We start from the raw sequence: 45,499 nt of genomic DNA on the forward strand, positions 1-45,499 counted from the left end.
CGGCACCTCGACGTTCCACAGCCCGGACTGCTCGTCGATCCGGGCGGCCAGCTCGGCGGTGAGATCGTCGGACAGGGGATCGGCCCGTTCGAGCACGGCGTGCACCAACGAACCGAAGGCAGCGCCGGCCGGCAACTGCGCCATCGGCGACGGCAGATCGCCGGGCAGTGGACCCGGCGGTGCCTCGGTGACGACGTCCGCTGATTCGTCGTCCCGCAGCGTCGTGTCCGGTTCGCTGCTCACGGCCTGCCCGTCGTCGTGCACGACCCGGACCAGAGCCGAATACGACGTCCGGCGCCAATGAGTGTCGATGCTGCGATGGAAATGCCGCACATCCAGGTCCAGGGGGGCCGACGGCGCCGGTGGAGACATCGGCGTCCCGGGCTCGGCCGCCTCGACCACGGGACCGCCCGCGTGCTCCCACGCGGTGAAACAGGCCATCGCATCGTCATCCGAAACCGTCTGTGGGACAAGGGTGTCCGGCACGGTGGTGGCGCCGGGCCGGCGGCCCCGCAGCAGCCGCGACAGACCGCCGTTCTGCTCGTCCCGCGACGGCGCCCACCACGCCACCACCTGCGACTGCGCCCGGGTGAGTGCCACATAGGTGAGCCGGACGTTGTCCCCGGCGATCTCGGCCAGGCCGGCCTGCTCCGCCGCGGCGCGGTCGGTGGCCCCGGCGCCACCGAGATGCAGACAGCGCGTGCCGTCGGTGTCATGGAACCGCAGCACGGTGTCTGCCTTGACGAACCGGTTGAACCCGAACGGCAGATACACCACCGGGAACTGCAGGCCCTTGCTGCGCCACACCGTCATGATCTGCACCGCCGCGGCGTCACTGTCCAGACGGCGGTTGCGTTCGGCCGGGCCGCCGCGGTCCTTCAGTTGGCGGCGCAGCCAATCTCGCAGGGCGGGCAGGTGATAGCGCTCGCGGTGCGCGGTTTCGTGCAGGAGTTGGCTGACGTGCGCCAGGTCGGTCATGTGCCGCTCGCCGCCTCGATGCCCGAGGACCCGTTCGGGCAGGCCCAGCGATACCGCGGCCTCGAACACCGCCGCGATACCGCGATCCCTGGCCAGGCCCGCCCAGTGCCGGATGGTGGTGGTGATCTGGTCGGTCAACTCGTCGCCGCCGGCAGCCAGATCCGCCGCGCGGTGGCCGAAGAACATGGTGGTCGCGGCGGCCCGCGCCACGCCACTGCGATTGGGGGTGTCGAAGGCATCGAGCAGCCGCAGCCACTCGGCCGCCGCAGCCGAGGCGAACACATCGGTATCACCCGAATACACCACCGGAATACCCAAGTCCAGCAACGCATCCCGGCACGGTACGGCGTCCAGGCCGCTGTCGACGATCACCGCGATGTCGCCGGCGGTCAGCGGCCGGCCATCGAACTGTGCGCCGCTGGCCAGCAGTACCGAGATGTCCGCGGCGAGATCCTTGGCGATGTACGGCCGCAATTGGCCGATCGGGACCATCCTGCGCTGCGGCGTCCCGAACTCCGTGCGCGCCACCACCCGCAGCCGGAACGGATCGTTGCGCGGCGCCCCGGTGAGTCGGTGACGGTCGGTGCGTGCCTCGACGGGATGCACCACGATGTCCTCGTCGCCGAGGGCCGCACCTTTGAGCACCGTCTGCAGCCGGTCCACCAGAACCTTGTCGCTGCGCCAGTTCTCGGCCAGGGTCAGCCGCTGGTCGGCGCTGCGGGCGGCATCCAGATAGGTGACGATGTCGCCGCCGCGGAACGCGTAGATGGCCTGCTTGGGGTCGCCGATCAGGACGACGGCGCTGTGCCCGACGAAAGCCCGCGAGATCACCTGCCACTGCACCGGGTCGGTGTCCTGGAACTCGTCGACCATGACGATCGGCCAGCGGCGGCGCATCCGGTCGCGGGCCGGTGCGTCGGACTCCTCCAGTGCGGTGGTCAGCCGGCTCAGCAGGTCGTCGAAGCTCAATACCCCCTGCCGGCGTTTGCGGCGTTCGAGTTCTTCGAGCACTCCCGCGGCGAATGACAAGCGTTGTGCCGCAACGCTGTCTGGGTCGGCGGTCGCGGGCCGCAGTTGTGCGCTGGGATCGCCGACGACCCGCTTGGCCAGGTCGAGCGCATCGGCGAAGCTCAGTGCGGGCTCGTCGCGCTGGTCTCCGTAGGTCGTCAGGTACAGGTCGGAGACGATCTCTTCCACCAGGTCATCGAGGCTCTCCACCAGCTGGGCGCCCGAATCGGTGTCACCGGCGATGCCGAGGGAACGCAGTACCAGCCCGCAGAACTCGTGCGTGGTGGCGATGGTCGCGGCGTCGAAATCCGACAATGCGGCGCGCAGGCGGGCGCGGCGCAGGACCAGTTCGTCGGGCGCCGCGGCGGCCAGGTGGCGGATCAGGTCGTCCGCATCGTCGGGCGGATCATCCAGCGCGGCAACGGTCTTCACCAACTGGGCCCGCACCCGTTCTCGTAGTTCCCGGGTGGCCGCACGGCTGAACGTGATCAGCAGCATCTGGTCCAGCGTGGCGGCGCCCTCGGCGACGTACCGGGTCACCAGACCGGCGAGGACATAGGTCTTGCCGGTACCGGCGCTGGCTTCCAGCACCGTCGTCGTCGCCGGTTCCGGCAGCGGGCCGAGCAGGTCGAACGCGTCCATCAGATCCGCCGTTCGGCATCGAGCAGCGGCCGCCACAACCGGGACGCGTAGGCGCCCAGGCGCGTGTTCTCACCCGGCACGGCGACCTCGTCGGGCCGCGGCGCGTCGAGGAGCACCGCCAGTGGCGCGGCCAGTCCCCACACTTCGACATACTCGGCGCCGTCCTTCTCCCAGCGCCACTCCGAATCGGCACCCCGCTCGGGTACGGGGTCGTCGAACTGCCGCGCCAGCGCCCATTCCAACGACGTCTTCAACGGCAGTGGCAGCGGTTCGCGCCGGCCCGCGTCGTAGATCGCGACCAGTTCGCGCAGCACCGAAAGCGGTTGCTCCGGAGGCTGGTACGCCATGGCCTGCATGGTGTTCCGCGGACCACGGCCGATGCAGTACGCCTCCCACTCCCGCTCCGGGGCGCCCGCGGCCAGCGCCACCAGGGTGACCCAGGCCTGCAACCGGTGCTTGGCGCCCAGCTTCGAATAGGTGACCGTCACCGTCCGGTCCTGCCACAGCGGGCCGACGGTGCCGGTGAGCCTGCGCCCGGCGCCCAGGTCCACATCGATGTCCAACGCGCCGGCCTCGCCCCGCTGCAGCGTCCGCGCGGCCGTCGCCAGTTCGATGGCCTCGCCGCGGATTTCGCGGGCCTGACGCCAGCCGAGGTGTCCCGGCGGCAGCGTGCCGCGCCGCCACTCGGCGCCGATGACGAAGTCGGGATCCCGGCCGATCTTCAGATCGTCGAGCATGCGTTCCCCGACCGCCCACTTGCCGAGGCCGTCGATGGCGACCGGGATGGCATCGGACAGTTCGTCGGCGTCCCACGGCAGCGTGTAGTCCAGCGCCCGGAAGAAACCCTTGACCGGGTTCGCGAAGAACCTCAGCAGCTCGGCCAGTTCGACGTCGCCGCACGGGGATTCGTCCAGCGGGCCATCGATGAGCCGTGGCTTCGGCCGGCGTTCCCCGAGGACGGCCCTGGCCCCGCGCAACGCTGCCGGGTCGTAGGTGAACGGCCGGTCGGGCACCAGCCGGTCGCGGGCGACGGTGCGAATGTCGAAGGGCTGCAACGGGTGATCGGCCACGATGCGGCCGCGCACCGGCTCACCGGTGGTGCGGTCGAGCGCGTCGAGCAGCTCCTGCACCGGGACCGCCGGCGGCCGGTGCTCACCGGAGTGCTCGTCGGTGCCGGTGTAGGTGATGACCAGGGTGTCGGTGGCCGAGCAGATGGCATCGAGCAGCAACTGCCGGTCCTCGGAGCGGATGTCGCGTTCACCGGTGAGCGGATGACGGGCCAGGACGTCGTCGCCGTCGGCGATGCTGGTTCGCGGGAAGACGCCGTCGTCGAGCCCGATCAGACACACCACCCGGTGCGGCACCGAACGCATCGGGACCATGGTGCACACCGTGAGGGTGCCGGTGCGGAAGTTGGCGCGCGTCGGGCGGCCGGCCAGTTGCCGTCGCAGCAGGGACCGGACATCGGGCAGCCGCAGCGTCGTACCGGACCGAGAACCCGCGTGGGTCAGCACTTTCGCCAGTTCGCGGTCGAGTTGCCCCTGCTGCCACTGGTCGTCGGCACCGACCCGCGTGAGCTGCGCGATGCCGTCCCGCAACACCTCGACCCAGCCGTCCAGCGGCTGCGCGCCGGTGAGGCGGTCGACGACGCCGCGCAACCGCTGCACATACTCCGCCAACCGGCCTGCCAGTTCGACGCGGTTCGAGTCGACGTCGTCGAGCGGCAATGCGGTGCCCAGCCAGGCCTGCGAATCGTCGGACATCGCGGCGCCCACGAGCAGCCTGTCGACCCCGAACTGCCATGTGTTCTGCGGGTACCGCTGCAGCTCGTACGGGGTGCGGTGCACCGCGTCGAAACCCCACCGAATACCTGCGGCGCCAACCCATTCGGTGATGTCCACCAGGTCGTCGTCGCTGAGTGCGAAGCGTCGGCGCACTGGATCGCTGTGCGCCAGGCTGAGCACCGCGCTGGCGGTGGCGCGGCCGTCCGCGATGTCTAGCAGTTCGGCCAATACCCCCAGCAGGGGATTGGTCTGGGTCAGTGCGCGGTCGGCCAACCGGACCCGCAGGCCCTGGGCCGGGTGGCCCCGGTCGGCATGCTCACCCGCGCCGAACGCGGCGGTGATCAGCGGTGCGTAGGTGTCGATGTCCGGGCACATCACCAGGATGTCGCGTGGCTGCAGGGTCTCGTCGTCGTCGAGCAGGCCCAGCAGCACGTCGCGCAGGACGTCGATCTGCCGGGCCGCACCGTGACAGCGATGGATTTGGACGGACCGATCGTCCTTCAGCAGCTGACGCCGCGGGCCGGGCCGCACCTCGTCAGCCGAGATGTCGGACTGCAGCCAGCCCAACAACGTGTCCGGAAACCCGCTGCGGGGGTGGAACTGATCGGTCTGCGCGGCGGGCAGGCCCCGTTGCAGCTCCCGCAGATCGCGGCCGAGGGTCTGCAGCAGCGGATGGCTCACGCGGAGCCGGCTGGTGTCCCCGCGCCGGGGCTCCTGACCGCGCAGATCGGACAGCGTCTGCCACAACGGGTCGCTGGGATGCGGCAGCCACAGGTGCAGATCGTGATGGGTGGCCAACGCCCCGAGTAGTTCGAGGTCGGCTGCGGGCAGCCGGGTATGCCCGAACATGGACAGCCGAGACGGCAGCGCCGACGGTGAATCAGTCAGGCGGGCAATGGTTTTCGCTTGCCGTACCGAGGGTGGGTCGGCGTCGATGCGTGCGGCCGTCGCCCGCCACAGGTGCGGTTGCCAGAGCAGGTCGTCGTCCAGCCGGCCGCCCGCGCCGTCGGAGCTGCCGCCGTCGCACCAATCGGCGAGCATCGTCGGCCGGGCTTTGGCGTAGGTGTCGAACAAACCCGCCAGCCGCCGGGCCACCGCGTACCGGCGGCCCTGTCGCAGCTGGGTCTCTTCGGGGCTGCCCAGTTCGGTGTAGCCCAGGTGCGCGGCGAGGGTGTGCGCCCAATCGGGGTGGGTCTGGCCGAGGTCGTCGAGCTCCTCCAGCAGCGGCCACACCATGGCGTCGGGGTCCCACGGGTTGCTGTCGACTGTGCCGGTGATTTCCGCGAGAAGTGATGTGGGGGAGCGGAATTCGATGCCCGCGCACACGCCGTCGGCGGCCGCGCCCTGGCCGAGTACATGGGACAGCTGCTGGCTGAGCCAGCGTTCCATGCCGCGCGCGGACACCAGAACCAGCTCGGCGGCGAACGGATCCGCCGGCGGCTCGGCGAGCAGCGCACCCAGCCCAGCGGCAAGCGCGCTGGTGTCCTCGGCTCGGTGCAGGTGTAGCGCCATCGGACCACCCTAGGACGGGGCACCGACAGTTGAGCGAGGCCGGTAGGCCCAGAGACCGGGTGTTACCGGGCGGCGAATTCGGCGGCCAGGCCGTCGATGCCGGCCTGGATCGCGGCCAGCGATTCGGCGCGGGCCTTGAGCTTGCTGGCCAAGTGATGTTTGGTGTGCAGCGTCGCGGCGAAGCCGGCGGCCACCTCCTGAGCGCGGCTCAACACGTTCTCCGGCTCGACGATCTCGTCCACCCAGCCAGCCGCCCGCGCTTCCTCGCCGGTGAACGTCGCGGCCAGACCGACCGCCCGCTGGAAGGCCGCCTTGGTCAATCGCATGCGCAGGATCTCGACGCACGCCTGGGGCACCGTCATGCCGATGGCCACCTCGTTGGCCTGACACCGCATCGTGGGAGAACCGACCCGGTGGTCGCCGGACTCCAGCAGGAACGAGCCGCCGGCGATCGCGTGTCCGGTGGCGGCGATCACCACGGGGACGGGGAAACGCAGGAGCCGGGCGTTCAGTTCGATGCCGCCGCGCAGCATCGCCAGCCCGGCTGCCGCGTCACCCGAGCCGAAGATCGCGAGGTCGAACCCTGCGCTCAGCACCCGGTTGTTGCCGGCGAGCACGATCGCTTTGACCTCGGCGGCCTGCTCGGCCTGATCCAGCGCGGCGTTGATGTTCTGCTGCATCGTCGGGCTCAGGACGTTGACCTTGCCGTCGTCCAGCGTGATCGTGGCGACTGCATCGGTCACGGAGTAGGTGACGGTGCTCATCGGTTCTCCCTCGGTCGGTTCCCGGGCCGGGAACTGTTTGAGCCGATGCTAGACGGGCCCGCGGAGGCGCCGGCCGTCAGTGGACGCCGTTGCGGTGCCGGCCCTTCGGACCCTCGTCGACCCACTGGATTTCCAGTTCGGTGGTCTCGTCGGCCTCGCGGCTGCGCCACCGGTCCTGGGTTTCCCGGACCGCCCGGTTCATGCGGTCGATCTCCGCGCGGAAGACCTCGGGCTGCGTCTCCTTCGAGGCGTAGTGGAAGTACGTCAGCACGCTGCGGAGCAGCTCGAGCTTCTGCTTCTCCCGCTTGGCGAGGTCATGCGTCGTCATCAGCTCCAGCCGTTGCACCGGCTGCAGCGCGGCCCAGTCGAGCACCGCCTTCGACTCGTACTCGCGGGGCTTCGGCGCGAATCGGGACTTCTTGCCGGGCGCGGGGGCCGCCAGGTCGTAGTAGGTGAGCGTCCCCTCGAATCGGGACCGGATCGACCCGCCCAGCTCCTCCCGGCTGATCGCCGAGTCCCAGATGGTTCGCCACTCTTGCCCCGGGGCCAGGACCGAGAGTTCGCTGGGCAGCCGCAGCTCAGTGACGTCGAGCTCGCCGTCGTGGTCGGAATCCTCGTAGATCGCGACGGTCGGATGATTGGTGAACTCGAACGAGATGTTGTGCGCCGCGGTCTGCCCGAAATTGCGGACCACCAGCTCGATCAGGTGCCAGTCGGACGCGTGCGGCTCCATGAACATGGTCACCTGCGGCCGAACCTGATCCCGCTTGAGCTGGCGATTCTTGGAGAGCTGGCGATTCACCACGATCAGCACGACGATGCCGAACGCCAGCGCGGCCCAGGCCGCGATGGCCAGCCAGCTGCCCGACCCCAGGCCCGTCAGGTCATTCCAGCGTTGAGATATCCAGTCCACCGCGCCACCCAGTCGTCATTTCACCGATCGGTAATCCGACACCGAGACTAATATTCGCTGGTTGACTTGTACAACGGAGGAAAGTTCGTAGCTGCGCGCTCATGACCAGGCGACTGTGCCGCTAGCCGCCCATGAGCATGCGCCACTGGTCCAGGTTGCTGGCCCGGTAGACGTAGTTGGAGCGACGGACGTCGTCGAGCGGCGCGCTGGGTTCGGCCGAGTACCAGTGCCCGGGGAAGACCGTCGGATCGCCGGGCAGCGCGGCCAGCGCCTGCAGGCTGTGGAACATGTCATCGACGTTCCCGCCGGGGAAATCGGTGCGGCCGCAGCCCTCCAGGAACAGGGTGTCGCCGGCGACCAACCGGCCGTCGAGCAGGAAGCACTGGCTGCCGGGAGTGTGCCCGGGGGTGTGCAGCAGCTCGATCGGCACGGCCCCGACCTGCACGACGTCGCCGTGCTGGTGCGAGGTTAGCTCCGACGGCGCGATGCCGGTGACCCGGGACACCCAGTCGGCCTCGTGGGCGTTGACGTGCACCGGCACGCTGACCCGCTCCAGCAGTTCGGCCAGGCCCTTGAGCTCGAAGCCCATCATCGAGCCGCCGACGTGGTCGGGGTGGTGGTGGGTGACGAGCACGCCCGACAGGTGCATGCCGTCGGCCTCCAGGGCGTCGACCAGATCGCCCGCGGCGTAAGCCGGGTCGACTACCACACAGTCGCCGGTCTCCCGGTCGCCGATCAAGTAGGCGAAGTTGCGCATCTGCGCGGCGATCGGATCGGTCGCCGCGAAGTCGCGGCCGGCGAGCAACTGACGGAAATACAGGCGGTCATCAGGCATGCGGACAGCCTAGGAGGGTGGTCGGCCCGCGATGAAGTGCGTGGCTGCAATCTCTCGGCTCGTATCGCTCCGCGATTGAAGTCAGGTATCCATTTCGAGCTGACGGCGTCCCTGGTTTCAATCGGGAAGGGTGGGCGCGGCTGCTGATTGAAGCCAGGGATTCTCGTGACCGGTTTGTCGGGGGTCCTTGGCAGCATCGCGCCATGGGGGTATTCATCGGCAGCGAGGCATTGGCCGCGGGGAAGGTCACGCGCAATGACCTGCGGCGTCACTACAGGCGCATGTTTCCGGACGTGTACGGACCGCCCGAGCCCACCATCCGCGACCGCGTGCGTGGTGCGTGGTTGTGGTCCGGCCGACGTGGTGTCATCTCGGGAGTGGCGGCATCGGCGCTGCATTGGGCGAAATACGTCGACGACGACGCCCCGATCGAGATGTTGTGGCGGAATGGTCACCCGCCGAACGGCTTGATCGTGCGGAATGAGGCGTATGCCGCCGACGAGGTCACCACGTATGACGGGATTCCGGTCACCACACCGGCGCGGACGATCTTCGACCTGGGCCGACACCTCGACCGCGATGAGGCTGTCGCGCGGATCGACGCACTGCTGTGGGTCGGCCGGGTGGGTATCGGCGACGTTCAGCCGACCATCGGGCGATATCCGTGGGCGCGCGGTCTGGCGCAACTCCGGGTAGCACTGGCGTTGGCTGACGAGGGGGCCGAGTCGCCGAGGGAGACGCGGCTGCGCCTGCTGCTCACCGATGCGGGCATGCGCCCGACCGACACCCAGATCCCGGTCTACGAGGGCAATCGGCTGATCACCAAGTTCGACATGGGTTGGAAGCACCTCCTGGTCGGGGTGCAATACGACGGCGGTCACCATCAGACCGACCGCGAGCAGTACGTGCGCGATCAGAAGGCGCTGCCCAAGCTCGAAGCGCGGAACTGGATCGTCGTCAAGGTGATCAAGGAGGACACCGACGATGACGTCCTGGCCCGGGTAGCGGCTGGCTTGTTCCGCCGTGGCTGGCGGGCGGCGTAGTTGAATCGGTGCCTGGTAGAAGCGGGCAGCGTCCCTGGATTCAATCAGCACGCCTGCCGGGTCGATCGAATTGCACTGAGGGATCGTTCGAACGGCATAGCGGTACCTGGCGTCAATCGGGCGTTTCGAAGCCCGCGATCGTCGAAGCGTGGGACAACCGCGGGACGAGATCGGGCAAACCGGCGACGGGAACCCCCGGGGGAGTCAAAATAGGGCGGTTACGCTGCCGTTTTGGCAGCTGATTCAGCGAGACGGTAACCTCTTTAAGGCCCACGGGGCAGACGGTCGTAACCGACAGTTCGAAACCGAGGGTCAGGCCCCCTTAGCTCAGTCGGTAGAGCGTTTCCATGGTAAGGAAAAGGTCAACGGTTCGATTCCGTTAGGGGGCTCGGTGGACATATGGCGAGCGGAGCGACGGAAGTAAGAATCCGCCGCTGCGCCGCCTGTGTCTGTCGGGGCGGTGTAGCTCAGCTGGTTAGAGCGCACGACTCATAATCGTGAGGTCGGGAGATCGAGCCTCCCCACCGCTACCAGCACAACAGGGATTTACGAAGCGAAAGAGGCAGAGACGTGGCGTCGAGTACCGACGTACGGCCGAAGATCACCTTGGCCTGCGAGGTGTGCAAGCACCGTAACTACATCACCAAGAAGAACCGTCGTAACGACCCGGATCGTCTTGAGATCAAGAAGTTCTGCCCGAACTGCGGTACGCATCAGCCGCACAAAGAGTCGCGTTAGCCACTCGTCGTGGGCCTGTCGGCGGAAATTGTCGGGTATCACTACCGGCATCCTGAGTGCTACGAGGTCGGTCGCGAGAAGATTCGTGAGCACGCGATCGCCGTCCAGAACGATGACGCATGCTTTCACCGGGAGTCGGCTGCAGCTGAACTCGGGCACGACGCGCTGCTGGCGCCTCTGACGTTCATCAGCATCTTCGGCTACCAGGCGCAGTTGGCCATGTTCGAGGACGCTGGTGTCGTCATCTCGGATGCCCAGATCATTCACGTCGATCAGGAGCTGAAGTTCTTCGCGCCGATCAAGGCCGGCGACAAGCTCTTCTACGACGTCTATGTCGACTCGTTTCGGCAGGCGCACGGCACCGACATCATCGTGACCAAGAACATCATCACGAACGATCGTGGTGACGTCGTTCAAGAGGCCTACACGACCCTTGCGGGTCGTTCGGGTGAGGACGGACAGAAGGGATTCTCAGATGGCGCTTCGTGAATTCAGCTCGGTCAAGGTCGGTGACGAGTTGCCCGAGAAGACCATCAAGCTGACCCGGCAGGACCTGGTCAACTACGCCGGTGTTTCCGGCGACCTGAACCCCATCCACTGGGACGACGAGATCGCCAAGCAGGTCGGTCTGGACACCGCCATCGCCCACGGCATGCTGACCATGGGTCTGGGCGGCGGCTTCGTGACCAACTGGGTCGGTGACCCGGCTGCCGTCACCGAGTACAACGTCCGTTTCACTTCGGTGGTCCCGGTCCCCAACGACGGCATCGGCGCCGAACTGATCTTCACCGGCCGCGTGAAGTCGGTCGACGAGGAAGCCAAGTCGGTCACCATCGCGCTTTCCGCCACGACCGGCGGCAAGAAGATCTTCGGCCGCGCTGTCGCGACCGCGAAGTTGGCCTAGCCCATGCCGGTGAATCCCGACATCTTGGGGATGGTTCACAAGTACCCCCAGGTGTTCACGGTGGGGCGCGAGCAGGTCCGGCAGTACGCCAAGGCAGTCAAGTCCGACCACCCCGTGTCGATGGATGAAACCGCCGCGGCCGAGTTGGGCCACGACACCCTGATCGCCGGTCCGACGTTCGTGTCGATCGTCGCGCTGCTGGTTCAGCAGGATTTCTTCCGCGCCGTCGACGTCGGCATGGAGACCATGCAGATCATCCAGGTCGACCAGAAATTCGTCTACCACCGCCCGGTCAAGGTCGGTGACCGGCTGCACGCGACCGTCGAGATCGCATCGATCGAGCACCGGTTCGGTGCCGACATCGTGCTGACCCGCAACACCCTCACCGATGACGACGGTGGCGTCATCATGGAGGCCTTCACCACGTTGATGGGCCACGAAGGCGACAATTCGGTGTCGGTCCGCTACGACCGCGAGACCGGACAGGTGCTCCGCTCGGCCGCCGGAGCGGATTAGTAACTCAGACTGGGGCCGATGTACACTCGGTCCTCGGGGATCCACCCTTTTCAGCGCGCTGTCCGTCGGTTACAGATCGACCGATCGGGGAGCGCGCGAATTGTGTGAGGACCCAGCCGGAAGCGCCGACCTGGTCGGTGCTGAAGGGGCGTAGCTCAATTGGCAGAGCAGCGGTCTCCAAAACCGCAGGTTGCAGGTTCAAGTCCTGTCGCCCCTGCTCAACTGAATACCGATGTGGACACTGGAATTGTGACCACCTGGAACAGACGAAAGGCATGCGGTGAGCGACGAGCGCGATAGTGCCGGCTCCGCAGGCGCCGGTACTGATGCGGGCACCGACGCGGGCGAAAGCGAGTCGCAGGGCCAGACCGCAGTTGTGACGCGCCCGGCGCGTCCGACCGGAAAGCGGGCCCGGCGGGCCGTCGAGGTCGACGAGTCCGAGTCGGACACCGTCGAGGCGGATTCTGACGCCGCGGACAGCGCGGCCGACGCCGGCAAGAAGGCCAAGCCGAAGAAGGCTGAAAAGTCCAAGAAGACGGGTCCCACTCGGAACCCCTTCGTGTTCGTCTGGAACTTCCTCAAGCAGGTCGTCGCCGAGCTGCGGAAGGTCATCTGGCCGAACCGCAAGCAGATGATCGGCTACACGACCGTCGTGCTGGTGTTCCTGGTCTTCATGGTGGCGCTGATCGGTGGGGTCGACTTCGGTCTCGCCAAGCTCGTCATGTGGGTGTTCGGCTGACGCCGTCCGCCCGCCGTGACGAGCTCAAGAACGTAAGAGAGGACTGACTACCGTGACTTTCGATGGCGAGACACCTTCGGATGAGTCCGACGTGACCGCCGAGGCAGTCGAGTCGGTGGAGACCTTGGACGACACCGTGGAAACTTCGGAGACCGCGGATGTTGCCGACGCGCCCGAGGCGACCGAAGTGGTTGTCGACGAGACGGTGGAGGCCGTCGCCGAGGAGCCCGAGGACGAGGACGAGGATCCCGCGGTCGCGCTGAAGAAGCAGCTGCGGCGTCAGGCCGGCGAGTGGTACGTCATCCACTCGTACGCCGGTTACGAGAACAAGGTGAAGGCCAACCTCGAGACCCGCGTCCAGAACCTGGACGTCGGCGACTACATCTTCCAGGTCGAGGTACCGACCGAAGAGGTCACCGAGATCAAGAACGGCCAGCGCAAGCAGGTCAACCGCAAGGTGCTGCCGGGCTACATCCTGGTGCGCATGGACCTGAACGACGAGTCGTGGGGCGCCGTGCGCAACACGCCGGGTGTGACCGGGTTCGTCGGTGCGACCTCGAAGCCGTCGGCCCTGTCGCTCGACGACGTCGTCAAGTTCCTGCTGCCGCAGGGTGCCGCGAAGAAGCCCGCCAAGGCGACCTCGGCTTCCGCCGCGTCGGGTGCCGACAGCGAAGCCAGCCTGGCGCGTCCGGAGATTCTGGTCGACTTCGAGGTCGGCGAGTCCGTCACCGTCATGGATGGCCCGTTCGCGACGCTGCCCGCGTCGATCAGCGAGGTCAACGCCGAGCAGCAGAAGCTCAAGGTGCTGGTGTCCATCTTCGGACGTGAGACGCCGGTCGAATTGACCTTCACACAGGTCAGCAAGATTTAATCGCGGACTGCCAACTCGCGATTAGCAGGATGTAGTCGCACCGCGGCTACCTAGAAAGGAACACCACACCAATGGCCCCGAAGAAGAAAAAGGTCGTCGGGCTGATCAAGCTGCAGATCCAGGCCGGCGCGGCCAACCCCGCCCCGCCCGTGGGTCCGGCGCTCGGCCAGCACGGCGTCAACATCATGGAATTCTGCAAGGCGTACAACGCTGCGACAGAAAGCCAGCGCGGAAACGTCATCCCCGTGGAGATCAGCGTCTACGAAGACCGCACCTTCACGTTCGTTCTGAAGACCCCGCCGGCAGCGCGTCTGCTGCTCAAGGCTGCGGGTATCCAGAAGGGTTCGGCCGAGCCGCACAAGACCAAGGTCGCCAAGATCAGCTGGGACCAGGTCCGCGAAATCGCCGAGACCAAGAAGGAAGATCTCAACGCGAACGACATCGACGCCGCTGCCAAGATCATCGCCGGCACTGCCCGGTCGATGGGTATCACGGTCGAGTAATCCCCGGATTCGCGCAGCTGCGTGAATCCACCCGTGGAAGAGCCCGCTTCGGCTCGCTAACCACACCTCTGAACTGGAGATTCAAATGAGCAAGAACAGCAAGGCATACCGCGAAGCTGCCGAGAAGGTGGACCGCGACAACCTGTACACCCCGCTCCAGGCCGTGAAGCTGGCCAAGGAGACGTCCTCGAAGAAGCAGGATGCGACCGTCGAGGTTGCGATCCGGCTGGGTGTTGATCCTCGTAAGGCAGACCAGATGGTGCGTGGCACCGTCAACCTGCCGCACGGCACCGGTAAGACCGCCCGCGTAGTGGTGTTCGCGGTTGGTGAGAAGGCCGAGGCCGCTGTGGCCGCCGGCGCCGATGCCGTCGGTAGCGATGACCTGATCGAGCGTATCCAGGGTGGGTGGACCGACTTCGACGCCGCGATCGCGACGCCGGACCAGATGGCCAAGGTCGGTAAGATCGCCCGCGTCCTCGGCCCGCGTGGTCTGATGCCGAACCCGAAGACCGGCACCGTCACCCCGGACGTGGCCAAGGCCGTGTCCGACATCAAGGGCGGCAAGATCAACTTCCGTGTCGACAAGCAGGCCAACCTGCACCTGATCATCGGCAAGGCGTCGTTCGACGAGGTCAAGCTGGCCGAGAACTACGGTGCCGCGCTGGACGAGGTGCTGCGCGCCAAGCCGTCGTCGTCGAAGGGCCGTTACCTGAAGAAGGTCGTCCTCTCGACGACCACCGGCCCGGGTATCCCGGTCGACCCGTCGGTCACCCGGAACTTCACCGAAGAGGCGTAGGCCCCAGGCCACATCCGCTCTTACTGCGAACCCCCGTACGACTCCGGTCGTGCGGGGGTTCGTTGCATATCTCACAATGACCGCGTTCTCAGATGCGGTTCAGGTTCGTTTAGCGGCTGTCACAGGTGCGTCGCCAACCATCGAATCCATGAGCAACTGTCTGTGCGGCCACGATCGTGCCGCCCACCAGCACTACCGTGCGGGTTCGGACTGCGCGCTCTGCAAGCCAGGGGGTTGCGGGCGCTTTCGCACCGACTCGTCCGTGAGCCAGTGGCAGAGCTGGTTCCGCGCGACCGCACCCCGACCAGTGGCCGACGAGACCGCTGTCTGAATACCGATTGGGGCGTGGTGATCACGCCGCCGTGCTGTGGCCGGGGAGGGCCGCAGCTTCGGCCTGGACGAACGCGCGGATGGTGCGACCCATGTCCGCGATGGCGGCCCGGGCATCCGGGAGGACGTCGGCGCCAGCGTGGAAGACGTGCAGTGCGCGATCCCAGATCTGCACGGTGCAGCGGACTCCCGCCTCACGACAGCGCTGAGCCAACTGTTCGGCGTCGGCGAGCAGCACTTCGGTTGAGCCGACCTGGATGAAAACCGGTGGGAGTCCGGTGAAGTCGTGGTTCACCGGAGACCACCGCGGATCCAGATCGCCTCCGGCCGCGAAACCGACCAGGGCCGGGACCGAGAGCGTGAAGGCCGACAGTACGGCGTCCGTCCGATCGTTGGGGTGGGCAAGCCTGTGGGCCGGATCGAGATCGGCCCACGGCGCGATGGCGGCGATGCCGCCTGGCATCGGCAATCCGCGCTCACGTGCCGCCAGCGCCGTGGCGAAGGTCAGGCCGCCGCCCGCGGAATCACCGGCGAACACGATCTTTTCGGAGTCGAAGCCCAGTCCGAGCAGATGTTGGTACGCGTGGAGCGCGTCGGCGACGGTTTCCGTGATGTGGGCTGCGGGCAGCTGGCGGTAGTCCACGTTCAAGAGCGGGAGGCCCGCGGCGCGGGTGATGCGTCCCGCGATCCGGCGATGGCTGTGCAGCCCGCCGGTGACGAAGCCGCCGCCGTGGAAGTAGAGGATCGCACCGCCCATGACATCGGCTGGGCCCGCGATCGTCTTGTGCCACAGCCATTCCGCGCGGAAGTCGGCGAAACGCAGTGCACGGCGGCGCGTGCCGCGGGGAGCCCGCAGCGGGACGGTGAGCAGGTCGGCGAGGTTGGCGATGCGGAAGGCGGGGGTGCCGCGCAGTGGACCGCGCCATGCCAACCGCGCGATCGCATCCAACGAGGGCCGAATTGTTCTGCGGCCCAACGCATCGGCGACGCGCAGCGACAGGCTCGCGCGGCTGGGCAACTCGATGGTCACGGACTCGAGTCCGCTCATGCCGGGACTCGCTCGATGGCGGTCGCGATTTCGTAGCGGTAGTCGTCAAGCGGGAACTTTCGGTTGCCGCGGCTCGCTTCGAAAAAGCCTGAGGGTCGGATGTAGGTGGTGTCGCCCTGCGAATTGCGGTAGTAGGTGGGGACATGTCCGTTGAGGTCCGCCAGGTAGTAGCGCAGCAGTCCGGCTCGCTGGTAGATCGCGCGGTGGTAGGCGTCGGCAGCTTCTTTGCGGACCTCGCATACGTGTGCGTTGCGACGCCGGGTCTCGGTGATGGCGCGGACGGCGTGGTCGGCGGTCATTTCCACGAAGGCGTGCCAGCCCGACCCGGTCCATGAGTACGGGCCGCACAGCGTCCACCGGTTGGGTAGCCCGGGCACCGAGACGCTCTCGTATGCTTGCAGCCCTTCCTCGTTGTAGAACTTGGCGAGGTCGAAACCGTTGCGGCCCACGATAGTTCCCGGGCGATACGTTTCCGGATCGGAGAACACCTCGTATCCGGTGGCCAGGATCAGCACATCGAACTTGTGGTGCACGCCGTCTCGGGTTCGGATACCGGTCGGAGTGATCTTCTCGATGGGATCGGTGACCAGCGATACGTTGGCGCGGTTGTAGGCCTGCAGGTAGCCGTTGGACATCGTCGGCCGCTTGGCGAGCAGACCGAAGTTCGGCGTCAGCTTCGCGCTCGTCTCCGGGTCGTGCACTGTGCTGGCCACGTATCTGCGGTAGCCGCGGATGCAGAAGGCATCGGCACGATCGAGTGTGGAATGCGACGTCCTCAGTGCCCCACGAAGAATCAGGTCGATCACGACCAGCACGCCCCCGTGGATGGTGGCCTGCAAACCGGGGATCGCCAGCAGTTTCTTCATTGCCGTGGGCACTTGGAAGTCCGGCTTGGGAATCGACCACACCGGGGTGCGCTGGAATACCGTCAGCTGGCCGACCTGCGGGGCGATCGCCGGAATGATCTGCACCGCACTGGCTCCGGTGCCGATGATGCCGACCTTCTTGCCTGCCATGTCGTAGTCGTCATCCCAGTCGGACGGGCGCTGCACCTTGCCCTTGAACGACTTCGCCCCGGCGATCCCGACGTCCTCCTTGGGCCGCACGAACGCACCCACCGCGCTGATCAAGAACCGTGCCGTGACGACGGAGCCGTCGGCGGTGTGCAACTTCCAGAAGCTGCCGGTGTCATCCCATTCTTCGCGTTCGACGTTGGTGTTGAACCGAATACGCGGGTACAGCTCGTATTTCCGGGCGACGTCGACGTGGTACTGCTTGACCTCCGCGCCCTTGGCGAAGAAACGATCCCAGTTCGCGTTGCGCTCGAATGAGTACTGATACGCAATGGTCGGAATGTCCACGCCGAGACCGGGGTAGTGGTTCTCGTGCCAGCTGCCGCCGACATCGCCGGCGCGCTCGAGAATGACGAAGTCGTCGATGCCGGCCTTGCGGAGTTTCACACCTGCGGCGATCCCGCCGGGTCCGGCGCCGATGACGGCCACTTCGAATTGAGGTGTCGCGCTCATGCGCTCACACCTTCGTTCAATTGCACCGTGTTCCGAGTGAACCGGTAGTCCGACAACGGGAAATGCTTGTTCGCCCAACGCATCTCCAGGACGGTGGTCGGGCGGAACGCCGCGGCATCTCCGTGATGATTCAGGTAGTAGGTGTTGGAGCCACCGCATGCCGGGGTCATCAGCGGGGTACGGGCGACGCGCTTCTGCATGTCCTCGAAGAAGCGGTCGTGCGGCTCCTGCTGGACCTCAACCCGGGTGGCTCCGCGCTGTCGCGCCTCGGTGATCACGCGCACGGCGTGGTCACCGGTCGACTCGATCAACACCAGATACGAGCCCGGCGCATAGGCGTACGGGCCGATGACGAGGAAGGCGTTGGGGAACTTCGGTGCCGAGACGCCCTGGTAGGCCTGGTAGCGGTTGGCCTCCCAGAACTCGTTGAGGTCCACCCCGTCACGGCCGAGGGTCGGGAACGGCGGGGTGCTGCCCTTGGCCATCACCTTGAATCCGGTGGCGCAGACCAACACGTCGACCTCGTGCGCCGCGCCGTCCCCGGTGACCACCGCATCGGGGGTGACCTTTTCGATCGGGTCGGTCACCAGGTCGACATGCGGCAGGTTGTAGGTCTTGAAATAGTCGTTGTGCATCGATGGCCGCTTGCAGCCCAGCAGGTACTTGGGGGTGAGCTTCTCCCGCGTCACCGGATCCTTGACCTGGGTGCGCATCCATAGTTTCAGCGCGGCCTCGGCACCGCGGATCAGCGGCATCAGCCGCCTGCCGTGCAGCATGCCTGCGCCGATTCCGACCTCGACGCCGGCCAGGCCGACGGCGCGCAGCGGCCGGCGCAGCAGCGGGGTGCCCAGTACCGCCTTGGTGACCGGCCCGGTATTCCAATCCGGCTTGGGTGCCACCCAGATCGGCGTGCGCTGGAACACCGTCAGGTGTGAGGCGACTTTGGCGACCTCCGGAATCAGTTGCAGCGCACTGGCTCCCGTGCCGATCACCCCGACCCGCTTGCCCCGCAGATCGACACTGTGATCCCAGGCGGCGGTGTGCAACACCGTCCCGCCGAAGCTGTCGATGCCTGCGATATCAGGCAGGTTCGGCACCTCCAGGCCGCCGATGCCCGCGATGATGAACCGGGCCGAGAACTCGCCGGAGTCGGTGCTGACCCGCCAGATGTCGCTCGCCTCATCGAACCGGCATCCGGTGACGGTGGTGCCCAAGCGCAGTTTTGGCCGCAGGCCGTGGGCGTCCACGACCTCCTCCGCATACGCCTGGATTTCGTGGCCCGGCGCGAACAGCCGTGACCAGTCACCCTTTTGGTGATAGCTGAACTGATAGATGAACGACGGAATATCGACTGCGACGCCTGGATAATGGTTGGCGTTCCACGTCCCACCGACCTTGTCCCATTTGTCGAGAATGACGAAGTTCTCGATGCCGGCTTGCCGGAGCCGGACGCCGGCATTGATGCCACCGAAACCCGCACCGATGACGACGACCTCGAACTCAGGGGTGGATGTCATTGCCATACCTCCTACTTCCCGGTCAGCCGGGCGAGGGCCTTGCCGGCCATGGGGATCACGGACTCGATGCGATCGAACGACGCGCGCGCGAGTATTTCGCGAGTGAGACTGGGCGAGAGCCGGAACAGCCCGTACAGCAGCCATGCTTCCGGAGCGACCGGCACAATGGCCGAATCCCACCGCACTGCCCGTTCGATCGCCCTGGCCACCTTCTGCGGCGAGGTGTAGGCATAACGCTGCATACCGCCTGCGCTCTCGCGCCACGCAGCCTGCTGCTCCGCGGTGAGGCCGGCGCGCTCACCGTTGGCGAGCAGATTGGTGCGGATCGCGCCCGGGCAGATGGCCGTGACGCCGATCCCCTTGCTACGCAACTCCACTCGCAACGACTGCGAGGCCATCAGGACCGCTGACTTCGCGACCCCGTACGCCGGCTCGAGTTTGGACGGAAAGTACGCGGCCGTCGACGACAGATTCACGATCTGCCCGCGAATCCCGTCGTCGATCATCTGCTGCGCGAACACCCGAGACCCGTAGATGACGCTCATCAGATCGATGTCGATCTCGCGCTGCCACTGTGCGGCACTCATCTCGACGAACCCGCCGAGGTCCATGACGCCCGCGTTGTTGATCAGCACATGCGGTGCGCCGAAGTGGGCAAACATCCACGCGCCGAAGGACTCCCACTCGTCCTCATTGGACACGTCCAGTCGGTAGGCCACGGCTTGGCCGCCCGCGGTGAGGATCTGCTCGACCGTCTCCTTCGCGGCGGGCATGTTGTTGTCGGCGACGATGACTCGACTGCCCTTGGCGGCGAACAACTTCGCCGTCTCGCGGCCGATTCCTGCGCCCGCGCCGGTGATGATGACGTTTTTCATCGCTTTCCTCCGAAGACCTTGCCGGACAGGGCAACAGCCTTGTCCGCGATCGACATCGACAACAGACCGGTCAGACCGCGGGTGGCGCTCGGCGACAGCCGGTACAGGTACCAGCCGGCCCATGCTTCGATCCCGACGGGGACGGTCGACAGATTCCAGCGCACCGCGCGTTCGATCGCACCCGCCACGCGATCCGGGGAACGGCCGATGTAGCGATGGCCGGCGGCGAGCTTCGATGCCCAATCCGAACTGTCAGGGTCGCTCACGCCACCACGAGTTCCGTTGGCTGCCAAGCTGGTTCGGATCAGTCCGGGGCAGATCGCGCTGACACCGATGCCCTTGTCCCCGAACTCGGCACGTAGTGCCTGCGTGCCGAACCATGCGCCGGCTTTGGCGACCACATACGAGGGGGCGATGGGCGTCGGCAGGAAGGCTCCGACCGAGCACACGTTGACGATGTGACCGCGCACGCCGGAGTCGATCATGCGCTGCACGAACAATCGAGACCCGACCAGGGGGCTCATCATGTTGATCTGGATCATCCGCCGCCAGTCCGCGTTCGTCTGCTCCAGGAATCCACCGCCGATCAGGATGCCGGCGTTGTTGACCACGACATCTGGCACGCCGTGCTCGGTGCATACCCAGTCGGTGAAGTCTTCCCAGTCGGCGAGGTCGGCGACGTCGAGCCGGCGGAACACCGCACGGCCACCGGCGTTCTCGATCAGCCCGACCGTTTCGTGGCCGGTCTGTTCGTTGATGTCGGCCACGACGACCGCGGAGCCGTTGCGCGCGAACCGCAAGGCCGTCGCGCGCCCGATGCCGCTGCCTGCGCCCGTTACCACCGTCACCGCCATGATCGATGCCCTTCGGCCGTGCTGGTCGATGTGCGCGTAACGGTCATGGATCGACTCCTCTGTCGTCTGCATGGTGCATTTCGGGTATTAGCCATATTCGAAGAATGGTGCAATCTCTAATTTTGGGTTGGGGCAGGTGGCGGAAACCGGGTGCGTCGTGGCGCCTTGGCCGGCCAACTGGCCGAGTCGGGTTGACGCAGCCGTCGGGGATGATGGCGCGAAAAGCGTTGATTTGTACGTTATTTCGTTGAAAGTGCGCGCGCGGAGTTGACGGAGCGACTTTGTTGACGCGGTCGCGCCGGCGCTGTCGATCTCGTGATCCGTCGCCAGGGCCACCGCTCGCTCGAGCTGTCTACAGTCAGATAATAGCCATATTGGAATATGGCCACAATCCCAAATTTCGCGCACCGAAGCGGTAGTCTTGCGTCTCGTCGGCGAATGGTTGGTGTACGTGTGGAGGGCACAGTGGCGACTCGGAAGGTGTTGACCCGCGCGGAGAGTCAGGCTCAAACGCGCCAGGATGTGCTCGATTCGGCGGCGCGGCTGTTCCATGCGAACGGCTATCACGGCACGTCCATCGCAGCCATCGCGGCCGACGCCGGACGGACCATCGGTGCCGTCTACAGCAACTTTGCGGGCAAAGAGGAGCTCTGCCTCGAAGTTCTCCGTACGCGGTATCTGGCGGAAGTCACCAAACTGCTGGAAATGTTTGTCGCTGAATCGGATTCGATGGAGACCCGATTCGATCTGCTGGCGGTCTGGTGGTCCCGGCTGTCCTCGGACGTGGCGCTCACCGTGCTGAGTTCGGAGTACCTGTTGAGTACTTTGGCGGACCCCGATCAGACCGCGGGGACCAGGGAAACCATCGATCGGTTCCGGGAATCGGTCCGGGTGATGGTCCAGGACCTGGTACCGGAGAGCGTTGATCCGGCAGACCCGCGCGTCGACGAAGCGATCGAGGCCATCGTGGCGACCGGAAGTGGTTTGGCGATTTCTCAAGCCATCGGGATGACGGATGCGGATCAGAGTGCGGCGGTGTTGGTGACCACGCTGCGGATGTGGATGGACAGGCTGGCCACACCACAGGCAACGGATGATGAGCCGGTGCCGTCGAAGACAAAGCCGGCACGCGGGGGGAGAGCGGCAAAGGCTCCGCGCGCAAAGAAGGCGACATCGCCCAGACGCTGAGCTGCGCACCACCAGATGGTCGTAAGCGACATCCTGCGATCCCGTGGTGATTCGGCGCCGGGATCTGGCAACCTCGACACATGTTCGTGCGAACACTCGCCGTCACCTTGGGCGCTCTGCTGGCCGTCGGAAATTTCGGCTCAGACCTCGGCATGGCCTCGGCGGCACCGCAACCCGCGCCGCCGCCGGTATCGCCGCAGGCCGCGGCGGCCGGACTGATCGACGTCCGGACCGTCGTCCCCGACGCGGTGATCGACCTGCGGTACGCCACTCCCAACAATTTCGTCGGGGTACCGCTGTACCCGGCCGACGCGCGGTGCCTGATCCACGAATCGATGGCGCCGGGGCTGGCCACCGCCGCCCGGATTCTGCGCGCGCACGGCGAGGTGCTGACGTTCTGGGACTGCTACCGGCCGCATGAGGTGCAGGTCCGGATGTTCCAGGCCGTACCGGACCCGAACTGGGTCGCCAAACCCAGCCAGTTCGCGCGCAGCCACGAGTCCGGCCTGTCGGTGGACGTGACCATCACCGGCGTCGACATGGGAACCGATTTCGACGACTTCAGCCCGCGCGCGACGGCCTACGCGACCACCGGCGTCACCCCTGCGCAGCAGGCCAACCGCGCCCGGCTGCGGGACGCCATGGTCGCCGGTGGCCTGAGCGTGTATCCGGGGGAGTGGTGGCACTTCAACGGCCCGGGGGCGGCCGAGCCGCGCCCGATCCTCGACGTGCCGGTGAACTGAGTCAGCCGGCGACCAACTGGGCCAGCAGCGCCCGGTGATCGGAGCCGGGAACCTGCAGCGTCCGCACCGAGGCGGCCACGTAGCCGCGCGTCAGGATGTGGTCGACGGCGAAGACCGGCGGAGCGACGATGTCGGCCGGATGTGTGCGGACCACCCCGGCACCGGCCTGCGCGCCGGCATCCCGATAGCCCTGCCGCAGCAGCCGCCGGAACTCGCGCATGTCCGGGGTGGCATTGAGGTCACCAGCCAGCAGCACCGGGCCGGAGCTTGCCTGGGCTGCCTTCAGCAACGTGTCGGCGAGCCGAGCCAGGTCATCGCGCCACCCCTGCAAGGGATCCGGCCACGGCGCGGACAGGTGGACCGTCATCACCCTGGCGGCAGGCGCCTCGGGGAGCTGGACGCCGACGGCCAGCATGCCGAGCCAGAAGCCGTCGTCGATGCGGACGTCGGTGATCGGGTAGCGACTCCAGATGCCCACCCCGCCTGGCTCGTCCATCTCGCGCAGGGCGCGGTACGGGAACATCCGGTCCAGGCCGGCCGCCTCCAGCCGTGCCAGCGCGGCAGGCGTAAGTTCTTGCAGCGCAACGATGTCCGCGCTCTCCTCGGCGTAGCGGACGACGGGTTCGGCCTCGGCCCGCCCGTACCGCAGATTGGCCGAAAGGAACCGCAGCGCAGTGCCCGACGGTGCCTTCGCCCGCCGGAACAGCGGTACCTGCACGACGGCCGCGGCGACGGTGGTCGCGATGGCGACCGCTGTCAGCGGCCAGTTTCCCGCGGCGCCGAACAGCACGGCAGCCACCGGAGCGCCGAGAACGAGGTACGGCACGCCGGCGGCCAGTGCCAACAACAACCTGTTGACGATCGGAATCCAGCGCACCGCGAGACCGGCGATGGCTGCGCACAGCGCGATAGCGCCGGCGTACGTCAGAACTGACTGCCACATCGCGATGATTCGCCCTCCGTCCTTCTTGTGCACCGGTGCACGTCAAGCCATTCCGAAAAATGTACCGGACGTATGTTTGGGCTCGCCATGGTGAGTTTGGCAACGGTAATTCGTATTTGCTGAGACAGGTAATTATGTGTGCTATGTAGTGCAATCCGGTCCGATTATTGGAATTGTCTGAATGGAGGCTATCAGCAGGCTGTGAGCAGATGTCAGCGTTCTAGCTGGTTGTTGACCATAGGTATGTTTATTTTTCTATCGGTTCGGTCGATTCTTGAAGACAATTCGCGGTAGTGTCTGCGCCATTCATCGACGGCCTCGTAATAATTCGCTGGGGGGTCGAGCTTGAGTAAGGAGGCTCGCATGTACTCGTCGCTGCGCGGATCACTCCGTGCCTGCATGTTTCGTGGCGTTATCGCAATACTTCCGCTGGCGATGGTCTGTGCGTACGCCATGCCGTCGACGGTGCCGTCGAATCTGACGACGGCACAGATCGAGAACACCGCGGAGATCGTGTCCGCGCCGTCGACCATCGGGATCGCCGACTCGGGGCTGTACGGCCAGACCCAGGCGCAGATCGACCAGACGCTCGACACCCTGCAGTCGATCGGGGTCCAGGACATCCGGGTCTTCGTCCCGTGGATTTTTGTCGAGCCCGCGCAGGGCGCCTACAACTGGTCCTACATGGACATGGTCATGCAGGCCGCCGCGGCGCGGAACATGGGCGTCATGGCGGAGATCGCCAGCACTCCGACGTGGGAGGGTTCGTCCACCGCGATCACCGGCGCCGGTACGCCGACCCCCGCTGACTATGCCTCGTTCGTGACCCAGGTGGCCAAGCGCTACGGCTCGACCATCTCGGCGTACGAGATCTGGAACGAGCCGAATTACGTGCTGTCCTCGGACCCGATCGACGCCACCGCCTACGCGGCGCTGCTCAAGGCGGCCTACCCGGCGATCAAGGCGGTCGACCCCAGCGCCACCGTGGTGGCCGGCGCGCTCGGCAGCGTCATCAGCTTCGGCAGCGTGACGCTGGACCCGGTGACATTCGTCAAGCAGATGCTGGCCGCCGGCGCCGCTGGCTACTTCGACGCGCTGTCGTTCCACCCGTACCAGGAATCGCTGCCCTTCTCTTCGGGTGCCGGTGTCGCGAATTCTCCACTGACTCAGCTGAATTCGATCTACCAGCTGCTGCAACAGTACGGCGAGGGCAACCTCAAGATCTGGATCAGCGAGTTCGGCGCCTCGACCACCGATGTGAGCGAGCAGACCCAGGCCGACCTGATCAAGAACCTCATCGACACCTGGCAGACCCTGGCCTATGCGGGCCCGGTGTTCATCTACACGGCGCAGGACGGCGTCGCCGGTGCCGACGGCTACGGCATCTACAACGCAGACTGGACGCCGAAGCTGGCCGTCGCCGTGATCGAGCAGGCGATCAAGCAGTACGCCAGTGGCGTGGCCGGTGGCGTCGGCTCGACCGTCGGCGGCGTCGTCTCGGGCGTCACCGCGATCGCCCAGTCCCTCGCGAGCCTGCTGAAGTCGATCGGCCTGGCGATTCAGGGCGAGTTCCAGCAGCTGGGGAAGGCCATCAACGCCTGGGCCACCGCGGTCAGTGCCAAGCTGAGCGGAACCCTGCCGACGGCCAGCCCGTTGGCGGCAAAGGCGGCCGCGGTGAAGACCACCGCCGTCACCACCGCCGCGGAGGCCTCGACCGGGACCGCGTCCACAGGGGGGTCGACGGGGACGACGCAGACGGCAACCACGGTGAAGAAGCGGGCGAAGTCGACCACCGGTGGCAGTGGGTCAACCAGTTCGACGACGCCCGCGAGCACGACGGCGTCGTCCACCGACAAAGTGTCTGATCCGGATGCCGGTGCGGCAGCCGACCCGTCGGGCAAGTCGCGGGACAAGTCCAAGTCCCGCAAGGGCGACGGATCGACGTCGCACCTGAAGGGCGCGCACGGCACGTCCGACACGTCGGCCGATGAGACGTCCGGCACGACGCCGGTGGTCGTCGACAAGCGTTCGCACCGTCACAGTGACACGAGTTCGAGCTCGACCTCGTCGGCGTCCGACCACTGACCCACCGGAAACGCAGTAGCGCCCCCGGCCTCAGGCCGGGGGCGCTACTGACGAAAGCCGACTGGTGTTACGCGGCTTCCTTGGTCTTGGTGTAGGTGACCAGGCTGACGTCGAGGACCTCATCGAGGAAGTAGTACTGGCAACCGGTCAGATACTTCATGTACCGGTCGTAGTTCACCTGACCGGAGATCGCGATGGCCTGTTCCTTGTGGTGCTCCAGGTTGGCAGCCCAGACGCCGAGCGTCTTGATGTAGTGGTTGCGCAGCGACACCGGATCCGGGACGTTGAAGCCGGCCTTCTCGCCGTGGTCGATCATCATCTGGGTGCTGGGCAGCCGGCCGCCGGGGAAGATGTCGGTCGCCATGAACTTGATGAACCGGGCCATCTCGAACGTCACCTTTTTACCGCGGGCGGACATGTCGAACGGGTGGTAGCTCACGCTGCTCTGGATGGTCATCCGGCCGTCGGCGGGCATGATCTCGTAGCAGTTCTTGAAGAAGTCGTCGTAGCGCTCGAAACCGAAGTGCTCGAACGCCTCGATGGACACGATGCGGTCCACCGGCTCGTGGAACTCTTCCCAGCCCTTCAGCAGCACGCGGTGCGTGCGGTCCGACTCGGTGCTGCTCAGCAGTTCCGTGCAGAACGCCTGCTGGTTCTTGCTCAGCGTCAGGCCGATGACGTTGACGTCGTACTTCTCCATGGCACGCTGCATGGTCAGGCCCCAACCGCAGCCGATCTCCAGCAGCGTCATGCCGGGCTTGAGATCCAGCTGTTCGAGGTGCTGATCGACATTGGCGAGCTGGGCCTCTTCCATCGTGACGGTCGGTCCGGTGAAGTAGGCGCAGCTGTACTTACGGGTGTCGTCCTGGAACAGCCCGAAGAAATCGTCAGACAGGTCGTAATGGGCCTGGATGTCCTCGAAATGCGGCCGCATGTCCTTGGCCCCAGTCGAATCCTGAATCATCTCTAACACCTAACTTGACCTTCCTCACTCGCTGGTGATGCCGGTCACTAAATCACAATTGTGACCGCACAATACCTGGCTGCCAACCGGTTCCTTGACGTTGGTGTGACGCGTCGTCACGGTCAGCTTCAACAGCAAACGTAGCCGCCGATGTGTCGTGCGCCATGTTCATTCCCCCTGCGTGGCGGGGTCTGTGACCGGACCGAGATGTCTAACGAACTTCGGCAAACGTCGTGACCAATTCGCCGGCGATCTTGTCCCAGAGAGGCGCGGGCAGGTCATGACCCATGCCGTCGAACAACACCAACCGGGCGCGTCGGATGGCCTTGGCTACTGCGCGGCCACCGCTTGGCCTCATCAGTTTATCGGCTCGACCGTGGATGACGACCGTCGGTGCGGTGATCAACGCGTTGTAGCGCCGCAGGCTGCCGCTGCCCAGGATGGCCCCGAAGTGCCGGGCGACGCCGACGGGGTAGTACGAGCGGTCGTAGCTCTCGGCGGCGTCGGCCTCGGCCTGGTCGAGCGGCGTCGGGTAGCCAGGGCTACCGATGATGCGGCCGACGTTGACCGCGTTGGCGATGACGCCCGCGCGCGAGGTGTCCTGCGGCCGGGTCGTGATGGCCTTGAGTTGCTTCGGGCCGGGCGGCGGCAGCAGCGGCTGGTTGTTGCTGGAGAAGATGACGCCGAGCGTCTTGGTCCGGTGCTGGTAGCGCGCCGCGAACACCTGCGCGATCATGCCGCCCATCGACCCGCCGACGACGTGCGCCTGCTCGATCTTCAGGTGGTCCAGCAGCGCGGCGGCGTCGTCGGCCATGTCCTCCAACGTGTAGACCGCATCGCTACGCAGGCCGGCGTACGACCGGAGCATCCGCGGCAGCAGCCCGGAACCGGAGTGCTTGCCCTCGATCTTGGTGGATAGGCCCACATCGCGGTTGTCGAACCGGATCACCCGGTAGCCCTTCTCGACGAGCTTGTCGCAGAAGCCTTTGCGCCACAACAGCAGCTGTGCCCCGAGGCCCATGATGAGCAGGACCGCCGGATCATCCGGGTTGCCCATGTCCTCGTAGGCGATGTCCAGGTCACCCGAGCGGGCGAAGCCGGTCCGGACCTCGGCGGTGGTGTCTCGTTCAGGCTGCATGGCTACTCGTATCTCGGTTCGTATCTCGGTCGGGCGATGTTGGTGGTCGGATTCGGCCTGCGGCCTACTCCTCGGATTTGTCTGGTCGGATTCGGCCTCCGGCCTACTCCTCGGATTTCCCGTTGGCGTTCTTGTGGTCGCGGCTGATGTCCACCATGAAGTTGGCGAAGTAGCCCTTCAGCTGGGGGTCGCTCATCATCTGCCACCTCGGCGCCAGCAGCTTCATGTACCGCTCGACATAGAGGAACTGCTTACCGATCAGCACCAGCTCGCGGGGCAGCTTGACGTCATACGCGTCCGCGAGGGTGGAGAGCTGCTTGCCGATCTCGGCGTAGGACAGGTCGCCCAGCGACGTCATGGTGAGCGGCGTGGTGAAGGCCTCCAGGTCCTTGGCCGCCTGGCCCTCCGGTTTGACCGTGCCCACTGCGCCCATCATCACCACGATCCGGCCGGCCGCCGCGTGATCCTTCGAGACCAGCAGCGCGTACACCAACTCGCGCAGCAGCCACCGGGTCCGCGGGTCGATGCGACCCATGATCCCGAAGTCGAAGAAGACGATCTTGCCGTCCTTGTCGACGTGCAGGTTGCCGGCGTGCAGGTCGCCGTGGAACAGGCCGTGCTTGAGGCCACCCTCGAAGACGCTGAACACCAGCGCCTTGACCAGCTCCTCGCCGTCGAACCCGGCCTTGCGGATGGCGGCGGCATCGTCGATGCGGATGCCCTCGACGCGCTCCATGGTGAGCACGCGCTCGCTGGTCAGATCCCAGTAGACCTGGGCCACCCGGATGTTCTGTCCCAGCGGCGAGGAGTGCATGTGTGCCACCCAGGCGTCCATCGACTGCGCCTCGAGCCGGAAGTCGAGTTCCTCGGCGAGGTTGTCGGCGAAATCGGCGACCACGTCCTGCGCGGACAGTCGCTGGCCCAGCTTGGCCATCTCGGCGACCTGCGCACCGCGCTTGAGGATCTGCAGGTCGGCGGCCACCCGTCGGCGGATGCCGGGGCGCTGAATCTTGACCACGACCTCTTCGCCGGAGTGCAGCGTGGCGTAGTGCACCTGGGCGATGGAGGCGGAGGCGAAGGGTTCGTCGTCGAAGCTGGCGAAGAGGTCGGCCGGATCGCCGCCGAGTTCTTCGCGCAGCAGCTTGTGGACCTGGTCCTTGTCGGCGGGCGGGACCCGGTCCAGCAGGCTGCGGAACTCGCGGCTCAGGGGCTCACCGAAGGCGCCGGGGCTCGACGCGATGATCTGGCCCAGCTTGACGTACGTCGGCCCCAGGTCGGAGAACGTTTTCGGGACTTGTTTGAGCACCTTGTGCTGCAGGCTGCCCTTGGAGAAGGCACCGCCGACGATGCGTACGCCGGTCCGTGCGAGCTGCCAGCCGGTGGCCCCGATGCGGGCGGCTTCGACGGGCAGCGGCACCCGGTCCAGCCGGGCACCCTCGCGGTGGGGGGTCTTCCGCGTTGAACTCATTGGTGAAGTGTCTCAAAACCGCGGGTACCGCCAAAAAGGTGTGCCCTGCATCACTCCTTCGGCGGTGCTCGGGTCAGACGAAGACGCTCTCGATATCGGCGCGGCTGCGGGCCGGGTCGCTGCCGGGCACGTACGTCGGGACGGTGTGCGGAGCCAGCTCCGGATCGATGCCGCCTTTGACCCGGGCCTTTGCCTGCCGGAATTCGGGGAACGGTCCGGCGGCGGTGTGCAGGCCGTTGATGATCGACCACACCACGGCGCGGCGGGCGGTCCGCTCGATGGGGTTCGGGTCGGTGTGCCCGAGCAGCTGCTTGGCCCATTTGGGCATGGTGTCGCGGACCGCCCAGTCGACCGCGCTCTGCGGCATCGGCAGGTTCGGGCCGGTGGCCATCGCCGCGCCGTAGGTCAGCGCCAGCTTGGGGAGGTAGGACTGCAGGCAGTCCAGGGTCTCGGCCTTCGTCGTCGGCAGATCGGTGCCGCCGAGGGCGTGACCGACCCGGATGAACTCGCCGTAGTAGCGGTCGAGTTTCTTGCCGCGCAACGGGTTTGGATGGTAGAGCTCGTGCGCTGTGGCCAGGCCCCAGACGACCGTCGCGTAGTTCCAGCGCAGCCAGTCCGGGTCGTCGGCGTCGTAGGCGGCGCCGTCCGGCCGGACGCCCTTGATGGTGTGGTGCATGGCGCGCACGGTCCGGGCCAGGTTCTCGGCGGTCTCGGTGCTGCCATACGCGGTGCCGATGAAGAACGCGATGGAATGACCCAGCCGGACGGCCGCGCCCTTCGGATCGATCACCGGGCTGGCGACTCCGTTCTCGTCGCGCTGGACCAGGCGGGAGTGGTGCATGCCCATCCAGTAGATCGACGGGTCGAGGCGCTCGATGAACGCGGCGCACTGCAGGCCGAAGACCAGGGCCTCGGTGTGTGAGTGCACATGCCAGACGGCGCTGCCGGGGCCGAACCAGCCCGGGTCGCCGGCCGGGCCCGCGAAGTCCATGCCGCGGAAATAGTTCCGCCGGATGGTCTCGTCGAACCGGTGCTGAAGCTGGTGCTCGATGAACTGGTGCGGCAGGTACACGTCAACCCCTTCTGGTCACGGTCGTAACCAGAATAGTATTTGGTGACGGGTGTGACCAGACCTAGGCTGTAGGGATGTCGACACCGACCAGATGGGCGGGGATTCCGCTCGACGACCGCCGCACCGAGCGGCGCGGGCTCCTGGTCGACGCCGCATTCGAATTGTTCGGCTCCGGCGGCGAGACGGCCTTGTCGGTCCGCTCGGTGTGCCGCGAATGCGGGCTCAACACCCGGTACTTCTACGAGAGCTTCGACGGCATCGACGACCTGCTGGGCGCCGTCTACGACAAGGTGAGCATCGAGCTGGCCACGGTGGTCGACGCGGCGATCACCGTCGCCGGCGACTCGGTGCGCGAGCGGACCCGCGCCGGTACCGCCGCGGTACTGGGCTTCGGTTCCGCCGATCCGCGGCGCGGGCGGGTGCTGTTCACCGAAGCACGCGCCAACCCCGTGCTGGCCGCGCGCCGGGCCGTCACCCAGGACCTGTTGCTCGATGCCGTCCTGGCCGAGGGCGGCCGGCTGCACCCCGGCTCGGATCCCGTCGCCGCGCGCGTCGGTGCGGCCATGTACACCGGCGCGATGGCCGAACTGGCCCAGCAGTGGCTGTCCGGTTCGCTCGGCACGGATCTGGATGTGGTGGTCGACGCGGCCCTGACGTTGGTACTGCCCCGAGAGTGACGAAATGGCTGCCCCCGGTGAGCGGGGAGCAGCCATTTCGTCGATCTCGAGTTACGGGGCGACGGGTCGCCAGCGCTTGAGGTAGTCCGTCTCCGGCCATTCCTCTGCCGCGGCCAGCAGTTCGTACATGGTGGCGCGGTCGATGGACTCGCGGATGATGTCGGCGTGGCCGGCGTGCCGGGACAGCTCTTCGATGATGTGCATCCCGACCCAGCGCACCGTCCAGTGGTCGATATCGGTCGGGAACCATGGCACGTCATGCGGGATCGGCACCAGGGTCTCCAGGTCGAGGTCGGCGAATGCCTTCAGGGTCGCGGCGTTCTGCTCGCGTAGCGCGGCCAGCAGGTCGTCGAGGGTTTCGTCGTCGCCCACGACGTACTGGTCGGCGTACTCGGCCATGATTTCCGCCATCGGCCGCGGGTCCGGCGGCGGGAAGTCGGGGGCGGCCACCGCCCGCTCGACCCAGCCGGCTTGCACGGCGGTGACGTGCTTGATCAGGCCGCCGACCGACAGCGCACTGACCGATGGGGTGGAGCGGGCCTGCTCGTCGGTGAGTCCGTAGGCGACGGCCGCGAAGGCATCCTGCTGGAATGCGATGAAATTGATCAGGGTCTGGCGTTCGTCGGCGGCGGGTGCGGGCTGTCCGGGCATGCTCAGTTCTCTTTCTGGGTGTGGGTGTAAAGGTCACGGATGCAGGCGATTTCCGCTCCGTGGTGAATGACTTCGCGATTGATGTGCAGCACCAGGGTGGCCATTGAGAAGTCAGCGTAGGGGCCTTCTGCCGGCCCGCACGGCTGGGCCAGTGCGGCGTCGTCGAGCCCGCGGACTCCGGCGATCCAGTTCGCGTAGGCGGCGTCGAGCTGATCCAGCGCGGTGTGCGCATCGAGGGCGTAGGGCCACGACTGGTAGTCGGCCGGCGGCCCGCCGAAATGCGAATGGTTCCGCATGGCCAGGACGCCGACGATGACGTGTGCCAATCGCCAGGCGATGGTGGTGAACGGCTCGGGTTGCGGTGGGGGATAGCTGAAGTCGATGGACCCGTCGGGGTGGAGGGTCCAGCAGCCGGGGACCGGCTGCCAGAAGTATTCGTCGTCGGTCAGTCCCTCGAGTCGGGGGCGTAGTTGGTGTTGCCAGTGCCAGTCGAGTTGGTCGGCCAGTTCTTCGGTCACGAGGAAAGCCTGACATCCAATTAGGACTGTTTCTGTCCTATGAGTGCGGCAGAGTGTTGTCATGTCCGAAACGACGAGCCGGGTCCTCCAACTGCTGGGCCTGTTGCAGGCGCGCCGGGTGTGGACCGGGCAGGAGCTGGCGGATCGGCTGGGCGTCACCGGGCGCAGCGTCCGGCGCGATATCGAGCGGCTGCGCGACCTCGGCTATCCGGTACATGCCAGCAAGGGTCGCGACGGCGGCTACCAGTTGGGTGCCGGTGCCGCGTTGCCTCCGCTGCTGCTCGACCCCGAGGAGGCCGTCGCGATGGCGGTATGTCTGCGGCTGGCGGCCGGTGGCAGCGTCGCGGGCGTCGGTGAGTCGGCGCTGCGGGCACTGTCCAAACTCGACCAGGTGATGCCGTCCCGGCTCCGGTCGCAGGTGTCCGCGGTGCACGACGCGACAGTGACGTTGACCGGCGGCAGCTCGGTGGAAGCGGTATCGCCCGACGACCTGATGACGCTGGCCCGCGCCTGCCGGGATCACGAACACATCAGGCTCGGCTACACCGATATCCGCGGCAACAGCACCGAACGGCGGCTGGAGCCCTATCAACTGGTCACCACCGGACGCCGCTGGTACCTGCTGGCCTACGACCGCGACAAGGCGGACTGGCGCACGCTGCGGCTGGACCGGATGGTCGACGTCAGAGCCGCGGGTACGACGTTCGCCCCGCGCCCGGCGCCCGACGCGGCCGACTACGTGCGCCGGGCCATCACCGCGTCGCCGTACCGCTACGTCGCGCGGGTCCGCTTCGAGGCGTCAGAAAGTCAACTGGCACAGGTGTTTTCCGCGTCCTCGGCGCAGATCGAGGCAGACGGTCCGGACCGCTGCATCGTGACCGCCGGGGGCGACGACCCGGAGCGCATCGTGCTGCATCTGGCGATGCCGGGCTACCGGTTCGAGGTGCTCGAGCCGCCCGAGGTGGTTGCCGCGACGCGCGCGGTCGCCGACCGGCTGCGTGCCGCAATGCCGCCCGGCTGAAGGGGATTGACCGTATGGTGCAGGGGTGTCGACGGGACGACTCCTGCAGGTGACGGCGGTAGTTTCCACCGAGTTGTTCGTCGGGCCGGCCGATGAGCCGTGGCAGATCGTGCGGGTGGACTACACCGGATGCGCACAGCCCACCGAGGTCAGGGTCGTCGGGGACGGCTTGACCGGCCAGGCCGTGGCGCAGCCGGGCGACGGCGCGGTGGAGATTCCGGTGGTGGTGCAGGATGCGCAGCCGGGCCAGGTCCGGCCCGCGCACCTGGAGATCGACGGCGCGCGGACCGCGTTCGAGTTCGTCGTCGCCGAGCCCGGCTGGACCATGCACATGATCAGCCACTTCCACTACGACCCGGTGTGGTGGAACACCCAGGCCGCGTACACCAGCGTCTGGACCGAGGACCCGCCCGGACGGTGCCGGCAGACCAACGGCTTCGAGCTCGTCACCGCACACCTCGAAATGGCAAGGCGGGAACCGGAATACAAGTTCGTGCTGGCCGAGGTCGACTACCTCAAGCCCTACTGGGACACCCACCCGGAGCAACGCGCCCAGCTGCGTGCGTTGCTGGCCGAGGGCCGGGTCGAGATCATGGGCGGCACCTACAACGAGCCGAACACCAACCTGACCAGTCCCGAGACCGCGATCCGGAACTTCGTGCACGGCATCGGTTTTCAGCGCGACGTGATGGGCGCAGACCCGGCGACGGCCTGGCAACTGGACGTGTTCGGCCACGATCCGCAGTTCCCGGGAATGGCGGCCGACGCCGGGCTGACCTCCAGTTCGTGGGCCCGTGGCCCACATCACCAGTGGGGGCCGATGCACCGTGACGGCGATCCCGAGCGCATGCAGTTCGCCAGCGAATTCGACTGGATCGCACCGTCGGGCCGTGGGCTGCTGACCCACTACATGCCGGCGCATTACGCCGCCGGGTGGTGGATGGATTCGTCGGCGTCGTTGCAAGAGGCCGAGAACGCCACCTACGAGACGTTCGCAAAACTGAAAAAGGTTGCGCTGACCCGCAATGTGCTCCTGCCCGTCGGCACCGACTACACCCCGCCGAACAAGTGGGTGACCGAGATTCACCGCGACTGGGCCGCCCGCTACACCTGGCCCCGCTTCGTGTGTGCGCTGCCGCGGGAGTTCTTCGCCGCGGTGCGTGACGAACTCGCGGCCGATGGCACCCAGCCGTCGCCGCAGACCCGCGACATGAACCCGATCTACACGGGCAAAGATGTGTCGTACATCGACACCAAACAGGCCAACCGCGCCGCCGAGAACGTCGTGCTGGCAGCCGAACGGTTCGCGGTGTTCGCCGGATTACTCACCGGCGCCACCTACCCACAAGCGGCTCTGGCCAAAGCGTGGGTTCAGCTGGCCTACGGCGCACACCACGACGCCATCACCGGGTCGGAATCCGACCAGGTGTACCTCGACCTGCTCACCGGCTGGCGCGACGCCTGGGAACTCGGCCGGACCGCGCGCGACAACGCGGTGGCGCTGCTGTCGCGCGCCGTCGACGGCGACATCGTGGTGTGGAACCCATTGGCGCACAGCAGAACCGACATCGTCACCGTCCACCTCGACCAACCGCTGGCTGGGTCGGTCTTCGACGCGGACGGCGCGCCGGTCCCGGTCCTGATCGAAGACGACGGCCACACCGTCACCTGGCTGGCGCGCGACGTGCCGTCCCTCGGCTGGCGGGGATACACACTCGGCGGAGACACGCTGCGATCGGTGCGGAAACCGGCCTCGTGGGAACCCAAGTCCGGTACCACCATCAGCAACGAACGCTACGGCTGCACCGTCGATCCCGGCCGCGGTGGGGCGGTGTCTTCGCTGTTCCGCGAGGGCGTCGAACTGATCGGCACGGGCCAGGTCGGCAACGAGATCGCCGTCTACGACGAACATTCCGCGCACCCCACCGAACACGAAGGGCCCTGGCATCTGCTGCCCAAGGGACCGGTGGTGGGCTCGGCCGAACGTCCTGCCGATTCAGTGCAGGCTTATCGCAGCGCGCTGGGGGAGCGGTTGGTGGTCACCGGCCGGATCGGCGACGTGCTGCGCTACACCCAGACCATCACCCTGTGGCACGGCGTGGACCGCGTCGACTGCCGCACCGTGATCGACGAATTCACCGGCGCCGACAAGCTGCTGCGACTGCGCTGGCCCTGCCCGGTGCCGGGCGCGATGCCGGTCAGTGAGGTCGGCGACGCGGTGATCGGGCGCGGCTTCGGGCTACTGCACCAACGGGATTCGCACGAGGCCGTCGATACCGCGGACCACCCCTACACCTTGGACAATCCCGCCTACGGGTGGTTCGGACTGTCATCGGCGGTGCAGGTCCGGGTACGCGACGCGCACGATGTACACGTGCGGGCGGTGTCGGTCGCCGAGGTCGTGGTGCCGAACGCCGCCGACCCGCAGACACCGACCCGGGAGCTCATGGTCGCCTTGGTCCGGGCCGGGGTGACGGCCACCTGCAGCAGCGCCGACAAACCGCGCTACGGCGACCTCGCCGTCGACTCCAACCTGCCCGACGCCCGCATCGCGCTCGGCGGGCCCGACGAGAACCGTTTCACCGCAGCGGTATTGGCGGCAGCCGACCCGTGCTACGGCGCTGAACTGCGGCGCCGTCTCGCCGCCGGTAACGTCCGGCTCTGGGTGCCCGCCGACGCCGACCTCGTGCAGCGCTGGATTCCCGGCGCCGACCTGACGGGGGTGCGGGCGCTGCCGGTGCTGATCGTCGCCGGACCCGACGCCACGCAAGACCTGATCGCCGCCCTCGCCGCCGCCGAGATCACGGTCGAGCAGGACGCCGCGGCCGGCATCGGGCCCTTCGACGCCCGGACCGTGGCCGTATTGAACCGGGGCGTACCGGGTTTCGCCGTCGAACCGGACGGCGTCCTGCACACCTCGTTGATGCGGTCGTGCACTGGCTGGCCGTCGGGCACCTGGATCGACCCGCCCCGCCGGACCGCACCCGATGGCTCGAATTTCCAGCTCCAGCACTGGACCCATGCTTTCGACTACGCCGTCGCGGCCGGTGACGGTGACTGGCGCGCGGCGGGCATTGCGCGCCGCAGCGCCGAGTACTCCGAGCCGCTGCTCGCGGTGCACACCGATCATCCGGCCGTAGCCGGCGGATTGCCCAGCACCGGTTCACTGTTGGGCGTCGAACCCGAGTCCGGGGTGACGCTCGCCGCGCTGAAGGCCACCGGCAACCCGATCGCCACCGGCAGCAGCGCGCCCGTCGACCCGAGGTCGGGCATCACCCTGCGCCTGGTGCAGACCTCGGGAAGGCCGACCGAGGTCAGCGTCACCTCGGGAATCCGGCACCTCGAGGACGTGGCACGCCTGGATCTCCTCGAACAACCCGTGACCGGCGACGGGAAAGACCTGCGGCTGCACGGTTTCGAGATCGCCACCGTGCGGGCACGGCTCGAGCTGCCCCATGTGCTCAATGGCGACCACGCCACCTTGGCGCCGGATGCCGAAGTCGCCCAACCGGTTTACGCCCGGTACTGGCTGCACAACCGCGGCCCAGCGCCGTTGGGCGGTTTGCCGGCGGTCGCCCACGTGCACCCCACTGAAACATCCGGCGAACCGGGTGCGCCCGTGCAATTGCGCGTCACCGCGGCCAGCGACTGCACCGACACCGCGCTGCACGGCCGGGTACGGGTGCTGTGCCCCGACGGCTGGTCGGCCAGCCCGGACGAGCTGCCCTTCGTGCTGCCTCCCGGCGGTTATCTGGAAACCGAAGTGCAGCTGGAACTTCCGGTCGCGGTCCCCGTCGGCCGGTACCCGGTACGGGTCGAACTCGCGGTCACCGGCGGTGCCAAGCACACCCAGATTCCGGCTGCCTGGCGCCAGACGGTGGAGGACGTCTGTGTCGTCACCGTCGGCGAACCCGTTGACGCACCGTTGCTCACGCTGGTCGCCGAGCCCGAACCGGTCGACGTCGTCGCGGGTGGACACGCGGACCTGAGCGTCACCGTCGGCTCTGCTGCCGGCGCGCCGCTGAGCCTGGAGGCGCACTTGATCAGCCCGTGGGGCACCTGGGAATGGCTGGGGCCGGGCGTGCTCGGCGCCGACGTCCCAGCCGGCGGCACCGTCGCGCTGGACTTCGATGTGGCGCCGCCGCTGTGGGTCGGCCCGGGGCAGTGGTGGGCATTGATCCGGATCGCGGCCGCCGGGCGGGTGCTCTACACCCCGGCGGTATCGGTGCGGGTCCGATGAGCCACGTCGCCACCGTCGCCGGGCGGGCCATTCCGGTGAGCGACCTCGACGACCGTGAATCACGTTTGCGGGCAAGCGCATCGGCGCCGTCGCTGCCGGTGCCCGGGACCAGTGAAGGCCGCCAGCTGCGGCGCTGGCTGACCCAGTTGCTGGTCACCGACGAGCTGGTGCGCGTGGCAGCCGGCGAACTCGGTGTCGATCACCGCGATGCGCCTACCGAAGCCGATCTGCTGCCCGACGCCGCCGCCCGGATGGAGCTCGGCAGCGTCGCCGCGGCGGCCCTCGAACAGCCGCTGGCGCGCGCGCTGTTCGTCCGCGTGACCGCCGACGTCCGGCTCGCGGGCGACGAGGTCGAGCGCTACCACGCCCGCAACCCCCTGCGGTTCGCCCCGCCCGTTCCTGGTCTCGGCGGCTGGTCCACCGCGCCGACCGTCGCCCCGCCACTGGATCAGGTGCGGCCGCAGATCGCCGCACATCTGCTGGGGTCGGCGCGCCGACGCACCTTCCGGCATTGGCTCGACGCCCGCCGGGCCGAGTCGGTGCACCTGGCACCTGGATATGAACACCCCGGCGACCCACGCCAGCCCGACCATGTGCACCGGCATTGAGGCCACGATGCCCGAACTGACCCTCGCTCTCGACATCGGCGGCACCAAGATCGCCGCGGCGCTCGTCGACCCGGATGGCGCGCTCGTGCACCGCGCGCAGCTGCCCACGCCGCACGCGGACCGCGAGCTGGTGTGGGCAACCGTCGACACCCTGGTCGGCGCCGCACTCGGCGCGGCCGCCGGGCGGTCGCTGCGGGGTGTTGGCGTCGGCTCCGCCGGTCCCATCGACGTCTCGGCGGGCACCGTGAGTCCGCTGAATATCGCTGTCTGGCAACAGTTTCCGTTGGTACAGCGACTCGCCGAGCGTACCGGCCTGCCGGTACGGCTGGCCGGTGATGTCGTATGCCTGGCCATGGGTGAGCAATGGCGCGGGGCCGGTCAGGGGGCGCAGTTCCTGCTCGGCATGGTGGTGTCGACCGGTATCGGCGGCGGGTTGGTGCTCGATGGCGCGCCGTACCTCGGTCGCACCGGCAATGCCGGGCACATCGGGCACGTCGTGGTGGACCCCGACGGCCCGCGCTGCGCGTGCGGTGGTCAGGGTTGCGTGGAGGCGGTGGCCTCGGGTCCGCACCTGGCGCGCTGGGCGCACGAGCACGGCTGGGACGCGCCGGCGGATGCCGACGCGAAGGCGCTGGCCGACGCTGCCGGCCGGGGGGATCCGGTTGCGGTGCAGGCGTTCGCGCGCGGTGCCGATGCGATCGCCGTCGCCATCGCGTCGGCGGCGGCGGTCTGCGATCTGGATCTGGTGGTGCTCGGCGGAGGTGTGGCGAACGCGGGGGAGGTGCTGTTCGCCCCGCTGCGGGCGGCGCTGCCCCGTTATGCGGGGTTGAGCTTCCTGCGCGGCCTGCGGGTGGTGCCCGCCGCCCTCGGCGGCGACGCCGGCCTGGTCGGCGCGGCGGCCCTGTTCCGTTCTTGAGAAGCGTTGCGCTCCATGTGCTTTCGGCCCCAATCGCACAGGGCCCACAGCACGGGACCCAGCGTCTTGCCGTATTCGGAGATCGAGTAGTGCACGCACGGCGGCACCGTGCCGGCGTCGTGGCGGTCGATGATGCCGTCGGCCACCAGCTCGTGCAGGTGCCGGATGAGCATGCGCTCGGTGATGTCGGGGATGCTGCGCCGGAGTTCGGCGGTGCGCATCGGACCGTCCGAGAGCCGCCACAGGATGGTGCCCTTCCAGCGGCCGTCGACGACGGAGAGGGCGGCGTCGATCGGGCACTCGCCGATCTCTTTCTTCGATACCGCCACGGTGCACCTCCTGGTCATCATGCTGACTAATTTGTCAGTACCTTGTTATTTGTCAGCATAGTGACCAGGCTCGATGTCATGGAACACATTGCGCAACTACTCACCGTGATCGTCGTCGGCACGCTGGTCGGTGTCGAGTTCGGCGTCGCCGCGTTCATGAATCCGATCCTGGAACGGCTGCCCGACGACGCCTACCGCCAGGCGCGCGCGACCGGCAGCCGGCTCCTCGGGACGGTGATGCCGTTCTGGTACGTCGCCGCGGCCGCACTGCTGGTCGGGGATGCGGTGCTCGGGCGGGCGCCGCTGGCCATCGCCGCCATGGTGGTGATGGGGGCGGTGATGGTCCTGACCCTGACCACGCTGGTGCCGATCAACAACCGGGTCGCGGCGTGGGCGGGCGCCGGTCCTGACGAGGCGCCGACGAACCGGGCGCTGGCCCACCGCTGGGACCGGCTGCACTGGCTCCGCGTGGCGCTCCTACTCGTGGCGTTCGTCCTGGTGGCGCTGCCCCGGTGAAGCCGGTGCCCACTGGCCGGACATGAGGTAGGCCTGTGATTTAGGTAAGACTAAGCTAAGTTGATCTTGTTACCGGTGCGTGAACATCTCTTCACTCGCCCAGTTGAATCAGACTTAGTGAGGTAGTGGCATGCGCGTCGTCTTCTTCGGTTTCCAGACGTGGGGGGTCAAGACGCTGCAGGCGTTGATCGATCTGGGACACGACGTGCCGATGGTGGTCACGCATCCGACCAGCACAGACTCGTACAAGGCGATCTTCTCGGATTCGGTCGAGGAACTCGCCCAGGCGCACGGCATCCCGGTGCACCTGACCATGCGGGCCGACCACGAGACCATCGACCTCGTCAAGCGCTCAGAACCCGACGTCATCGTCGTCAACAGCTGGTACACGCGGATGACGGACGAGCTGTACGACCTGCCGCCGTACGGGACGCTGAACCTGCACGACTCCCTGCTGCCGAAGGGGACCGGCTTCTCCCCGGTCATCTGGTCGCTGATCAGCGGCGAGGCCCAGATCGGCCTGACGGTGCACCGGATGGACGAGGACCTCGACACCGGGGACATCCTCGTGCAGCATTCGCTGCCCATCGGCCCGCACGACACCGGCACCGAACTGGTCGAGCGTGGCATCGCCCTGATCCCCGGCGCGCTGAAGGAAGCGTTTGCGGCCCTCGAATCCGGCAACCCGCAGTGGCGGCCGCAGAACAAGGCGACCCGCACCTACTTCCACAAGCGGTCCGAACGCGACAGCCTCATCGACTGGACTTGGCCGGCCGAAGACCTGGAACGCCTGGTGCGCGCGCTGTCGGCGCCGTACCCGCCCGCCTTCACCTTCTACCTCGGTGAACGGATCGAGGTGCTGGCGGCGAAGGTCTCCGAAATTCGCTACGGCGGCACCCCGGGACGCGTGATCGTGCAGGAGGGCGGCGGCGCCGTGGTCTGCGGCCCGAACGCCTACCGCGGTGGGAACCTCGGCCTCGTCATCACCCGACTCCGCACGGCCGATGGCGTGGAACACGGCGGAGCGGAGTTCTTCCGCCGCGGCGGTTACCTGGCCAGCGAGGCCTGAACCCGTGCCGCTGCTGACATACATCGCGACGCCGTCGTGGCTCAGGTCCATCCGCCGCCGGATGCTCGCGCTGATTCCGGTCCGGTTCCTGCGGCACGTCCTCTATCTCTTGATGATCCGCAAGCGGGGCAACTTCGACGAGCCGCAGACCTTCAACGAGAAGGTGAACTGGCGCATCTTCAACGATCGCCGGGAACGGATCTTCAAGGCCTGCGACAAGATGTGGATGAAAGAGATGGCCCGGGCGGCGTATCCGGGCGCCGATCTCCGCATCCCCGCCACGTACTGGTCGGGTACCGATCTGCAGGACGCGGGGGATCTGACGACACTGCCGCCCTGGGTGCTCAAGCCCAACGCCAGCAGTGGCCAGGCGCTGTTCGGTCCTGATCCGCAGACCGATCTGGCCCGCCTGCAGGATCAGACCAGCAGCTGGTTCCAGGAGACGCCGCTGGAGCTCGGCGAGTGGGGCTACAGCGAAGCCCGCCCGCTGCTCCTGATCGAGGAACGTATCCCCACGCCGGATGGTCAGCCGCCGGTCGACTACAAGTTCTTCGTGTTCGACGGCCGCGTGGAGCTCATCCAGGTGAATCGGGGCCGGTTCGGCCAGAACCAGACCACGACTTTCCTGGACGCGGACTGGCGCCGGCTGCCCGTGCGCTGGCGCATCCACCCGGTGGCCGCCGAAGAGCGGCCGGTGGAGCTGGACAAGATGCTCGAAATCGCCCGCACTTTGGGTGCGGACTGGGACTTCATCCGCGTCGACCTCTATGCCGTCGACGGCGACGTGTGGTTCGGGGAGTACACCCCGTACCCGGGCACCGGCATGCTGCGCTACGAGCCGATGAGCTTCGACCTCGAGCAGGGCCGGCAGTGGCGGCTGCCGACAGCCGACCAGGTGCGCCGCGGGCAGCCATAGCCGGCTGAGTCCGCGGCACTGCCGTCTCGGGCCGTTTTGGCTGATCGGCAGGCCATCGGCTACTCTGATCCAGTTCCACCGAAGACCGTCGGTCACCGAGCAATCGGTTGAAGGCCCAGGCACTGCCTGGCGGCCCACGCAGGAGGACGAGGTTTTCAGAGTTTTTATTCTGCGCGCCCCGACCTTTCTGTGTCGGGGCGCTTTGCATTTCTGGCCTCGATCGAAGCCGAATCCCCGGCAGTCTCCAGTGGGCCGATGAATACACCACAAGGAGGCATGTATGGCCAAGGCTGACAAAGCCACTGCGGTCGCAGACATTGCCGAACAGTTCAAGGCCTCGACGGCCACTGTCGTGACCGAGTACCGCGGTCTGACGGTTGCCAATCTCGCCGAGCTGCGTCGCTCCCTTGGTGCCTCGACGACCTACACGGTCGCCAAGAACACCCTGGTCAAGCGCGCTGCCTCGGAGGCTGGGATCGAAGGCCTCGACGACCTGTTCGCAGGTCCGACCGCCATCGCGTTCATCACCGGCGAGCCGGTCGATGCCGCGAAGGCAATCAAGAAGTTCGCGAAGGATCACAAGCAGCTCGTCATCAAGGGCGGCTACATGGACGGCGCTGCGCTGTCTGTGGCCCAGGTCGAGAAGATCGCCGACCTCGAGTCGCGCGAAGTGCTGCTGTCCAAGCTGGCCGGCGCCCTCAAGGCGAAGCAGTCCCAGGCCGCGGCGCTGTTCGTTGCGCCCGCGTCCCAGGTTGCCCGCCTGGCCGCCGCTCTGCAGGACAAGAAGGCCGCCGAGTCGGCTGCCTGATCCATCTAGACCAACCAAAACAAGAAAAACCAAGGAAGGACCATTCACATGGCCAAGCTGTCCACCGAAGAACTGCTCGACGCGTTCAAGGAAATGACCCTGCTGGAGCTCTCGGAGTTCGTGAAGCAGTTCGAGGAGACCTTCGACGTCACCGCCGCTGCTCCGGTCGCCGTTGCCGCCGCTGGTGGCGCTGCTGCTCCCGCCGAGGCTGCTGAGGAGCAGTCCGAGTTCGACGTCATCCTCGAGGGTGCCGGCGACAAGAAGATCGGCGTCATCAAGGTCGTCCGCGAGATCGTTTCCGGCCTGGGCCTGAAGGAAGCCAAGGACCTGGTCGACGGCGCCCCCAAGCCGCTGCTGGAGAAGGTCTCGAAGGAGGCCGCCGAGGACGCCAAGGCCAAGCTCGAGGCCGCCGGCGCTTCGGTGTCCGTCAAGTAAGTTCGCCAGAACTGACGTTTTCCCCCGGAGTCCATTGCGGACTCCGGGGGATTTCGCTTTTCAGGGGTTATAAATCGGGGCATTTCTGACCCTGTCGGGGACCATGGGGTAGTTGGCTCAGTGCCCATCAGAGTGACTTCTGGGCGGGCCGCCCGATAGTTGGAACAAGGTGCATCAGCTCGCGATCGATGCGCTACAGTGACTCAAGCCACAGGCAGGGCAGCAAATGGCGCGCGAGCGCTGGCGGAAGGGATCTCACATGGGCGTCCAAATCGACGTGACAGGACTGAGTAAGTCCTTTGGGTCGTCGAAGATCTGGGAAGACGTCACTTTGACCATCCCCGCCGGTGAGGTCAGCGTCATGCTGGGCCCGTCCGGTACCGGTAAGTCGGTGTTCCTGAAGTCGCTGATCGGCCTGCTGCGCCCCGAGCGTGGCTCCATCGTCATCGATGGCACCAACATCATCGAGTGCTCGGCCAAGGAGCTCTACGAGATCCGCAAGATCGTCATGGAGAAGCTGGACGTCGTGGGTATGCCCAACGACGGTCACAAGTTCCCGGGCGAAATCTCCCCCCGGGGTGCGCTGAGCGCACGCCCGAGCGTGTTGCGAGGGCGGCAACGCCGGTGATCTTGGTCACGGCAGGTCCGTCGGCGGCGACGTGCGAGTGGCGCCGCGGGGCCCGCTGGGTCACGATGGCAGCGGCCCGGATCGCAATTTGCCGGTAAAACTCCACACCAAACACCGTGGCAACTCTTGACTGAGGCCCGCAAACGGGCCAATCTGTTGGGCAGCATGTATTCAAGGGTTCTCGGCGCCAGCCAGCGTCAACCGATCAAACCCTTCATCAAGCATGCCGTGGTTGAGGAATGCGCCGTCCTACGCTAATGTTGGACGTTGCGCTGGCTGCATCCTGCCCACCTCACCCGCACCTGACACCTTCTAGCCTGAGCCCTGCTCAGTGATCTAGTCGCGTGCCCTGTGTCTTGTAAGGCCCGGACTGTGAGAACGCCAGCCGGACCGACACAGATAGAGCGGCACTTCGGACCGGTTTCGACCGGCACCGGAACAGTCGCATCAGGTGCTGGAAGGACGCATCTTGGCAGTCTCTCGCGAGAGACTGCCAAGATGCGTCCTTCCAGCACCTGATGCGACTGTTCCGGTGCCGGTCGAAACCGGTCCGAAGTGCCGCTCTATCTGTGTCGGTCCGGCTGGCGTTCTCACAGTCCGGGCCTTACAAGACACAGGGCACGCGACTAGATCACTGAGCAGGGCTCAGGCTAGAAGGTGTCAGGTGCGGGTGAGGTGGGCAGGATGCAGCCAGCGCAACGTCCAACATTAGCGTAGGACGGCGCATTCCTCAACCACGGCATGCTTGATGAAGGGTTTGATCGGTTGACGCTGGCTGGCGCCGAGAACCCTTGAATACATGCTGCCCAACAGATTGGCCCGTTTGCGGGCCTCAGTCAAGAGTTGCCACGGTGTTTGGTGTGGAGTTTTACCGGCAAATTGCGATCCGGGCCGCTGCCATCGTGACCCAGCGGGCCCCGCGGCGCCACTCGCACGTCGCCGCCGACGGACCTGCCGTGACCAAGATCACCGGCGTTGCCGCCCTCGCAACACGCTCGGGCGTGCGCTCAGCGCACCCCGGGGGGAGATTTCGCGATCTGCCTGCACCCTCGTCGACAGAAATCGCGCCCGGACTGAGGCAGCCCGGGCGCGATTTTCGACGTTCCGCGGATCAGGCCCGCGGAATCTGAGCCGTCACCGGGTCGTCGGAGCGACCGGTCCTGTTGAGGTCTTCGAGGATGGCGGCCTGCGCGGCGGGCGGCAGGGTGTGCAGGATCGAACGCACCCGAGCCTGACGACGGGCCACGGCCTGGCGGACCGGCATACCCGGGGTCACCTCGATCTGCGGCGGCACGCCCTCGATCTCCTCGACACCACCATCGGAGTGACCGGCATCGATCGCGGCCTGCTCGGCGGCGGCGGTCGCGGCGTCCTTCTCCTCGGACATACCGATGGGGCCGATACGACGACCGTTGAGGAACTGCTTGACCGCCGGCTCCTCACTGGTCAGCAGCACCTCGCGGGGGCCGAACATGACCAGGTGCTTGCGGTAGAGCATGCCGATGTTGTCCGGCACCGTACGCACGATGTTGATGTTGTGCGTCACGATCAGCACCGTGGCGTCGATCTGCGCGTTGATGTCGATCAGCAGCTGCGACAGGTAGGCGGTACGGACGGGGTCCAGACCGGAGTCCGGCTCGTCGACCAGGATGATCTTGGGGTCGAGCACCAGGGCGCGGGCCAGGCCGGCACGCTTGCGCATACCACCGGAGATTTCGCCCGGGAACTTGTGACCGTCGTTGGGCATACCCACGACGTCCAGCTTCTCCATGACGATCTTGCGGATCTCGGACTCGGACTTCTTGGTGTGCTCGCGCAGCGGGAAGGCCGTGTTGTCGTAGATGTTCATCGAGCCGAACAGCGCGCCGTC

At 66.9% G+C, this 45,499-nt stretch carries 41 protein-coding genes, 3 tRNA genes and 1 pseudogene (1 of these 45 cut by a window edge); 26 read left to right on the forward strand and 19 right to left on the reverse strand.

The window, feature by feature from the left end; all coding sequences use genetic code 11:
- The 5 genes from A7G45_RS12100 to A7G45_RS12120 all read right to left on the reverse strand — a co-directional run.
- On the reverse strand, positions 1-2,628 hold the 5' portion of the coding sequence (locus A7G45_RS12100) for a UvrD-helicase domain-containing protein (RefSeq protein ID WP_260937235.1). It extends 684 nt beyond the left edge of the window; 2,628 of the gene's 3,312 nt are visible here — the first part of the coding sequence; the start codon lies at positions 2,626-2,628; its stop codon lies beyond the left edge, outside the window.
- A complete protein-coding gene (gene recC, locus A7G45_RS12105; protein WP_260937238.1) occupies positions 2,628-5,924 on the reverse strand; it encodes an exodeoxyribonuclease V subunit gamma in 3,297 nt (1,098 codons plus the stop codon). Before recC ends, A7G45_RS12100 begins: the two co-directional genes overlap by 1 nt.
- A gap of 62 nt (positions 5,925-5,986) precedes the next feature.
- The gene (locus A7G45_RS12110) at positions 5,987-6,688 is read right to left on the reverse strand and encodes a crotonase/enoyl-CoA hydratase family protein (protein ID WP_260937240.1); all 702 of its coding nucleotides are present in this window, start codon (positions 6,686-6,688) and stop codon (positions 5,987-5,989) included.
- Between the two features lie 76 nt (positions 6,689-6,764).
- Positions 6,765-7,601, reverse strand: a complete 837-nt coding sequence (locus A7G45_RS12115) for a DUF8453 domain-containing protein (protein ID WP_377042032.1) — start codon at positions 7,599-7,601, stop codon at positions 6,765-6,767.
- Between the two features lie 121 nt (positions 7,602-7,722).
- The gene (locus A7G45_RS12120; protein ID WP_043401583.1) at positions 7,723-8,436 is read right to left on the reverse strand and encodes an MBL fold metallo-hydrolase; all 714 of its coding nucleotides are present in this window, start codon (positions 8,434-8,436) and stop codon (positions 7,723-7,725) included.
- 203 nt (positions 8,437-8,639) lie between these two features.
- Between A7G45_RS12120 and A7G45_RS12125 the strand changes: the two genes are divergently transcribed.
- The 12 genes from A7G45_RS12125 (at position 8,640) to rplA (ending at position 14,546) form a co-directional block, all read left to right on the forward strand.
- Positions 8,640-9,479, forward strand: coding sequence for a type IV toxin-antitoxin system AbiEi family antitoxin (locus tag A7G45_RS12125; protein ID WP_260937244.1), 840 nt, complete (start codon positions 8,640-8,642; stop codon positions 9,477-9,479).
- 316 nt (positions 9,480-9,795) lie between these two features.
- A tRNA-Thr gene (locus A7G45_RS12130) sits at positions 9,796-9,868 on the forward strand.
- A gap of 67 nt (positions 9,869-9,935) precedes the next feature.
- Positions 9,936-10,012: transfer RNA gene (locus A7G45_RS12135), tRNA-Met, on the forward strand.
- 37 nt (positions 10,013-10,049) lie between these two features.
- Positions 10,050-10,217, forward strand: a complete 168-nt coding sequence (rpmG, locus tag A7G45_RS12140) for a 50S ribosomal protein L33 (protein ID WP_003881823.1) — start codon at positions 10,050-10,052, stop codon at positions 10,215-10,217.
- A gap of 9 nt (positions 10,218-10,226) precedes the next feature.
- Complete coding sequence (gene hadA / locus A7G45_RS12145; protein WP_260937278.1) at positions 10,227-10,706, forward strand: (3R)-hydroxyacyl-ACP dehydratase subunit HadA; 480 nt, start codon at positions 10,227-10,229, stop codon at positions 10,704-10,706.
- Positions 10,693-11,121, forward strand: coding sequence for a (3R)-hydroxyacyl-ACP dehydratase subunit HadB (gene hadB, locus A7G45_RS12150; protein WP_260937280.1), 429 nt, complete (start codon positions 10,693-10,695; stop codon positions 11,119-11,121). Before hadA ends, hadB begins: the two co-directional genes overlap by 14 nt.
- 3 nt (positions 11,122-11,124) lie before the next feature.
- A complete protein-coding gene (gene hadC, locus A7G45_RS12155; protein WP_260937282.1) occupies positions 11,125-11,637 on the forward strand; it encodes a (3R)-hydroxyacyl-ACP dehydratase subunit HadC in 513 nt (170 codons plus the stop codon).
- Between the two features lie 144 nt (positions 11,638-11,781).
- Positions 11,782-11,854 (forward strand) — tRNA-Trp (locus A7G45_RS12160).
- 63 nt (positions 11,855-11,917) lie between these two features.
- Positions 11,918-12,376, forward strand: coding sequence for a preprotein translocase subunit SecE (gene secE, locus A7G45_RS12165; protein WP_260937285.1), 459 nt, complete (start codon positions 11,918-11,920; stop codon positions 12,374-12,376).
- Positions 12,377-12,428: 52 nt separating this feature from the next.
- On the forward strand, positions 12,429-13,247 hold the full coding sequence (nusG, locus tag A7G45_RS12170) for a transcription termination/antitermination protein NusG (protein ID WP_260937288.1): 819 nt from the start codon (positions 12,429-12,431) through the stop codon (positions 13,245-13,247).
- Between the two features lie 71 nt (positions 13,248-13,318).
- On the forward strand, positions 13,319-13,750 hold the full coding sequence (gene rplK / locus A7G45_RS12175; protein ID WP_043401604.1) for a 50S ribosomal protein L11: 432 nt from the start codon (positions 13,319-13,321) through the stop codon (positions 13,748-13,750).
- A gap of 85 nt (positions 13,751-13,835) precedes the next feature.
- Complete coding sequence (gene rplA, locus A7G45_RS12180) at positions 13,836-14,546, forward strand: 50S ribosomal protein L1 (RefSeq protein WP_043401608.1); 711 nt, start codon at positions 13,836-13,838, stop codon at positions 14,544-14,546.
- A 352-nt stretch (positions 14,547-14,898) separates the two neighbouring features.
- Here the strand turns inward: rplA and A7G45_RS12185 are convergent, their stop codons facing one another.
- From A7G45_RS12185 to A7G45_RS12205, 5 genes are read right to left on the reverse strand one after another with little or no spacing between them, the layout of a single operon-like run.
- Complete coding sequence (locus A7G45_RS12185) at positions 14,899-15,924, reverse strand: alpha/beta hydrolase (RefSeq protein ID WP_260937293.1); 1,026 nt, start codon at positions 15,922-15,924, stop codon at positions 14,899-14,901.
- The gene (locus tag A7G45_RS12190; RefSeq protein ID WP_260937296.1) at positions 15,921-17,450 is read right to left on the reverse strand and encodes a flavin-containing monooxygenase; all 1,530 of its coding nucleotides are present in this window, start codon (positions 17,448-17,450) and stop codon (positions 15,921-15,923) included. The genes A7G45_RS12185 and A7G45_RS12190 overlap by 4 nt, the downstream gene beginning before the upstream one ends.
- Entirely contained in the window at positions 17,447-18,973 is a 1,527-nt protein-coding gene (locus tag A7G45_RS12195; RefSeq protein ID WP_260937300.1) for a flavin-containing monooxygenase, read from the reverse strand. Before A7G45_RS12195 ends, A7G45_RS12190 begins: the two co-directional genes overlap by 4 nt.
- 5 nt (positions 18,974-18,978) lie before the next feature.
- On the reverse strand, positions 18,979-19,842 hold the full coding sequence (locus A7G45_RS12200; protein ID WP_260937302.1) for an SDR family NAD(P)-dependent oxidoreductase: 864 nt from the start codon (positions 19,840-19,842) through the stop codon (positions 18,979-18,981).
- Entirely contained in the window at positions 19,839-20,696 is an 858-nt protein-coding gene (locus A7G45_RS12205; RefSeq protein ID WP_260938134.1) for an SDR family NAD(P)-dependent oxidoreductase, read from the reverse strand. The genes A7G45_RS12200 and A7G45_RS12205 overlap by 4 nt, the downstream gene beginning before the upstream one ends.
- Before the next feature lie 465 nt (positions 20,697-21,161).
- Here A7G45_RS12205 and A7G45_RS12210 point away from each other — a divergent pair, with 465 nt between their 5' ends.
- The gene (locus tag A7G45_RS12210) at positions 21,162-21,884 is read left to right on the forward strand and encodes a TetR/AcrR family transcriptional regulator (RefSeq protein WP_260937304.1); all 723 of its coding nucleotides are present in this window, start codon (positions 21,162-21,164) and stop codon (positions 21,882-21,884) included.
- 80 nt (positions 21,885-21,964) lie between these two features.
- Positions 21,965-22,627, forward strand: a complete 663-nt coding sequence (locus A7G45_RS12215) for a M15 family metallopeptidase (RefSeq protein WP_377042031.1) — start codon at positions 21,965-21,967, stop codon at positions 22,625-22,627.
- 1 nt (position 22,628) lies between these two features.
- Here A7G45_RS12215 and A7G45_RS12220 read toward each other — a convergent pair whose 3' ends face one another.
- On the reverse strand, positions 22,629-23,603 hold the full coding sequence (locus tag A7G45_RS12220) for an endonuclease/exonuclease/phosphatase family protein (RefSeq protein WP_260937307.1): 975 nt from the start codon (positions 23,601-23,603) through the stop codon (positions 22,629-22,631).
- Positions 23,604-23,933: 330 nt separating this feature from the next.
- Between A7G45_RS12220 and A7G45_RS12225 the strand changes: the two genes are divergently transcribed.
- Positions 23,934-25,655 (forward strand): cellulase family glycosylhydrolase, encoded by a 1,722-nt coding sequence (locus tag A7G45_RS12225; RefSeq protein ID WP_260937310.1) that lies wholly within the window; start codon positions 23,934-23,936, stop codon positions 25,653-25,655.
- A gap of 67 nt (positions 25,656-25,722) precedes the next feature.
- Here A7G45_RS12225 and A7G45_RS12230 read toward each other — a convergent pair whose 3' ends face one another.
- From A7G45_RS12230 to A7G45_RS12245, 4 genes are all read right to left on the reverse strand, one after another.
- A complete protein-coding gene (locus tag A7G45_RS12230) occupies positions 25,723-26,619 on the reverse strand; it encodes a cyclopropane mycolic acid synthase family methyltransferase (RefSeq protein ID WP_260937312.1) in 897 nt (298 codons plus the stop codon).
- A 211-nt stretch (positions 26,620-26,830) separates the two neighbouring features.
- Complete coding sequence (locus A7G45_RS12235; RefSeq protein ID WP_043984419.1) at positions 26,831-27,757, reverse strand: alpha/beta fold hydrolase; 927 nt, start codon at positions 27,755-27,757, stop codon at positions 26,831-26,833.
- A 103-nt stretch (positions 27,758-27,860) separates the two neighbouring features.
- Positions 27,861-29,225 (reverse strand): ABC1 kinase family protein, encoded by a 1,365-nt coding sequence (locus A7G45_RS12240; RefSeq protein WP_260937315.1) that lies wholly within the window; start codon positions 29,223-29,225, stop codon positions 27,861-27,863.
- A 73-nt stretch (positions 29,226-29,298) separates the two neighbouring features.
- Entirely contained in the window at positions 29,299-30,297 is a 999-nt protein-coding gene (locus tag A7G45_RS12245) for an oxygenase MpaB family protein (protein WP_260937317.1), read from the reverse strand.
- Positions 30,298-30,371: 74 nt separating this feature from the next.
- On the opposite strand from A7G45_RS12245, the gene A7G45_RS12250 reads away from it, so the two are divergent.
- Positions 30,372-30,974, forward strand: coding sequence for a TetR/AcrR family transcriptional regulator (locus tag A7G45_RS12250; RefSeq protein ID WP_260937319.1), 603 nt, complete (start codon positions 30,372-30,374; stop codon positions 30,972-30,974).
- A gap of 51 nt (positions 30,975-31,025) precedes the next feature.
- Here A7G45_RS12250 and A7G45_RS12255 read toward each other — a convergent pair whose 3' ends face one another.
- Positions 31,026-31,625 (reverse strand): DinB family protein, encoded by a 600-nt coding sequence (locus A7G45_RS12255; protein ID WP_260937321.1) that lies wholly within the window; start codon positions 31,623-31,625, stop codon positions 31,026-31,028.
- Positions 31,626-31,627: 2 nt separating this feature from the next.
- Complete coding sequence (locus A7G45_RS12260) at positions 31,628-32,143, reverse strand: DinB family protein (protein ID WP_377042030.1); 516 nt, start codon at positions 32,141-32,143, stop codon at positions 31,628-31,630.
- Between the two features lie 61 nt (positions 32,144-32,204).
- On the opposite strand from A7G45_RS12260, the gene A7G45_RS12265 reads away from it, so the two are divergent.
- The 4 genes from A7G45_RS12265 to A7G45_RS12280 are packed head-to-tail and all read left to right on the forward strand — an operon-like array spanning position 32,205 to position 38,928.
- Positions 32,205-33,164 carry a helix-turn-helix transcriptional regulator gene (locus tag A7G45_RS12265; protein ID WP_260937324.1) on the forward strand — a complete coding sequence of 320 codons (960 nt, stop codon included), beginning with the start codon at positions 32,205-32,207 and terminating at the stop codon, positions 33,162-33,164.
- A 43-nt stretch (positions 33,165-33,207) separates the two neighbouring features.
- Positions 33,208-37,404, forward strand: coding sequence for a glycoside hydrolase family 38 N-terminal domain-containing protein (locus A7G45_RS12270; protein WP_260938136.1), 4,197 nt, complete (start codon positions 33,208-33,210; stop codon positions 37,402-37,404).
- Positions 37,401-38,012 carry a DUF7158 domain-containing protein gene (locus A7G45_RS12275; RefSeq protein ID WP_260937326.1) on the forward strand — a complete coding sequence of 204 codons (612 nt, stop codon included), beginning with the start codon at positions 37,401-37,403 and terminating at the stop codon, positions 38,010-38,012. Before A7G45_RS12270 ends, A7G45_RS12275 begins: the two co-directional genes overlap by 4 nt.
- Positions 38,013-38,019: 7 nt before the next feature.
- Complete coding sequence (locus tag A7G45_RS12280; protein WP_260937327.1) at positions 38,020-38,928, forward strand: ROK family protein; 909 nt, start codon at positions 38,020-38,022, stop codon at positions 38,926-38,928.
- Here the strand turns inward: A7G45_RS12280 and A7G45_RS12285 are convergent.
- Positions 38,829-39,257, reverse strand: coding sequence for a winged helix-turn-helix transcriptional regulator (locus A7G45_RS12285; RefSeq protein ID WP_260937328.1), 429 nt, complete (start codon positions 39,255-39,257; stop codon positions 38,829-38,831). The two genes, A7G45_RS12280 and A7G45_RS12285, sit on opposite strands and share 100 nt — an antisense overlap.
- A gap of 78 nt (positions 39,258-39,335) precedes the next feature.
- Between A7G45_RS12285 and A7G45_RS12290 the strand changes: the two genes are divergently transcribed.
- The 6 genes and pseudogenes from A7G45_RS12290 to A7G45_RS12315 all read left to right on the forward strand — a co-directional run.
- A complete protein-coding gene (locus A7G45_RS12290; RefSeq protein WP_260937330.1) occupies positions 39,336-39,773 on the forward strand; it encodes an anthrone oxygenase family protein in 438 nt (145 codons plus the stop codon).
- A gap of 130 nt (positions 39,774-39,903) precedes the next feature.
- Positions 39,904-40,842 (forward strand): methionyl-tRNA formyltransferase, encoded by a 939-nt coding sequence (locus tag A7G45_RS12295; protein WP_260937332.1) that lies wholly within the window; start codon positions 39,904-39,906, stop codon positions 40,840-40,842.
- A gap of 4 nt (positions 40,843-40,846) precedes the next feature.
- A complete protein-coding gene (locus A7G45_RS12300; protein ID WP_043401641.1) occupies positions 40,847-41,758 on the forward strand; it encodes an ATP-grasp fold amidoligase family protein in 912 nt (303 codons plus the stop codon).
- 280 nt (positions 41,759-42,038) lie between these two features.
- Positions 42,039-42,566, forward strand: a complete 528-nt coding sequence (gene rplJ, locus A7G45_RS12305; protein ID WP_043401643.1) for a 50S ribosomal protein L10 — start codon at positions 42,039-42,041, stop codon at positions 42,564-42,566.
- A 48-nt stretch (positions 42,567-42,614) separates the two neighbouring features.
- Positions 42,615-43,001, forward strand: coding sequence for a 50S ribosomal protein L7/L12 (gene rplL, locus A7G45_RS12310; protein WP_043401646.1), 387 nt, complete (start codon positions 42,615-42,617; stop codon positions 42,999-43,001).
- Between the two features lie 259 nt (positions 43,002-43,260).
- Positions 43,261-43,611 (forward strand): annotated as a pseudogene (locus A7G45_RS12315) (ATP-binding cassette domain-containing protein); the annotation flags it as partial.
- 1,129 nt (positions 43,612-44,740) lie between these two features.
- Here the strand turns inward: A7G45_RS12315 and A7G45_RS12320 are convergent.
- Positions 44,741-45,499 (reverse strand): ABC transporter ATP-binding protein (locus tag A7G45_RS12320; RefSeq protein WP_407667532.1); only part of this gene is annotated, 759 nt, incomplete at its 5' end.

The organism is Mycolicibacterium llatzerense, assembly GCF_025331195.1.
In the GTDB taxonomy this organism is placed as follows: Bacteria; Actinomycetota; Actinomycetes; order Mycobacteriales; family Mycobacteriaceae; genus Mycobacterium; species Mycobacterium llatzerense.

Coding starts and splice junctions, on each gene's coding strand:
- rplK (WP_043401604.1), top strand. CDS start 13,319: ATGGCCCCGAAGAAGAAAAAGGTCGTCGGGCTGATCAAGCTGCAGATC.
- rplJ (WP_043401643.1), top strand. CDS start 42,039: ATGGCCAAGGCTGACAAAGCCACTGCGGTCGCAGACATTGCCGAACAG.
- A7G45_RS12215 (WP_377042031.1), top strand. CDS start 21,965: ATGTTCGTGCGAACACTCGCCGTCACCTTGGGCGCTCTGCTGGCCGTC.
- A7G45_RS12290 (WP_260937330.1), top strand. CDS start 39,336: ATGGAACACATTGCGCAACTACTCACCGTGATCGTCGTCGGCACGCTG.
- A7G45_RS12205 (WP_260938134.1), bottom strand. CDS start 20,696: ATGGCGGTGACGGTGGTAACGGGCGCAGGCAGCGGCATCGGGCGCGCG.
- A7G45_RS12265 (WP_260937324.1), top strand. CDS start 32,205: ATGTCCGAAACGACGAGCCGGGTCCTCCAACTGCTGGGCCTGTTGCAG.
- hadC (WP_260937282.1), top strand. CDS start 11,125: ATGCCGGTGAATCCCGACATCTTGGGGATGGTTCACAAGTACCCCCAG.
- A7G45_RS12240 (WP_260937315.1), bottom strand. CDS start 29,225: ATGAGTTCAACGCGGAAGACCCCCCACCGCGAGGGTGCCCGGCTGGAC.
- A7G45_RS12190 (WP_260937296.1), bottom strand. CDS start 17,450: ATGAGCGCGACACCTCAATTCGAAGTGGCCGTCATCGGCGCCGGACCC.
- A7G45_RS12250 (WP_260937319.1), top strand. CDS start 30,372: ATGTCGACACCGACCAGATGGGCGGGGATTCCGCTCGACGACCGCCGC.
- A7G45_RS12195 (WP_260937300.1), bottom strand. CDS start 18,973: ATGGCAATGACATCCACCCCTGAGTTCGAGGTCGTCGTCATCGGTGCG.
- rplL (WP_043401646.1), top strand. CDS start 42,615: ATGGCCAAGCTGTCCACCGAAGAACTGCTCGACGCGTTCAAGGAAATG.
- A7G45_RS12200 (WP_260937302.1), bottom strand. CDS start 19,842: ATGAAAAACGTCATCATCACCGGCGCGGGCGCAGGAATCGGCCGCGAG.
- recC (WP_260937238.1), bottom strand. CDS start 5,924: ATGGCGCTACACCTGCACCGAGCCGAGGACACCAGCGCGCTTGCCGCT.
- A7G45_RS12125 (WP_260937244.1), top strand. CDS start 8,640: ATGGGGGTATTCATCGGCAGCGAGGCATTGGCCGCGGGGAAGGTCACG.
- A7G45_RS12235 (WP_043984419.1), bottom strand. CDS start 27,757: ATGCAGCCTGAACGAGACACCACCGCCGAGGTCCGGACCGGCTTCGCC.
- A7G45_RS12120 (WP_043401583.1), bottom strand. CDS start 8,436: ATGCCTGATGACCGCCTGTATTTCCGTCAGTTGCTCGCCGGCCGCGAC.
- A7G45_RS12295 (WP_260937332.1), top strand. CDS start 39,904: ATGCGCGTCGTCTTCTTCGGTTTCCAGACGTGGGGGGTCAAGACGCTG.
- A7G45_RS12225 (WP_260937310.1), top strand. CDS start 23,934: ATGTACTCGTCGCTGCGCGGATCACTCCGTGCCTGCATGTTTCGTGGC.
- A7G45_RS12230 (WP_260937312.1), bottom strand. CDS start 26,619: ATGATTCAGGATTCGACTGGGGCCAAGGACATGCGGCCGCATTTCGAG.
- rplA (WP_043401608.1), top strand. CDS start 13,836: ATGAGCAAGAACAGCAAGGCATACCGCGAAGCTGCCGAGAAGGTGGAC.
- A7G45_RS12275 (WP_260937326.1), top strand. CDS start 37,401: ATGAGCCACGTCGCCACCGTCGCCGGGCGGGCCATTCCGGTGAGCGAC.
- A7G45_RS12255 (WP_260937321.1), bottom strand. CDS start 31,625: ATGCCCGGACAGCCCGCACCCGCCGCCGACGAACGCCAGACCCTGATC.
- hadB (WP_260937280.1), top strand. CDS start 10,693: ATGGCGCTTCGTGAATTCAGCTCGGTCAAGGTCGGTGACGAGTTGCCC.
- A7G45_RS12110 (WP_260937240.1), bottom strand. CDS start 6,688: ATGAGCACCGTCACCTACTCCGTGACCGATGCAGTCGCCACGATCACG.
- A7G45_RS12280 (WP_260937327.1), top strand. CDS start 38,020: ATGCCCGAACTGACCCTCGCTCTCGACATCGGCGGCACCAAGATCGCC.
- A7G45_RS12185 (WP_260937293.1), bottom strand. CDS start 15,924: ATGAGCGGACTCGAGTCCGTGACCATCGAGTTGCCCAGCCGCGCGAGC.